The 56,703-nt window shown below is 72.3% G+C and carries 48 protein-coding genes and 3 tRNA genes (1 of these 51 cut by a window edge); 26 read left to right on the top strand and 25 right to left on the bottom strand.

Annotation, left to right across the window (positions count from 1 at the left end):
• The first annotated feature begins 103 nt into the window (after positions 1-103).
• A complete protein-coding gene (locus ABZY44_RS04925) occupies positions 104-1,258 on the top strand; it encodes a glutamate--cysteine ligase (RefSeq protein ID WP_356650169.1) in 1,155 nt (384 codons plus the stop codon).
• A gap of 232 nt (positions 1,259-1,490) precedes the next feature.
• Here ABZY44_RS04925 and ABZY44_RS04920 read toward each other — a convergent pair.
• From ABZY44_RS04920 to ABZY44_RS04910, 3 genes are all read right to left on the bottom strand, one after another.
• Positions 1,491-1,567 (bottom strand) — tRNA-Ile (locus tag ABZY44_RS04920).
• A gap of 187 nt (positions 1,568-1,754) precedes the next feature.
• Positions 1,755-1,827 (bottom strand) — tRNA-Asn (locus ABZY44_RS04915).
• A 5-nt stretch (positions 1,828-1,832) separates the two neighbouring features.
• Positions 1,833-1,905, bottom strand: a tRNA-Asn gene (locus ABZY44_RS04910).
• Between the two features lie 145 nt (positions 1,906-2,050).
• Here ABZY44_RS04910 and ABZY44_RS04905 point away from each other — a divergent pair.
• The 4 genes from ABZY44_RS04905 to ABZY44_RS04890 all read left to right on the top strand — a co-directional run bounded on the left by ABZY44_RS04905 (position 2,051) and on the right by ABZY44_RS04890 (position 7,751).
• Positions 2,051-2,356: a YtxH domain-containing protein gene (locus ABZY44_RS04905; RefSeq protein WP_356650168.1), complete on the top strand. Its 306-nt coding sequence runs from the start codon at positions 2,051-2,053 to the stop codon at positions 2,354-2,356.
• A gap of 95 nt (positions 2,357-2,451) precedes the next feature.
• Entirely contained in the window at positions 2,452-3,891 is a 1,440-nt protein-coding gene (locus ABZY44_RS04900) for an FGGY family carbohydrate kinase (RefSeq protein ID WP_356650167.1), read from the top strand.
• 192 nt (positions 3,892-4,083) lie between these two features.
• Positions 4,084-5,817 carry an ABC transporter ATP-binding protein gene (locus ABZY44_RS04895; RefSeq protein WP_356650166.1) on the top strand — a complete coding sequence of 578 codons (1,734 nt, stop codon included), beginning with the start codon at positions 4,084-4,086 and terminating at the stop codon, positions 5,815-5,817.
• Positions 5,814-7,751 carry an ABC transporter ATP-binding protein gene (locus ABZY44_RS04890; protein ID WP_356650165.1) on the top strand — a complete coding sequence of 646 codons (1,938 nt, stop codon included), beginning with the start codon at positions 5,814-5,816 and terminating at the stop codon, positions 7,749-7,751. Before ABZY44_RS04895 ends, ABZY44_RS04890 begins: the two co-directional genes overlap by 4 nt.
• Before the next feature lie 84 nt (positions 7,752-7,835).
• Here ABZY44_RS04890 and ABZY44_RS04885 read toward each other — a convergent pair whose 3' ends face one another.
• Positions 7,836-8,933: an RNA polymerase sigma factor gene (locus ABZY44_RS04885; protein ID WP_356650164.1), complete on the bottom strand. Its 1,098-nt coding sequence runs from the start codon at positions 8,931-8,933 to the stop codon at positions 7,836-7,838.
• Positions 8,934-9,108: 175 nt separating this feature from the next.
• Here ABZY44_RS04885 and ABZY44_RS04880 point away from each other — a divergent pair, with 175 nt between their 5' ends.
• Together ABZY44_RS04880 and ABZY44_RS04875 are read left to right on the top strand one after the other, a co-directional pair.
• Positions 9,109-9,690 carry a hypothetical protein gene (locus ABZY44_RS04880; protein ID WP_356650163.1) on the top strand — a complete coding sequence of 194 codons (582 nt, stop codon included), beginning with the start codon at positions 9,109-9,111 and terminating at the stop codon, positions 9,688-9,690.
• Positions 9,687-10,667, top strand: a complete 981-nt coding sequence (locus ABZY44_RS04875) for a nucleotidyl transferase AbiEii/AbiGii toxin family protein (protein WP_356650162.1) — start codon at positions 9,687-9,689, stop codon at positions 10,665-10,667. Before ABZY44_RS04880 ends, ABZY44_RS04875 begins: the two co-directional genes overlap by 4 nt.
• On the opposite strand, the gene ABZY44_RS04870 is transcribed toward ABZY44_RS04875, so the two are convergent.
• The 3 genes from ABZY44_RS04870 to ABZY44_RS04860 form a co-directional block, all read right to left on the bottom strand.
• Positions 10,664-12,868 (bottom strand): molybdopterin oxidoreductase family protein, encoded by a 2,205-nt coding sequence (locus ABZY44_RS04870; protein WP_356650161.1) that lies wholly within the window; start codon positions 12,866-12,868, stop codon positions 10,664-10,666. The two genes, ABZY44_RS04875 and ABZY44_RS04870, sit on opposite strands and share 4 nt — an antisense overlap.
• A 170-nt stretch (positions 12,869-13,038) precedes the next feature.
• On the bottom strand, positions 13,039-13,731 hold the full coding sequence (locus tag ABZY44_RS04865) for an SDR family oxidoreductase (RefSeq protein WP_356650160.1): 693 nt from the start codon (positions 13,729-13,731) through the stop codon (positions 13,039-13,041).
• Positions 13,732-13,788: 57 nt separating this feature from the next.
• A complete protein-coding gene (locus ABZY44_RS04860) occupies positions 13,789-14,403 on the bottom strand; it encodes an ElyC/SanA/YdcF family protein (protein ID WP_356650218.1) in 615 nt (204 codons plus the stop codon).
• Between the two features lie 724 nt (positions 14,404-15,127).
• On the opposite strand from ABZY44_RS04860, the gene ABZY44_RS04855 reads away from it, so the two are divergent.
• The 4 genes from ABZY44_RS04855 (at position 15,128) to dnaG (ending at position 20,657) form a co-directional block, all read left to right on the top strand.
• On the top strand, positions 15,128-15,907 hold the full coding sequence (locus ABZY44_RS04855) for a CbiX/SirB N-terminal domain-containing protein (protein ID WP_356650159.1): 780 nt from the start codon (positions 15,128-15,130) through the stop codon (positions 15,905-15,907).
• Between the two features lie 76 nt (positions 15,908-15,983).
• Positions 15,984-17,306 (top strand): deoxyguanosinetriphosphate triphosphohydrolase, encoded by a 1,323-nt coding sequence (locus ABZY44_RS04850; RefSeq protein WP_356650158.1) that lies wholly within the window; start codon positions 15,984-15,986, stop codon positions 17,304-17,306.
• Positions 17,307-17,399: 93 nt separating this feature from the next.
• Positions 17,400-18,674 carry an FAD-dependent oxidoreductase gene (locus ABZY44_RS04845; protein ID WP_356650157.1) on the top strand — a complete coding sequence of 425 codons (1,275 nt, stop codon included), beginning with the start codon at positions 17,400-17,402 and terminating at the stop codon, positions 18,672-18,674.
• Between the two features lie 69 nt (positions 18,675-18,743).
• A complete protein-coding gene (dnaG, locus tag ABZY44_RS04840) occupies positions 18,744-20,657 on the top strand; it encodes a DNA primase (protein ID WP_356650156.1) in 1,914 nt (637 codons plus the stop codon).
• Positions 20,658-20,690: 33 nt separating this feature from the next.
• Here the strand turns inward: dnaG and ABZY44_RS04835 are convergent, their stop codons facing one another.
• Positions 20,691-21,179 carry a gamma-glutamylcyclotransferase family protein gene (locus ABZY44_RS04835; protein ID WP_356650155.1) on the bottom strand — a complete coding sequence of 163 codons (489 nt, stop codon included), beginning with the start codon at positions 21,177-21,179 and terminating at the stop codon, positions 20,691-20,693.
• Positions 21,180-21,585: 406 nt separating this feature from the next.
• Between ABZY44_RS04835 and ABZY44_RS04830 the strand changes: the two genes are divergently transcribed.
• The 3 genes from ABZY44_RS04830 to ABZY44_RS04820 all read left to right on the top strand — a co-directional run bounded on the left by ABZY44_RS04830 (position 21,586) and on the right by ABZY44_RS04820 (position 24,106).
• Entirely contained in the window at positions 21,586-22,134 is a 549-nt protein-coding gene (locus ABZY44_RS04830; RefSeq protein WP_356650154.1) for a hypothetical protein, read from the top strand.
• Positions 22,135-22,294: 160 nt separating this feature from the next.
• The gene (locus ABZY44_RS04825; protein ID WP_356650217.1) at positions 22,295-22,915 is read left to right on the top strand and encodes a class F sortase; all 621 of its coding nucleotides are present in this window, start codon (positions 22,295-22,297) and stop codon (positions 22,913-22,915) included.
• Positions 22,916-23,080: 165 nt separating this feature from the next.
• On the top strand, positions 23,081-24,106 hold the full coding sequence (locus ABZY44_RS04820) for a hypothetical protein (RefSeq protein WP_356650153.1): 1,026 nt from the start codon (positions 23,081-23,083) through the stop codon (positions 24,104-24,106).
• Positions 24,107-24,124: 18 nt separating this feature from the next.
• Here the strand turns inward: ABZY44_RS04820 and ABZY44_RS04815 are convergent, their stop codons facing one another.
• A complete protein-coding gene (locus tag ABZY44_RS04815) occupies positions 24,125-24,709 on the bottom strand; it encodes an XRE family transcriptional regulator (RefSeq protein WP_356650152.1) in 585 nt (194 codons plus the stop codon).
• A 140-nt stretch (positions 24,710-24,849) separates the two neighbouring features.
• Here ABZY44_RS04815 and ABZY44_RS04810 point away from each other — a divergent pair, with 140 nt between their 5' ends.
• Positions 24,850-26,244, top strand: a complete 1,395-nt coding sequence (locus tag ABZY44_RS04810) for an MFS transporter (protein WP_356650150.1) — start codon at positions 24,850-24,852, stop codon at positions 26,242-26,244.
• Between the two features lie 70 nt (positions 26,245-26,314).
• Here the strand turns inward: ABZY44_RS04810 and ABZY44_RS04805 are convergent, their stop codons facing one another.
• From ABZY44_RS04805 to ABZY44_RS04790, 4 genes are read right to left on the bottom strand one after another with little or no spacing between them, the layout of a single operon-like run.
• Positions 26,315-27,301: a class I SAM-dependent methyltransferase gene (locus tag ABZY44_RS04805; protein WP_356650149.1), complete on the bottom strand. Its 987-nt coding sequence runs from the start codon at positions 27,299-27,301 to the stop codon at positions 26,315-26,317.
• Between the two features lie 21 nt (positions 27,302-27,322).
• Positions 27,323-28,099 carry a TSUP family transporter gene (locus tag ABZY44_RS04800; protein ID WP_356650148.1) on the bottom strand — a complete coding sequence of 259 codons (777 nt, stop codon included), beginning with the start codon at positions 28,097-28,099 and terminating at the stop codon, positions 27,323-27,325.
• A gap of 37 nt (positions 28,100-28,136) precedes the next feature.
• A complete protein-coding gene (locus ABZY44_RS04795) occupies positions 28,137-28,430 on the bottom strand; it encodes a hypothetical protein (protein WP_356650147.1) in 294 nt (97 codons plus the stop codon).
• A 47-nt stretch (positions 28,431-28,477) separates the two neighbouring features.
• Complete coding sequence (locus ABZY44_RS04790) at positions 28,478-29,773, bottom strand: ferredoxin reductase family protein (protein ID WP_356650146.1); 1,296 nt, start codon at positions 29,771-29,773, stop codon at positions 28,478-28,480.
• Between the two features lie 168 nt (positions 29,774-29,941).
• Between ABZY44_RS04790 and ABZY44_RS04785 the strand changes: the two genes are divergently transcribed.
• Genes ABZY44_RS04785 through nirD form a run of 3 tightly spaced genes read left to right on the top strand, consistent with a single transcriptional unit; the run spans position 29,942 to position 34,247 of the window.
• On the top strand, positions 29,942-31,360 hold the full coding sequence (locus ABZY44_RS04785; protein WP_356650145.1) for an FAD-dependent oxidoreductase: 1,419 nt from the start codon (positions 29,942-29,944) through the stop codon (positions 31,358-31,360).
• A gap of 2 nt (positions 31,361-31,362) precedes the next feature.
• Entirely contained in the window at positions 31,363-33,915 is a 2,553-nt protein-coding gene (gene nirB, locus ABZY44_RS04780; RefSeq protein ID WP_356650144.1) for a nitrite reductase large subunit NirB, read from the top strand.
• Positions 33,912-34,247: a nitrite reductase small subunit NirD gene (nirD, locus tag ABZY44_RS04775; RefSeq protein WP_356650143.1), complete on the top strand. Its 336-nt coding sequence runs from the start codon at positions 33,912-33,914 to the stop codon at positions 34,245-34,247. Before nirB ends, nirD begins: the two co-directional genes overlap by 4 nt.
• A gap of 73 nt (positions 34,248-34,320) precedes the next feature.
• On the opposite strand, the gene ABZY44_RS04770 is transcribed toward nirD, so the two are convergent.
• From ABZY44_RS04770 to dusB, 5 genes are all read right to left on the bottom strand, one after another.
• Positions 34,321-34,728 (bottom strand): VOC family protein, encoded by a 408-nt coding sequence (locus tag ABZY44_RS04770; RefSeq protein WP_356650142.1) that lies wholly within the window; start codon positions 34,726-34,728, stop codon positions 34,321-34,323.
• A 154-nt stretch (positions 34,729-34,882) separates the two neighbouring features.
• Complete coding sequence (locus ABZY44_RS04765) at positions 34,883-35,362, bottom strand: group III truncated hemoglobin (RefSeq protein ID WP_356650141.1); 480 nt, start codon at positions 35,360-35,362, stop codon at positions 34,883-34,885.
• Between the two features lie 308 nt (positions 35,363-35,670).
• Positions 35,671-36,750 (bottom strand): helix-turn-helix domain-containing protein, encoded by a 1,080-nt coding sequence (locus tag ABZY44_RS04760; RefSeq protein WP_356650140.1) that lies wholly within the window; start codon positions 36,748-36,750, stop codon positions 35,671-35,673.
• 446 nt (positions 36,751-37,196) lie between these two features.
• Entirely contained in the window at positions 37,197-39,905 is a 2,709-nt protein-coding gene (gene ppdK, locus ABZY44_RS04755; protein WP_356650139.1) for a pyruvate, phosphate dikinase, read from the bottom strand.
• 375 nt (positions 39,906-40,280) lie between these two features.
• Positions 40,281-41,423 carry a tRNA dihydrouridine synthase DusB gene (gene dusB, locus ABZY44_RS04750; protein ID WP_356650138.1) on the bottom strand — a complete coding sequence of 381 codons (1,143 nt, stop codon included), beginning with the start codon at positions 41,421-41,423 and terminating at the stop codon, positions 40,281-40,283.
• A 64-nt stretch (positions 41,424-41,487) separates the two neighbouring features.
• On the opposite strand from dusB, the gene ABZY44_RS04745 reads away from it, so the two are divergent.
• From ABZY44_RS04745 to ABZY44_RS04730, 4 genes are all read left to right on the top strand, one after another.
• The gene (locus ABZY44_RS04745) at positions 41,488-42,975 is read left to right on the top strand and encodes an MFS transporter (protein WP_356650137.1); all 1,488 of its coding nucleotides are present in this window, start codon (positions 41,488-41,490) and stop codon (positions 42,973-42,975) included.
• A 149-nt stretch (positions 42,976-43,124) separates the two neighbouring features.
• Positions 43,125-44,147, top strand: a complete 1,023-nt coding sequence (locus ABZY44_RS04740; RefSeq protein WP_356650136.1) for an aldo/keto reductase — start codon at positions 43,125-43,127, stop codon at positions 44,145-44,147.
• A gap of 21 nt (positions 44,148-44,168) precedes the next feature.
• Positions 44,169-44,762 carry a TetR family transcriptional regulator gene (locus ABZY44_RS04735; protein ID WP_356650135.1) on the top strand — a complete coding sequence of 198 codons (594 nt, stop codon included), beginning with the start codon at positions 44,169-44,171 and terminating at the stop codon, positions 44,760-44,762.
• A gap of 123 nt (positions 44,763-44,885) precedes the next feature.
• Positions 44,886-45,605, top strand: coding sequence for a VC0807 family protein (locus ABZY44_RS04730; protein ID WP_356650134.1), 720 nt, complete (start codon positions 44,886-44,888; stop codon positions 45,603-45,605).
• A gap of 66 nt (positions 45,606-45,671) precedes the next feature.
• Here the strand turns inward: ABZY44_RS04730 and ABZY44_RS04725 are convergent, their stop codons facing one another.
• Positions 45,672-47,054 (bottom strand): glycine--tRNA ligase, encoded by a 1,383-nt coding sequence (locus ABZY44_RS04725; RefSeq protein WP_356650133.1) that lies wholly within the window; start codon positions 47,052-47,054, stop codon positions 45,672-45,674.
• 154 nt (positions 47,055-47,208) lie between these two features.
• Here ABZY44_RS04725 and ABZY44_RS04720 point away from each other — a divergent pair, with 154 nt between their 5' ends.
• From ABZY44_RS04720 to ABZY44_RS04705, 4 genes are read left to right on the top strand one after another with little or no spacing between them, the layout of a single operon-like run.
• Positions 47,209-48,192 (top strand): metal ABC transporter substrate-binding protein, encoded by a 984-nt coding sequence (locus tag ABZY44_RS04720; protein ID WP_356650132.1) that lies wholly within the window; start codon positions 47,209-47,211, stop codon positions 48,190-48,192.
• A gap of 29 nt (positions 48,193-48,221) precedes the next feature.
• Positions 48,222-49,016, top strand: coding sequence for a metal ABC transporter ATP-binding protein (locus ABZY44_RS04715; RefSeq protein WP_356650131.1), 795 nt, complete (start codon positions 48,222-48,224; stop codon positions 49,014-49,016).
• Complete coding sequence (locus tag ABZY44_RS04710) at positions 49,016-49,882, top strand: metal ABC transporter permease (RefSeq protein WP_356650130.1); 867 nt, start codon at positions 49,016-49,018, stop codon at positions 49,880-49,882. Before ABZY44_RS04715 ends, ABZY44_RS04710 begins: the two co-directional genes overlap by 1 nt.
• Before the next feature lie 59 nt (positions 49,883-49,941).
• The gene (locus ABZY44_RS04705; RefSeq protein ID WP_356650129.1) at positions 49,942-50,373 is read left to right on the top strand and encodes a transcriptional repressor; all 432 of its coding nucleotides are present in this window, start codon (positions 49,942-49,944) and stop codon (positions 50,371-50,373) included.
• Here the strand turns inward: ABZY44_RS04705 and ABZY44_RS04700 are convergent.
• From ABZY44_RS04700 to ABZY44_RS04675, 6 genes are all read right to left on the bottom strand, one after another.
• Positions 50,370-50,906 carry a YcxB family protein gene (locus ABZY44_RS04700; protein WP_356650128.1) on the bottom strand — a complete coding sequence of 179 codons (537 nt, stop codon included), beginning with the start codon at positions 50,904-50,906 and terminating at the stop codon, positions 50,370-50,372. The two genes, ABZY44_RS04705 and ABZY44_RS04700, sit on opposite strands and share 4 nt — an antisense overlap.
• 22 nt (positions 50,907-50,928) lie before the next feature.
• Complete coding sequence (locus tag ABZY44_RS04695; RefSeq protein ID WP_356650127.1) at positions 50,929-51,753, bottom strand: isoprenyl transferase; 825 nt, start codon at positions 51,751-51,753, stop codon at positions 50,929-50,931.
• 11 nt (positions 51,754-51,764) lie between these two features.
• A complete protein-coding gene (gene recO, locus ABZY44_RS04690) occupies positions 51,765-52,511 on the bottom strand; it encodes a DNA repair protein RecO (RefSeq protein ID WP_356650126.1) in 747 nt (248 codons plus the stop codon).
• Between the two features lie 49 nt (positions 52,512-52,560).
• The gene (locus tag ABZY44_RS04685) at positions 52,561-53,874 is read right to left on the bottom strand and encodes a phospholipase D-like domain-containing protein (protein ID WP_356650125.1); all 1,314 of its coding nucleotides are present in this window, start codon (positions 53,872-53,874) and stop codon (positions 52,561-52,563) included.
• A gap of 118 nt (positions 53,875-53,992) precedes the next feature.
• Positions 53,993-55,540, bottom strand: a complete 1,548-nt coding sequence (locus ABZY44_RS04680) for a nucleobase:cation symporter-2 family protein (protein ID WP_356650124.1) — start codon at positions 55,538-55,540, stop codon at positions 53,993-53,995.
• A gap of 567 nt (positions 55,541-56,107) precedes the next feature.
• A protein-coding gene (locus ABZY44_RS04675; protein ID WP_356650123.1) for a TerB family tellurite resistance protein crosses the window boundary here: on the bottom strand, positions 56,108-56,703 show its 3' portion. 52 nt of this gene lie beyond the right edge of the window; only the last 596 of its 648 coding nucleotides appear in the window; the start codon falls outside the window, past its right edge — the gene reads right to left on this strand; its stop codon occupies positions 56,108-56,110.

Raw genomic sequence — 56,703 nt, 5'->3', positions numbered from 1 at the left:
CTGCTAACTCGCCACTATCGCCGGACATTTGACCGAATTGACGTGCGCTCCTCGCCCAAAGTTCAGCTCATGATGAAAAGACTCGTATGTCCAGGGAGGCGCAGTGATCGAACCTGGCACAAGCACCGCGAGCACCGGCACCACGGGCGCGACCGGCACGGTCCTCCCGCTCACCGTGGGGGTCGAGGAGGAGTTCCTCCTCGTCGACGCCCGCACCCTGCGGGTGGTCCCGGCCGCCCCGCTCGTCCTGTCCACCGCCGCCGGACTGCCCCACGAACTGCACCCCGAGGGCACCCGCTACCAGGTGGAGATCGCCACCCCGGTCGCCGACTCGGCGGTGGCCCTGCGCAGGGAGCTCACCGCACTGCGGAGCACCCTCGCGCATGCGGCCCGCGCGCACGGCTGCCGGCTGCTGGCGGCGCCCTCACCCGTCGTCGCCGTGGAGGGTCCGCTCCACCTGACCGACGACGAGCCGCGCCAGCGCGAGCAGCACCGGCGTTTCGGCGCACTCACCGACACCCTCGTCAGCTGCGGCCGGCACATCCACATCGGCACTCTCGACGTGGACACGGCGGTCGCGGTCTCCAATCGGGTCAGACCCTGGCTGCCCACGCTGATCGCACTGGCCGCCAACTCGCCGTTCTGGGGAGGCCGTGACACCGGCCATGCCAGCTGGCGGGCGATGGCCTGGTCGGGCTGGCCCTCGGCCGGCCTCCCCCCGCACTTCACCTCGACGGCCCACTTCCGCCGCTCGGTGCAGACCCTGCTCGGCTCCGGGGCCGCCCTCGACACCAAAATGGTCTACTGGGACCTGCGGCCGTCCGGGAACTGGCCGACGCTCGAGTTCCGGGCGCCCGACATGTCACCGGACATCGACTCGGCCGTCCTGCAGGCCGAACTGGCCCGCGCCCTCGTCACGACGGCCCTGCGCGAGATCGCGGAGCGGCGGCCCGACCCGCCCGTACGGGAGGACGTACTGCGCCTCGCGCGCTGGCGGGCGGCCCACGACGGCCTGGAGGGCTTCGGCCTCGACCCGTACACGGGCGCCGAACTCCCGGCGGCGGACCTGGCGGAGGCACTGCTCGACCTGGTGGCCCCCGAACTGGCCGCCTCCGGCGACCTCGACCACGCGGCGAAGACCATGGCCGGTCTCCTGCGCGACGGCTCGGGCGCCCACCGCCAACGCGCGGCGTTCGCCCGCCGCGGCGACCTCATGGACGTCCTGCGCCACCTGGCGGACGAAACGGAGGCCTTCTAGCCGACGCCGCCCCCACGCCCCGGCCCGCAGGTGTGACCGCACCCGCACCTGCGGGCCGGGCTTCCACGGTGACTCCCGGACGCGCGAACGACATGGCCGGCGCCGCCCCGTGGACCTCGGCAGGTCCATCGCGCCTGGCACACCGGAGAAAGGCCCCTCGGGGCGAGGATCGCGGGCTCAGAACGCTCCGGGATCAGGTAGGCAAGGAGAACGTTCCTGCATACCTTGCGCGTGGTGGGGCGGGTGGGACTCGAACCCACGGCCGACGGATTATGAGTCCGCTGCTCTAACCGGCTGAGCTACCGCCCCTTCACGGCGTGGCGCGTACATGTGTGCGCGCCGTCTGCCGCAGCATAGCCGCTCATACGATCTCCTGCCTCGGATGCCTCGCATGATCGGCTTCGCCTGCCCAGAGAGACCGTATCGAGCCCTGTCCGGTTCCCGACCGGGCGCATAAAAAGAAAAAGGACCCACTCGGGGTCCTCGTTCTCACTTGCTCCCCCGACTGGACTCGAACCAGTAACCTGCCGATTAACAGTCGGCTGCTCTGCCAATTGAGCTACAGGGGACCGCGCTCCCCCGACTGGACTCGAACCAGTAACCTGCCGATTAACAGTCGGCTGCTCTGCCAATTGAGCTACAGGGGATTGCTGCGTTGCACCGAACAGCCCACCTCCGGCCAAGCCGGGGGGCGGGTGCCCGCTGCGAGTCATAGATTAGCGCAAGCAGGGGGGTGCTCCGCCAATCGGTATCGCCAGCGGGCCGGGCACCACATGACGAAGGGTGACAGGCATGCGGTACAAGGTCACGTTCGTGGTCGGACTGACCCTCGGGTACGTGCTCGGGACCCGGGCCGGGCGCGAGCGGTATGAACAGTTGAAGAAGTCCGCGCGCGGGGTCGCGCAGAATCCTGCGGTGCGCAACGCCGCCGAGAGCGCCGGTCAGACCGGCCGGGAGTTCGCGGGCAAGGCCTTCGCCGCGGTGAGCGAGAAGGTGGGCGACGCCGTGCCCGACTCCCTGGCCGGGCGCGTACGCGGGCTGCGCGCCCGGGTCGGCGGCGGCTCCGGCGAGGACGACTGGGGCACCAGCAACACCTGACGGCCCGGTCCGGGCGGGGCCCGCTCCCGCCCGGGTGCGGTCTCGCGGGGTGCGGGGCGGCGGAGTTCGTTCAGACGTGCGGCAGAATTCCCTTCATGGGGATAGTCGCCGGGCTGGACAGCTCTTCCGCCTTCACTCGCATCGTGGTCTGTGACACCGAGACGGGCGCCGTGCTGCGCCAGGGGTACGCCCCCCATCCGCAGCCCTCCGGCGACGCCGTCCCGCACGAGACCGATCCGCAGGCCTGGCTGCTCTCCCTCGGGGAAGCCGCCGGCGGCGGGCTCCTCGAGGGCGTCGAGGCCATCGGCGTCTCCGCCCAGCAGCACGGTGTGCTGCCGCTCGACGCGCAGGGCGGCCTCGTCCGCTCCGCCCTGATCGGCAACGACAAGCGCGGCCAGGTCGCCGCCGCCGACCTGATCGACGCGCTCGGCGGCCGGCAGGCCTGGGTCGAGGCCGTCGGCTCGGTCCCCCATGCGGCCCAGCCCATCGCGAAGCTGGCCTGGCTGACCCGCACCGAGCCCGACGCGGCCCGCCGGGTCGCCGCCGTGATGTCGCCCCACGACTGGCTGGTGTGGCAGCTGCTGGGCCGCCCGGCCCGGCGCACCACCGACCGGGGCGGCGCCTCCGGCACCGGCTACTGGTCGGCGGCCACCGGCACCTACCGTCCCGACCTCGTCGAGCTCGCACTCGGCCACCGGGCGCTGCTGCCCGAGGTGCTCGGCCCGTCCGAGGCCGCCGGGACAACGCCCGAGGGGCTGCTGATCTCCGCCGGGACCGGCGAGACCATGGCCGCCGCGCTCGGACTGGGCATGGGCCCCGACGACGCGGTGGTCTCCCTGGGCGCCTCCGGGTCGGTGATGGCGGTGCACCGCGAGGCGCTGTCGGAGCCGGGCGGGCTGATCACCTCGCTCGCGGACGCCGCCGGGATGCACCTGCCGGTGGTCAACACCTCCAACGCGGTACGGGCCCTGCGCGGCACCGCCGAGATGCTGGGCACCGACCTGGAGGGGCTGAGCGAGCTCGCGCTGAAGTCGACCCCGGGCGCGCACGGCCTCGTACTCCTGCCGTACCTGGAGGGTGAGCGGACGCCGAACCTGCCGCACACCGCCGGAACCCTGTCGGGGCTGCGCCGCGACTCCATGAAGCCGGAGCACCTCGCGCGGGCCTCCTTCGAGGGGATGCTGTGCGGGCTGGTGGACGCGCTCGACGTGCTGCGCAGCCGCGGGGTGGAGATCCGCCGGGTGTTCCTGCTGGGCGCGGCGGCCGAGCTGCCCGCCGTACAGGCCTTCGCGCCGGGCCTGTTCGGTACGCAGATCGTCGTGCCGGCGCCGGCGGACTACGCGGCGCTGGGCGCGGCCCGGCAGGCGGCGTGGGCGCTGGGCGTGGCGCGGGGCACGCTGGCCCCGCACACCCCGCCCGTGTGGCCGGCGCCGGCCGCGCAGGTCTTCGAGCCGGACGAGGAGTACCCGGCCTGGCAGGGCGTGCGCCAGCAGTACGTCGCGACCCGGGAGCAGATCCACCCGGGCGCGTTCTGAGCCCGGCGGGTCCCGGCCGCCGCGGCGGCGTCCGGGACCCGGCTCGTCCGACGCCGGCCGTCCGGGGGCCTAGGACCGCTCCCGGGCGCCGGTACTCCTTTTGACCCGCCTTTGCGAAAACCGTTGGGGATGGGCATCCGGGTGGCCGAAGATGGGGTGACCCCCCTCGATCATGCCGACCGGAGCCTGCGCGTGCTCATACGACTTCTGCGGACCCATCTCGGTCCGTACCGGAAACCGATCGCCGTGCTGGTGCTGCTGCAACTGCTGCAGACCAGCGCGAGCCTCTACTTGCCCACGTTGAACGCCGACATCATCGACAACGGTGTCGTCAACGGCGACACGGGCTACATCCTGCGCTTCGGCGCGCTGATGCTCGGCGTCTCCCTGGTGCAGCTCGTCTGCAACGTCGGGGCCGTCTACTACGGTGCCCGCACCGCCGCCGCCTTCGGCCGCGACGTCCGGGCCGGAGTCTTCGACCGCGTGCAGAGCTTCTCGGCGCGTGAGCTCGGCCACTTCGGGGCGCCCTCGCTGATCACCCGTACGACGAACGACGTGCAGCAGATCCAGATGCTCGTGCTGATGACCTTCACCCTGATGGTCTCGGCTCCGATCATGTGCGTCGGCGGCATCTTCATGGCGCTCTCGCTCGACGTGAAGCTGTCGGGCGTGCTCCTGGCCGTCGTCCCCGTGCTCGGCCTGTCGGTCGGCGCCATCGTCCTGAAGACGCGGCCGCTCTTCCGGGCGATGCAGACGCGCCTGGACACCGTGAACCGGGTCCTGCGCGAGCAGATCACCGGTAACCGGGTGATCCGCGCCTTCATCCGCGACGACTACGAGAAGGACCGCTTCCGCGAGGCCAACGCCGACCTCACCGGCGTCTCGCTCGCGGCGGGCAAGCTGCTCGCGCTGATGTTCCCGACCGTCATAGTGGTCGTGAACATCTCCAGCGTCGCCGTCATCTGGTTCGGCGCCATGCGCATCGACAGCGGCGGCATGGAGATCGGCCAGCTGACGGCCTTCCTCGCCTACCTGATGCAGATCGTCATGGCCGTGATGATGGCCACCTTCATGTTCATGATGGTGCCGCGCGCCGAGGTCTGCGCCGAGCGCGTCCAGGAGGTCCTGGACACCGACTCCAGCGTGGTCCCGCCCGCCGACCCCGTCCGCAAGCTGCTCCACCACGGCCGCCTCGAGCTGCGCGGCGCCGACTTCCGCTACCCGGGCGCCGAGGCCCCCGTGCTGCGCGGGGTCGACCTGGTGGCCCGCCCGGGCGAGACCACCGCCGTGATCGGCTCCACCGGCAGCGGCAAGTCCACGCTGCTGGGTCTGGTCCCCCGCCTGTTCGACGCGACCGGCGGCGAGGTGCTCGTGGACGGTGAGGACGTACGGCGCCTCGCGCCCGAGCTGCTCGCCCGGACGGTCGGCATGGTCCCGCAGAAGCCGTACCTGTTCTCCGGGACCGTCGCCACCAACCTGCGCTACGGACGCCCCGACGCCACCGACGAGGAACTGTGGCACGCGCTGGAGGTGGCGCAGGCCAAGGACTTCGTCTCCGAGCTCGAGGGCGGACTCGACGCGCCCGTCGCCCAGGGCGGGACCAACGTCTCCGGCGGCCAGCGCCAGCGGCTGGCGATCGCGCGCACGCTCGTGCAGCGCCCGGAGATCTACCTCTTCGACGACTCCTTCTCGGCCCTGGACTACGCGACGGACGCCGCGCTGCGCTCCGCGCTCGCCCGCGAGACCGAGAACGCGACCGTGGTCATCGTCGCCCAGCGGGTCTCCACGATCCGCGACGCCGACCGGATCGTCGTCCTCGACGAGGGACAGGTCGTGGGCGAAGGACGCCACCACGAGCTGATGGCCGGCAACGAGACCTACCGGGAGATCGTGCTCTCCCAGCTGACGGAGGCGGAGGCGGCGTGAGCGGTCCCGGAGGACGCATGATGATGGGACCGCCGACGACGCGGTCCATGGACTTCAAGGGCTCGGGCAAGCGCCTGCTGCGCGAGCTGGCGCACGACCGGGTCAAGCTGTGGGGCATGATCCTCGCGGTCGTGGCCAGCGTCGCCGCTTCGGTGACCGGCCCGAAGATCCTCGGCAAGGCCACCGACCTGGTCTTCGCGGGGATCGTGGGCCGGGAAGTGGGGCGGGAGCTCCCGCCCGGCGCCACCAAGGAGCAGGCGCTGGAGCTGATGCGCGCCCAGGGCCAGGGCGGGATGGCGGACATGCTGTCCGGCACCGACTTCACCCCGGGCCAGGGCATCGACTTCGGCGCGGTGGGGGCGGTGGCGCTGTGGGCGCTGGCCGTCTTCACGGTCGCCGGTCTGATGATGCTGGTCGCGACGCGGCTGTCGAACCACATCATGAACGGCACCGTGTACCGGATGCGCGAGGCGCTGCAGGCGAAGCTGTCGCGGCTGCCGCTGTCGTACTTCGACTCGCAGAAGCGCGGAGAGGTGCTCAGCCGGGCCACGAACGACATCGACAACATCGGGCAGACGCTCCAGCAGACGATGGGGCAGCTGCTCAACTCGCTCCTGACCATCGTCGGCGTGCTGGCGATGATGTTCTGGATCTCACCGCTGCTGGCGCTGGTCGCGCTCGTGACCATCCCCGTCTCGGGCTACGTGGCCGCGAAGATCGGCAAGAAGTCGCAGCCGCAGTTCGTGGCGCAGTGGAAGTCGACGGGCGCCCTGAACGCGCACGTCGAGGAGATGTACTCGGGCCACACGCTGGTCAAGGTCTTCGGCCGGCAGAAGGAGTCCGCGGAGCTCTTCGCCGAGCAGAACGAGGCGCTGTACCGGGCCTCGTTCAAGGCGCAGCTGGTCAGCGGGATCATGCAGCCGGTGATGCTGTTCATCTCCAACATCAACTACGTGCTCGTCGCGGTCGTCGGCGGTCTGCGGGTGGCCTCCGGCACCCTGTCGATCGGTGACGTCCAGGCCTTCATCCAGTACTCGCGCCAGTTCTCGATGCCGCTGACCCAGGTCGCCTCCATGGCGAACCTGGTGCAGTCGGGCGTCGCGTCGGCGGAGCGGGTGTACGAGCTGCTGGACGCGGAGGAGCAGGAGCCGGACGCCGAGGTTCCGGAGCGTCCCGAAGCCCTGGTCGGACAGGTCACCTTCGACAAGGTCGCCTTCCGCTACGAGCGGGACAAGCCGCTGATCGAGAACCTCTCGCTGTCGGTCGACCCGGGGCAGACGGTCGCGATCGTCGGCCCCACCGGCGCCGGCAAGACCACGCTGGTCAACCTGCTGATGCGGTTCTACGAGGTCACGGGCGGCGAGATCGCCCTCGACGGCGTGGACATCGCGAAGATGACCCGCGAGGAACTGCGCGGCGGCATCGGCATGGTGCTCCAGGACACCTGGCTGTTCGGCGGCACCATCGCGGAGAACATCGCCTACGGCGCCGCGCGGGAGGTGACGCGCGAGGAGATCGAGGAGGCCGCGCGGGCGGCCCACGCGGACCGGTTCGTCCGCACGCTGCCCGACGGCTACGACACGGTGCTGGACGACGAGGGCGCGGGCGTCAGCGCGGGCGAGAAGCAGCTGATCACCATCGCGCGGGCGTTCCTGTCCGACCCGGTGATCCTGGTGCTCGACGAGGCGACGAGCTCGGTGGACACCCGTACAGAGGTGCTGATCCAGAAGGCGATGGCGCGCCTCGCGCACGGCCGCACGTCCTTCGTGATCGCGCACCGGCTGTCCACGATCCGCGACGCCGACCTGATCCTGGTGATGGAGAGCGGCTCGATCGTGGAGCAGGGCACGCACGAGGAGCTGCTGGGCTCGGCGGGCGCGTACGCGCGGCTGTACGCGGCGCAGTTCGCGCAAGCGGTGGCCGAGGTCGACTAGCGGGACGAGTGGGACGGGGGCGCCCTTCGGGGCGCCCCCTTTTCCGTGCCGCCGCGCTCCCCGGGGAGCCGGCACGGCGGGTACTCAGTCGAGATAGCCGCGGAGCTGGTCGGCGAAGGCGTGGTCGCGCAGTTTGCCGAGGGTCTTGGACTCGATCTGCCGGATCCGCTCGCGGGTGACTCCGAAGATCCGCCCGATCTCCTCCAGCGTGCGCGGCCGCCCGTCGGCGAGTCCGTAGCGCAGCTGCACGACCTTGCGCTCGCGTTCGCCGAGGGTCGAGAGGACCGCCTCCAGGTGCTCGCGGAGCAGGAAGAAGGCGGCCGACTCCACCGGCGAGGCGGCGTCGCCGTCCTCGATGAGGTCGCCGAGCGCGACGTCGTCCTCCTCGCCCACGGGGGCGTGCAGCGAGACCGGCTCCTGTGCCAGGCGCAGCACTTCCAGGACCCGCTCGGGAGTCAGCTCAAGGTGCGCGGCGACCTCTTCGGCGGTGGGCTCGTACCCGCGTTCCTGGAGCATGCGGCGCTGGACGCGGATGACGCGGTTGATCAGCTCGACGACGTGGACGGGCACGCGGATGGTCCGGGCCTGGTCGGCGAGGGCCCGGGACATGGCCTGGCGGATCCACCAGGTGGCATAGGTGGAGAACTTGTAGCCGCGGGCGTAGTCGAACTTCTCGACGGCCCGGATCAGTCCCAGGTTCCCCTCCTGGACCAGGTCGAGCATGGTGAGGCCGCGGCCCACGTAGCGCTTGGCGACGGAGACGACGAGCCGGAGGTTCGATTCGATGAGGCGGCGCTTGGCCATGCGGCCCATGACGACGAGCTTGTCCAGGTCGAGGGTGAGCTGCAGGTCGAGCGCGGCCCCGCTGCCGAGCTTCTCCTCGGCGAACAGCCCCGCCTCCACGCGCCGCGCGAGGTCGACCTCCTCGGCCGCGGTGAGCAGCGGGATCCGGCCGATCTCGCGCAGGTACTGGCGGAAGAGGTCGGCGGACGGTCCCGCCCCGGCGGAGCCCTCCCCGGCCCGTTTGCGCTGCGCGGGCGCCTGCCGGCCCAGCTCCGCGGCCCGCGGCTCCTCCTCCTCGTCCACGGCGTCGGCCTCCGGCTCCTCGCCGGCCGCGGCTTCGGCCTCCGCGGCGGCGTTCCGGGGCGGGCTGACGCTGACGGTCAAGCTCTGGGTCTGCACGGGGGCGACCTCCACAGGGCTCCGAGGACGGGGGCACCGCACCTCAGTGTGGGGTACGGCACAGCGCTGCCACGAGGGGCGTGCGAGCACTTTCTGGGTCCGGTGCGTGACCCATGGTTACCCCCTGACGAGAACCCCGATGCGGATCGGACGCATGTCCGAGAAGATCATTGCCATGTCTTCGTACGAAACGCACGTCACGGTGCGCTGCCCGGACTCGGCGGAACTGGCGCGGCTCGAAGCGTGGGCCGGGCAGCGGGAGTTGAAGGTCACGCACATCGTGCTGGCCCGGGGCCGGACGGCCTCGCAGCCGATGCTGACGCTGCCCGACCGCACGGGGTACGAGGCGCTGGTGCCCCGGCTGCGCGCGGCCGGCTTCGACCCGGTCCGGGTCAAGGTGGAGACCGTCCCGTGGACCACGGACCGGCCGGGTCCCGGCGGGGGCTACTTCGAGCACCACCTGAAGCTGCGCCTGCCCGCCGGCTACGACCGGGCCGCCCTCGAGTCCCTGGTGACGGGCCACGCGGCCCACGTCTCGTGGAACGCGCGCCGGGTCCTGCCGGGGGCCCGCCACGAACGCTTCGTGACCCAGCGCTGCCGGGGCACGGCGGCGCAGGCGACGGCGGCATGCGATGCGCTGGCCGCCGCGGTGGTGCGAGCCGGGTACGAAATCCGGTCGCAGGAGCGGGAGTTCGTCCTGTACGACAGTGACCCGTCGGTGGACGACGGGTGGATCGAGGAGGGGGACGCCCTGTGAGCGCCCAGGAGTGGAAGCCGTCGATTCCGGGCGGACCGGACGATCCCGCGGAACCGGAGACGGAGCGGACACGGCGGATGTTCCAGCCGCCCCGGACCCTGCGGACGGGCCACGGGGGCGATCCGGCCGGCGTGGCCTTCGATCCCGCGCTCAAACACTTCCACGAGGCGTACCGGCCGCTGGATCCGGTGATCCCGGAGCCGGCGGCGCGGGCGGCCTGGCGGTCGGCCCGCCGGACGGCGATGGAGGTCGCGTTGCGTGCGGTCGGGACGTCGGGCTTCGCCGACTCGCTGGTGCTGCGCGGCAGCGTGCTGATGGGCGAGTGGTTCGGCGAGGCCGCGCGGGAGCCGCACGACCTCGACTTCGTCGTGGTCCCCGCGGACCGGATGATCGAGGAGGACCGCACCGGGCGGATGCTGGACGCGATCGCGGCCGGGGCCGAGCGGCTGGCGGGGCACGGGGACCTGGCGATGCCGGCGTCGGAGGCGGTGTCGGAGTACATCTGGACGTACGAACGCGTCCCGGGGCGCAGGCTGGTCCTCCCCTGGTCCGCGCCGGGAATGCGGGGCGGTCAGGTCCAGCTGGACTTCGTCTTCAACGAGCCCCTGCCGGTCGCGCCGGAGCCCGTGCGGGTGGCGGGGGTCGGGCTGCTGGGTGCCACGCGGGAACTCTCCCTCGCCTGGAAGCTGTTGTGGCTCGCCGGGGACATGTACCCGCAGGGCAAGGACCTGTACGACGCGGTCCTGCTGGCGGAGAGCCGCGTACTTCCGTACCCGCTGCTGGTGGAGGTGTTCCGGCTCTCCGGGGAGTTCGAGGACGCCGGGGGCCACCGGCCGCCCGCACCCGGGATGTTCGAAGGGCTCGCGCGGACGGACTGGAGCCCGTTCCACGCGGAGTACCCGGGGATCGCCGGGTCCGCCGAGTCGTACGCGAACCGCCTGCTGGAAGCTCTGGCGCCCACCTTCGGTACCGGTTAGGCCGGTTCCACGCGGACCGCGCAGACCTTGAACTCCGGCATCCGCGAGACCGGGTCCAGCGCGGGGTTCGTGAGGGTGTTCGCGCGGCCCTCGCCCGGCCAGTGGAAGGGCATGAAGACCGTGTCCGCGCGGATGGTGTCGGTGATGCGGGCCGGGGCCACCGCGCGGCCCCGGCGGGAGGTGACCGCCAGCGGGGCGCCCTCGACCGCGCCGATGCGGGCGGCGAGGCGGGGGTGGAGTTCCACGAAGGGGCCGGGGGCGGCCGCGTTGAGCTCGTCCACCCGGCGGGTCTGCGCGCCCGACTGGTACTGGGCGACCACCCGCCCCGTGGTGAGGAGCAGCGGGTACTGCGCGTCCGGGACCTCGGCGGCGTCGCGGTGCGTGACGGGGACGAAGCGGGCCCGGCCGTCCTCGGTGGCGAAGCGGTCGAGGAAGAGGCGCGGGGTACCGGGGTGGGGCTGCGCGGGGCGGATCTCCCGCGGCTCCGCCTTCCCGGGGCCGCCCGCGTCCCCCGGCTCCGCCTCCGCCTCCGCGGGGACGGCATCCGCGGTGGCGGAATCCGCGGGGCAGGGCCAGAAGACGCCCTGTTCGGCCTCGATCCGGGCGTAGCTGATGCCCGAGTAGTCCGCCGGACCTCCCGCCGAGGCGCGGCGCAGTTCGTCGAAGACCTCCTCGGGCGAGGCCGGGAAGGCCTTCGACATGCCCAGCCGGGTGGCGAGGCCGTGCAGGACCTCGAGGTCGGTGCGGACGCCGGGAGGCGGGGTGAGGGCCCGGCGGCGCAGCAGGACGCGGCCCTCCAGGTTGGTGGTGGTGCCGGTCTCCTCCGCCCACTGGGTGACCGGGAGGACCACGTCCGCGAGGGCGGCGGTCTCGGACAGCACCACGTCCGCGACGGCGAGGAAGTCCAGGGAGCGGATGCGGTCCTCGATGTGGCCGGCGCGGGGGGCCGAGACCACCGGGTTCGAGCCCATCAGGAGCAGGGCCCGAACGTCCGTGCCCAGCGCGTCGAGGAGTTCGTAGGCGCTGCGGCCCGGGCCGGGGAGGTCGTCGGGGTCGATGCCCCAGACCCCGGCCACGTGGGCGCGCGCCGCCGGGTCGGTCAGCTTGCGGTAGCCGGGGAGCTGGTCGGCCTTCTGGCCGTGTTCGCGGCCGCCCTGGCCGTTGCCCTGGCCGGTGAGGCATCCGTAGCCGGAGTGCGGGCGGCCGGCCCGGCCGGTGGCGAGGCAGAGGTTGATCCAGGCGCCGACGGTGTCGGTTCCCTTGGACTGCTGCTCGGGGCCGCGCGCGGTGAGCACCATCGCGGATCGGGGGGCGCAGAACATCCCCACCGCCTCACGGAGTTTGGGCACGGGCACACCCGTGATGCGCTCGACCAGCTCCGGCCAGTGCGCCATCGCGCCCGCGCGGGCCGCCTCCCAGCCGCTGGTGCGCTCGGCGATGAACTCCTCGTCCGTGTAGCCGCCCGCCACCACCAGGTGGAGCAGGCCGAGGGCGAGCGCCAGGTCCGTGCCGGGGCGGGGGGCGAGGTGCAGGTCGGCCTGCTCGGCGGTCCGCGTGCGGCGCGGGTCCACCACGATCAGCGTGCCGCCGTTCTCGCGGAGTTCGCGGAAGAACCGCAGGGCGGGCGGCATGGTCTCGGCCGGGTTGGAGCCGACGAGGATGACGCAGCCGGTCCGGGGGATGTCCTCCAGCGGGAACGGCAGCCCCCGGTCGAGCCCGAAGGCCCGCTGGTGCGCGGCGGCGGCCGAGGACATGCAGAACCGGCCGTTGTAGTCGATCTGCGAGGTCCCGAGGGCGACCCTGGCGAACTTCCCGAGGGCGTAGGCCTTCTCGTTCGTCAGCCCGCCGCCGCCGAACACGCCGACCGCGTCGGCCCCGTGGGTGGCGCGCGTCCGAGCGAGTCCCTGGGCGACGGCGTCGAGGGCCTCCTCCCAGGTGGCCGGCTCCAGCCGCCCGGCGTGGGTGCGGACGAGCGGCTCGGTCAGGCGTACCCGGGAGGAGAGCACGGCGGGGGCGCTGCGGCCCTTGCCGCACAGCGCGCCCCGGTTCACGGGGAACCCGGCCCGCTCCTCCACCACCACGCCGCCTCCGCCCGGTTCGGGGCGGAGGTTCATCCCGCACTGCAGCGCGCAGTACGGGCAGTGCGTGGCGGTGACGGCGTCGGAGGCGGTGTCGGCCGGTGCGGCTCCCGGGGTGTGCATGCCCCTCACGATGCGGCGCGGGTGTTACGGCGGCCGCCGCCCCGCGTTACGGCCGGGGATGCTCCGCCTCAGCGCCGCCGGGCGCCGCCGGTGAGGACGGGGGCCGGGGGTGGCGACCAGGGGGCCGGGGGCCGGGAGCCGGGGTCCGGAGCCGGGGGCCGGAGCCCGTTCTACTGCTCGGTGAGGTGCTTCGCCGTGAGGCCGGCCGTCCAGCCGCCGTCCACGGCGAGTTCCGCGCCGGTCATGTAGCCGGAGGCGTCCGAGAGGAGGAAGGCGACGGCGGACGCGATCTCCTCGGGGAGGCCGACGCGGCCCATCGGGGCGCCGGGATGGTTGCCCTCGCCCGCCCGGATGCCGACCGGGGCCGTCATCGGGGTGAGCGTCATGCCGGGGTGGACGGAATTGACGCGGATCCGGGCCTCGGCGAGTTCGACCGCGCCGATCTTCGACAGTCCGCGCACGCCCCATTTCGAGGCCTCGTAGCCGGCGGTCAGGGCCAGGCCGGTGAGGCCGGCGGCGGAGGAGATGTTGACGATGGAGCCGCCGCCGCCCGCGCGCAGCAGCGGGATCGCGGTCTTGATGCCGATGAAGACGCCGACCAGGTTGATCTCGACGACCCGGCGGAAGTGCTCGACGCTCTCGTGTTCCAGGAACTGCCCGGTGGCGATGCCGGCGTTGTTGACCAGGCCGTCGATCCGGCCGAACTCGGCGACCGCGTACTCCAGCGCCGCCTCCCAGTCGGATGCGCTGGTGACGTCGTGGCGAAGGAAGCGCGCGGCCCCGCCGAGCTCGGCGGCCGTCCCCGCGCCTTCCGCCTCCAGACGGCCTTGCCGCTCAGATCCACGACCGCCACGGTTCCCCACCCCTGCCCCACACGACGGATCGGCATATGCCGAATCGGCATATCGCACCCAGCGGCGTCAGTCTGCCAGAGCGGCCAGCGCCCGCGACACCCCTTCCTCCTTGGGACCCAGGAAGCGCGGCTGCGGCTTGAAGACCGCGTCGAGCGCCGCCTTCCCCGCCGCGAAGACCTCGCGCGTACCGCCGTAGTACCAGGTCACGTCGTGCGCCTCGGCCACCCCGACCCCGTAGGCGTCCACGCCGGCGGCCCGGCACAGCGCGACCGCCCGCCGGATGTGGAAGCCCTGGCTGACCAGCACCGCCCGGTGCACCCCGAAGATCTCCCGGGCGCGGACGCAGGAGTCCCACGAGTCGAAGCCCGCGTAGTCGCTGACGATGCGGGCGTCCGGCACGCCGTGGCCCGTCAGGTACGTGCGCATCGCGTCGGGCTCGTCGTACTCGGTACGGCTGTTGTCGCCGGTGACGAGGACGACCTTGACCTTGCCCGTGCGGTAGAGCTCGGCGGCGGCGTCGAGGCGGCCGGCGAGGTACGGGGTCGGCCGGCCGTTCCACAGCCCGGCCCCGAACACCACCGCCACCTCGGCGGCGGGCGCGTCGGCGGTGGTGCGCAGCCGCGGGCCGGCCGCGGCGTGGGTCCACGCGGAAGGCAGCAGCGCCAGTACGCAGAGCGCCATCACCACCCGTACGGCCCGCCGCCGGGCCCGCACGGTCCGGGGCACCAGGGCCCGCACGGATCGCGACGCCGGGGCCCGCGCTCCCTCCGGCCGGGCTCCCGCCGAGCCCGTCAGCTCCGTCGTCTCCTTCGGCCCCGTCCCCCCGGTCGACCCCGCCGACCCAGCCGATCCGTGCGGACCCGCCGGCCCCGCAGGCCCCGCCGGCCCCGCCGGACCCGCAGGCCCCGCCGGACCCGCCGAGCCCGACGCCCCGGGCCGGACCCGCGCCGCCGCCAGCAGCCTCCGTGCCGCCCCGGGCAGACGTCGTACCCGTACCGCTCCGCGCATCCTTCGTACCCCCTGTTGGTTCCGTCGACTACGGACGCGCGTACGGCCTCCGTGGTTTCCGGACCCGCGGTCTCCCCTTTCCCGGCACCGCCGACTCCCGGCTCCGCCATCTCCCCCGCGACCGGCCCCCGCGGCCCGGGGGCCCGCGCCCCCGGCCCACCCTCGCGTCCACCCCCCTGTGAGCAGCCGGAAAACACCTGTCACCCCGGCGCAACGCGTCGGCAACCTGCGGCGCGCAGGATCGGTTCATGACGGAGCCTGCGCATCCCCGGTCCCCGCACCTCACGCCCCGCCCTCCTCTTCCGCCGTCCACCACGGCGGAATTGCTGACCCGGATCACCGCCCAGCTCGGCACGCAGCTCAGCGGCCTGCGCCCCCGACACCAGGGAGTCCCCCCATGCAGCCCACCCTCGTCGCCGTGGCCCACGGCAGCCGTGACCCGCGCGCCCTCCACACCGTCGAGGCCCTGCTCGAACGCGTCCGCGAACTCCGCCCCCGCCTCCGCGTCCGGCTCGGGCACGTCGAGCTGAACCACCCGCTGCTGGATCACACCCTCGAGCAGGCCACCGGAGCCGCCGTGCTCGTACCGCTGCTGCTGGGACGCGGCACCCACGTCAAGCGGGACCTGCCGGCCGCCGCCGCCCGCGCCGGACACCTGCGGACCCGGATCGCCGCGCCCCTCGGTCCCCATCCGCTGCTCATCGAAGCCCTGTACGGGCGGCTCGTGGAGGCCGGCTGGACCGCCGGGTCGGCGGTGGTGCTGGCGGCCGCCGGATCCCGCGACCCCGACTCCGCCGCCGACACGCGGGCCACCGCCGCCCTGCTGTCCGAACGGCTCGGCGGGGTGCCCGTGACGGCCGCCTACGCCTCGGCCGCGGCGCCCACCGTGCCCGACGCCGTACGGGCCCTGACCGCGCGCGGCTGCCACCGGGTCGCGGTGGCCTCGTACTTCGCCGCCCCCGGGCGCTTCGCCTCCGCGAGCGCCGCCGCCGCGCCGGGGCCGGCCGCCGCCCCCCTCGGCGCGCATCCGGCGCTGGCCCGGCTGGTGCTGCACCGCTACGACGAAGCCGTCGCGGGCCTCGCCGCCCGGGCCGCCGCGGAACAGGGCGCCGCCGGACCGGGCTCCGCCCGGCAGGACGTCGCGTACGGCGGGCACCTGGAACTGGCCACGGCCTAGAACCGCGCCGGGAGCCGTGCGGGGCCGGATCGCTCGGATCGCCCGTCTTGTCGGCGGTTCCGGTTAACGTCGGGGCATGGAAGGCTTGGAAGGCACCACCACGTCCGCTCGTCCGCCCTACGATCCCGCCGATACCGAGCGCTGGGCCGTGGAGCCCGACAAACGGCCGGGCCGGACCGCCTTCCAGCGCGACCGCGCCCGCGTGCTGCACTCCGCCGCCCTGCGCCGCCTCGCCGGGAAGACCCAGGTGGTCACCCCCGGCACGCGTTCGTACGACTGGGACGCGAGCCCCCGTACGCGCCTGACGCACTCCCTGGAGTGCGCCCAGGTCGGCCGCGAGCTCGGCGCCGCGCTCGGCTGCGACCCCGACCTGGTCGAGGCGGCCTGCCTCTCCCACGACATGGGACACCCGCCTTTCGGCCACAACGGCGAAGAGGCGCTCAACGAGTTCGCCAAGGACTGCGGCGGCTTCGAGGGCAACGCCCAGTCGCTGCGCCTGCTGACCCGGCTGGAGCCCAAGCGCTTCGTCCCCGACCCGGCCACCGGCGAACTGGTCAGCGTCGGGCTGAACCTCACCCGGGCCTGCCTGGACGCCGCCACCAAGTACCCCTGGGCGCGCGGGGACCACCCCACCGACCCGGGCTCGGTGAAGTTCGGTGCGTACGAGGACGACCTGCCGGTCTTCGACTGGCTGCGCCGCGGCGCGCCCGCCGACCGCAAGTGCTTCGAGGCGCAGGTCATGGACTGGGCCGACGACGTGGCGTACTCCGTCCACGACTTCGAGGACGGCCTGCACGCCGGACACCTCGACCCGAACCTGCTGTTCGCCGAGCCCGAGCGCACCGCGATCTGGCGGGTGGCGATCGGCCGGTACGTACCGGCCGACACCGAGCCGGAGGAACTGCGCGAAGCCCTGGACCGGCTGATGGAGCAGGACTGGTGGCCGCACGGGTACGACGGCTCGGCCGTGGCCCAGGCCCGGCTGAAGGACGCCACCAGCCAGCTGATCGGCCGCTTCTGCCTGGCCGCCGAGAGCGCGACCCGGCAGGCCTACGGCACCGGCCGGCTCACCCGCTACGCGGCGGAGCTCGTGGTCCCGCGCGAGGCCCGCAACGAGTGCGCCGTCCTCAAGGCGGTGGCCGACCTGTACGTCATGCAGCGCGACGAGCAGGAACGGATCCGAGCCGATCAGCGCATCGTCCTCGCCGAGCTCGCGCAGGCGCTGAGCGCCCGCGCGCCCGAGGGTCTGGACCCGCAGTTCCGGGCGATCTTCGACGCCGCGCCGGACGACCGGGCCCGCAAACGCGCGGTCGTCGACCAGATCGCGGCGCTCACGGACGCCGCCGCGCGCTCCCTGCACGCCCGCCTCACGCGTCGCACACGACGCGCCGAAGGGTGAGCCGATCGGGCCACTCCCCCTTCACGCGGCAGGCTCAGTGCGGGACGCTCGCATGTGGTCGCATGTGGCGGAGAGGTTATGAGGAGGCATCAGGTGGTCGACGCACACCGGACATTCGTCATCGTCGGCGCAGGGCTCGCCGGGGCTAAGGCGGCCGAGGCGCTGAGGTCCGAGGGGTTCACGGGGCGGGTGATCCTCATCGGCGACGAGCGCGACCATCCCTACGAGCGTCCCCCGCTCTCCAAGGGATACCTGGCGGGCAAGGAGGAGCGCGAGAGCGTCTTCGTCCACGAGCCCTCCTGGTACGCGGCCTCCGACATCGAGCTGCACCTCGGCCAGCCGGCGGTCCAGCTCGACCGGGAGGCCAAGAAGGTGGTCCTCGGCGACGGCACGGCCCTGCCCTACGACAAGCTGCTGCTGGCCACCGGCGCCGAGCCGCGCCGGCTGGACATCCCGGGCACCGAGCTGGTCGGGGTGCACCACCTGCGGCGCCTCGCGCACGCCGAGCGGCTGCGCAAGACGCTGGCCGGCCTGGGCCGGGACAACGGGCACCTGCTGATCGCGGGCGCCGGCTGGATCGGCCTGGAGGTCGCCGCGGCGGCCCGTGGGTACGGGGCCGAGGTCACGGTCATCGAGCCGGAGGCGACCCCGCTGCACGCGGTGCTCGGTCCGGAGATCGGCCGGCTCTTCGCCGACCTGCACGCCGAGCACGGCGTCCGCTTCCACTTCGGGGCCCGGCTGACGGAGATCGTCGGGCACGACGGCATGGTGCTGGCGGCCCGGACGGCCGACGGGGAGGAGCACCCGGCGCACGCGGTCCTCGCCGCGATCGGCGCCGCGCCGCGCACCGCGCTCGCGGAGACCTCGGGCCTGGCCCTGGTGGACCGGGAGCACGGCGGCGGCATCGCCGTGGACGCCTCGCTGCGCACCTCCGACCCGGACGTGTTCGCGGTCGGGGACGTGGCCGCCGCGCACCATCCGGTGCTCGGGACCCGGCTGCGGGTCGAGCACTGGGCGAACGCCCTCAACGGAGGTCCGGCCGCCGCGCGGGCGATGCTGGGGCAGGAGGTCTCGTACGACCGGGTGCCGTACTTCTTCTCGGACCAGTACGACGTGGGTCTGGAGTACTCGGGGTACGCACCGGCGGGCGGTTACGACCAGGTGCTGATCCGCGGGGACGCGGGCAAGCGGGAGTTCATCGCCTTCTGGCTGTCGGAGGGGCGGGTCCTGGCCGGAATGAACGTGAACGTGTGGGACGTCACCGAGCACATCCAGGCGCTGATCAGGTCGAAGGCGCCCGTCGACCGCGAGAAACTGGCAGACCCGACGGTTCCGCTTTCCGCCCTGGTGCCCTCGGGGGTGGCCTGACGGCGGGCCGGCGCAGGGCCGTCCGGGGGCCTGACGGGACTGTCGGTCCGCGGCCGTAGACTGACGCGTGTGGCAGGACGGATCAACGACGACGACGTGAAGGCGGTACGGGACGCGGTCCCGATCGACGCCGTGGTCTCCGACTACCTCCAATTGCGCAACGCGGGCGGCGGCAACCTCAAGGGCCTCTGCCCCTTCCACGACGAGAAGTCCCCGTCCTTCCAGGTCAGCCCCAGCAAGGGTCTCTACCACTGCTTCGGCTGCCAGGCGGGCGGGGACACCCTCGACTTCGTGATGAAGATCGACCACCTCTCCTTCTCCGAGGCGGTCGAGCGGCTCGCCGGCCTGGCCGGCATCACCCTGCGGTACGAAGAAGGCGGCTACACCGCCGGCACCAGCGGCCGCGGCGAGCGCATCCGGCTGGTCGAGGCCCACAAGGCCGCCGCCGAGTTCTACCAGGACCAGCTGGGCAGCGCCGAGGCCGAGATCGGCCGCAAGTTCCTGGCCGAGCGCGGCTTCGACCAGGCCGCCGCCGCGCACTTCAGCGTCGGCTACAGCCCGGCCGGCTGGGACCACCTGACCCGGTTCCTGCGCGGCAAGGGCTTCAGCGACAAGGAACTGATCACCTCCGGCCTGGCCCAGGACAGCCGCAGCGGCAAGCCCATCGACCGCTTCCGCGGCCGCCTGATGTGGCCCATCCGCGACATCAGCGGCGAGGTCGTGGGCTTCGGCGCGCGCAAGCTGCGCGAGGACGACAACGGCCCCAAGTACCTGAACACGCCCGAGACCTCGATCTACAAGAAGTCCCAGGTGCTCTACGGCATCGACCTGGCCAAGAAGGAGATCGCCCGCACCTCCCGGGCCGTCGTCGTCGAGGGCTACACCGATGTGATGGCCTGCCACGTGGCCGGGGTCACGACCGCGATCGCCACCTGTGGCACCGCCTTCGGCGGGGACCACATCAAGATCCTGCGGCGCCTGCTCATGGACAACGCGACCGCAGAGGTGATCTTCACCTTCGACGGGGACGCCGCCGGCCAGAAGGCCGCGCTGCGCGCCTTCGAGGACGACCAGAAGTTCGCCGCGGAAACCTCCATCACCATCGCCCCGGGCGGCATGGACCCCTGCGACCTGCGCCTCGCGCACGGCGACGCGGCCGTGGCCGGGCTGGTCGAGGCCCGCACCCCGCTGTTCGAGTTCGCGCTGCGGCACATCGTGGCCCGGCACAACCTGGAGAACCCGGCGGGGCGCGCCGCCGCGCTGGACGAGGCCGCCCCCGTCGTCGCCAACATCAAGAACATCGCCATCCAGCACGAGTCGGCGGTCCAGCTGGCCGGCATGCTCGGCATCCGCGACGAGCAGTTCGTGGTCAAGCGGGTCGCGCAGGTCGCCCGCTGGGCGCGCGACCGCGGCGGCCAGGGGCCCGGCGGCGGACAGCAGCAGGGCCGCGGCCGGTCCTCCTACGAGGCCGCGCCCGGGCCCGCCGCGGCCCCGGCGGGCGGTCCCGCGCTGAACCTGCGCAGCCCCGCCCACCGCACGGAGCGCGAGTTGCTCAAGCTGGCCCTCCAACGGCCGGCGCTGGTCTCCCCCGCCTTCGACGCGTACGGGATCGACGAGTTCACCGCCCCGCCCTACGCGGCCGTCCGCCAGGCCGTCCAGGACGCCGGCGGGGCCTCGCTCGGCACCGAGGACTATCTGACGCGGGTCCGCGAGGCCGCGCCGAACGACACCGTCCGCGCGCTGGTCACCGAGCTCGCGGTCGAGGCCATCCACGCCAAGACGGTCGACGAGATCTACGCCGGGGTCCAGCTGGTCCAGGTCCGGCTGCGCGCCGTCGACCGCCGGGTCCAGGAGGTCCAGGGCACGATGGCCCGCCTCGGCCCCCAGACCCCGCCGGAACAGCTGGCCGCGGTCCAGGAGGAACTGTGGGTCCTCCAGCAGTACGGGCAGCGGCTGCGCAACCGGGGCGCGGAAGGCCTGTAGCGCCGGGCCCCCGGCGTCGGTCGTGACGAGGACCTACGGGAGCCGGCGGCGCAGCCAGTCCCCGCCGGGGATCTCCGTTCCGGAGCTCGCGAGGCGGCGGGCCAGGAGCGGGGCGGCGAGGTAGACCCAGGCGCGGACCGGGGTGCCGTCGGGGCGCAGGGTCTCGCGGGCGGTGCGGTCGTAGACGTTGCCGGGATGCCCGGGGCCCTCGTACTCCTCCAGCAGGTCGAGCGCGACGAGGAGTTCACCGTAGGCCCCCGGGGCCGGGACGATCAGCTCCCCCGCTATGGCGGAGCCGGGGCGGTCCACGGCGTACGGGTAGCCGGGGCCGTCGTAGAGCGCCGCGTCCGGGAGGCGGGCGAGCTCCTCGGCGGCGGTGCGGCCCCGCAGGAACAGGTCGTGGTTGACCTCGCCCGGCCGCAGGGTCCCGTAGACGAAGAACGGAAGCTCCTGCGGCTCCCCCGGATCCGGTGCGGAACTCACCCTTCCGCCCCGCTGCTCCGGCCGGTCGACCCACGCCATACGGCCCTCCCTCTGCTCGCACCGGGCGGTCCGCCGCGGCTCGGCGTGGCCGAACGTCCCCGTTCCGGCCGCGCAAGCCCCCGTACGCACCGCTGTCGCACCCTTCGCGACGCCGGTGACCGAACCGACGCCGTCCACCGCCAGTCTGCCTCCTCCGCCGACCGCTCCCGTACCGCCCTCCCGCCGCACCGTGGGCGACTGCGGCGGGCGGCCCTGCGAGAGCGGCCCCGTCGGCGTTCACCCGGACGGGGTGGGGGCCCTCGGATGGCCGCGTCATAGCGTTTGACCTGCCGAAACGGCACGCTCACCGGCGTCAGGGGCCGCATCTGACACCGCATCAGCAGGCGGCCGCCGTACCGCCCGGGTTACCTCGGAAACACGACCCCGTGTCCACAGGAGACCCCCCATGCGTCGACGCACCGCCCACGTGCTCACCGCCACCGCGCTGACCGCCGTCGCGTTCACCGGCCCGGTGGCCGGCGCCGTGGCCGCCGCGGACCTCGGCATGGCGGGCTTCGCGGCCGGTGACTTCGCCCCGCTGGAGGTCTGGCCCAAGTCCGCCGCCCCCGGCACCACCATCACGGTGAACACGGGGGCCTGCGGCAGCGGCAGTCACGCCGAGGGCGACGCGTCCACCGTCGGCGGCGGCCGCTTCAAGCTGACCCCGGGGCCCCACAAGGAGAGGGTCGTGGGGCAGTTCCAGATCGCCCACGGCGTCCACCCCGGCACCTACGACATCGGCGCCACCTGCGCGAACGGCAAGTTCGCCACCGGCGACCTGATCGTCACCGAACACGACCGCGGCCCGCAGGGCCACGTGCGAACCGGGGTCGGCGGTGGCACGACCACCACCGCCGACCCCGCCAAGATCGCGGCGGGAGCGGCCGTGCTGGCCGCTGCCGCCGTCGGCGGTACCTGGCTCCTGCGTCGCCGGGCGAGCGGCACGCGGAGCTGACGGACGCCCACCGCGGCTCCGGCCGTGGTCCGACCGGTACCGTCCCCCGTCGCCCGCCCCGCGAGGTCCCCCCCGTTCGCGGGGCCGGGCGACGGCCACCCACCACGAAGGCAGCGGCAACAGCAACGACAGCGCGACGGCAAGGGGGCCTCGCATGGGCATGGACGCAAGCCTGGCCCGCCGCGGCGGGCTCGTCGCGCTCGCCGCGTGCATCGGCGTCTGGCTCGTCGGCAGCGGTTCCAGTGAGCCGGTCCGGCCGCCGCTGCCCTCCCCCGGCGAGGCGCTGAGCGCCCAGGCCCAGTACCCCGGGGCCATCGCGGCGCTCCCCGGGTCCCCGCCCACCCGCATCCGGATCCCCTCGATCCGGGTGGACGCCCCGCTGACCGGGCTGGGCCTGCAGGCCGACGGCAGCCTGGAGGTGCCGCCGCCCGCCCGCCGGGACCTGGCGGGCTGGTACCGCGACGGGACCACCCCGGGCGCCACCGGCACCGCGGTCGTCGCCGGTCACGTGGACGACGCCACCGGCCCGGCGGTCTTCTACCACCTCGGAGCGCTGCACCGCGGCGCCCTGATCGAGATCGCACGCGAGGACGGCAGTACGGCCGTGTTCACGGTCCACGCGGTCGAGGTCTACGACGCCAAGGCCTTCCCCGACTCCCGCGTGTACGGCACCGCGCCGCGCGCCGAGCTCCGCGTCATCACCTGCGGCGGGGGCTTCTCCCCGCGCACCGGCTACCGGGGCAACGTGGTCGTCTTCGCCCATCTCACGGGCACGTTCTGACCGCTCCCGCCGTCGAGCGGTGACCGGGAGGACAGCCGGTCAGGTCCGCGGACCGGCCGATCAGGAAGGGCAGAAGCCCCAGCGGATCGGGGCGGGCTCCCGTGCTCGCAGACATTCGGTGTCGTTTCTCTACCAGACGGCCCTGCCAGGTCCTAGATTTCGGTCGTGTGGCTCTCGAGCAGAATCATCGTCCCGGGCCTCGCCCTGCTTTTGGCCGGCATCACCGTCATGGGGATCGCCGCCGCGATCCGGGAGCACCTCCAGGACCGATGGCCGTCGGCGGCACGCAGGCGTGAGCTGGCGGGAGTGCGAGAGGAACGTTGGCTGAGGCAGCTGAGGCAGCTGCGACGGCAACGGGAGCACGAGCAGCAGCAGAAGCTGTTGGAGATGCGGGCCACCGCGTCGGTCGAGACTGAGCGCGCGGAGCAGGCCGAACGCGATGCACGCATCCGCGCCGGTACGGAGCCCGGCTACGCGACCGTGCGCCGCTGGCGCGTGCTGGCCTTCTTCCTGCGCCGGATCGATCAAGGGCTCGCCTCGGCACGACACGATGACGGCTGGCTTCCTCTCCCCTCGCGCGACGACAGGGTGAAGGAGGTAAGGGAACATCTAAATGTGGGGCGGTGGCGGTCACGGCACGAAGCCCCTCTGGGGTTACTGGAGTTCGATCCGCTCGACGACGTCCCGCTGTCCTGGCTGGAGGTCGAGGACGCCGTGGAGACCGCCAGGGACAAAGAGCTGATCGAGATCTGCAATTCCGGGAAGCTGCGGCTGACCACCAAGGGGCGGCGCTGCCTCGACGAGCACGGAGGGGACTGGAGAGACATGAGCAACGAGAACCACAGCGTCAACATCAACAGTGTCCACGGACAGGTGCAGACCGGCCCGGGGGCCACGATGCACGGCGACGTCCACATCACGCGCCCCATGGCCTCACCCGCCGAACTCACCGAGGTGGCCGAACTGGCGCAATTCGTCCTGCGGCTCACCCGGCAGGAGAGCAGCAACCTCCCCGAACGCGCACAGGCACGCGTCCAACGTGACGCGGACGAGGTGGAGGAGGAGTTGCAACTGCCCCCCGGCCAGCGCGAGACCGGCCGCGTCCGCACCGCACTGGAAAGAATCACGGAAGCCCTGCCCGGTGTCACGGCGCTGACCACGGCGACCAGCGACCTCATCTCCCGTCTGTAGCCGTCACACGCAGGGGCACTACGGCCGCTCCCGCGCCGACGGGCCCGTGCGGACGACCGCCTGGTCGCCGCGGGGTCCGAACAGGTGCAGGATCTCCACCGCGTTCACGTCGACGGGCCCGAACCAGTGGGGTTCGCCGGTGTCGAACTCGGCCACCTCGCCCGGCCGGAGGGTGAACGTGCGCTCCCCGATGACCAGGCGGAGCTCGCCCGCGAGCACGTAGAGCCATTCGTAGCCGGCATGGGTGACGAGCTTCGGTTCGCGGTACGAGAGCACCTGCTTGAACACCTGGACCCGGCCCGGGTACTGCGTCAGGGGCACCAGCACGCTGCCGTGCTCCCGGCGGAGGGGTTGCAGGTGCACGCGGGGGTCGCCGGTGACCGGCGCGTGCACCAGTTGGTCCAGGGCGACGCGGTGCGCGCGCGCGAGCGGGATGAGCAGTTCGAGCGCCGGGCGCCGCTTGCCCGACTCCAGCCGCGACAGCGTGCTCACGGAGATCCCGGTGTCCTGCGCGAGCACCTCGAGGGTCAGTCCGCGGTCGCGGCGCAGGGCGCGGAGCCGCGGTCCGATGCCGTCGAGCGTCCGGGCGAGTTCGGGGTCCATGCCGGCCATTTTGCAGGATCGGCAAATTCTCTGGGCCGGATCCGGCGCCGGATCCGAGCATGGGCGTGCGGAGAAGAACGGCGGACGGCAGACGGCGGTGCCGGAGGCCGGACGCGCCCCCCGGACCGAAGGCGGATCCAGTGACCACGACCCTTGCGGCTCCTGCCGTACCCGCGCCGAGTGCGCGCCGACGGTGGACGGTCCTGGCCGTCTGCGCGCTGAGCATGTTCCTCGTCGGCGTGGACACCACCATCGTCAACGTGGGCCTGCCCGTGATCGGGCGCGGCCTGGGCGTGGGCACGCACGGCCTGGAATGGGTCGTGGACGCCTACACCCTGGTCCTGGCCAGCCTCCTCGTCGCCTCCGGCGCCCTCGCGGACCGCTTCGGGCGCCGCCGCGTCTTCCAGTGCGGACTCGCCCTCTTCGGCGTCGCCTCCCTCGTCTGCGCGCTGGCTCCGTCGCTCGGCGTCCTCGTCGCGGCGCGCGCCGTCCAGGGGGTCGGGGCCTCGATGCTGAGCCCGGTGGCGCTGGCGATCGTCGTGAACGTGATGCCCGATCCTCGGGAGCGGGCTCGGGCGATCGGTGTGTGGGCGTCGGTCTTCGGGCTCAGCATGGCCGCGGGTCCGGTGATCGGCGGGGCCCTCGTCGGTGCCTTCGGCTGGCGTTCGGTGTTCTGGATCAACGCACCGGTCGTCGTCGCCGCGCTCGCCCTGGTCGCGGTCTTCGTGCCGGAGTCCCGCGGCCGTGCCCGGCGGCTCGACCTGCCCGGCCAGGTGCTCCTCACGGCCGCCCTGTGCCTTTCGGTCGGCGTCCTCATCGAAGGGCCCCGCATCGGCTGGACCTCGGTCCCGGCGCTGGCCTGCTCCACGGCCGCCGCGCTGGCCACGGCGGGATTCGTCCGGGTCGAACGGCGCCGGAGCGAACCCCTGATGGACCTCGGTCTCTTCCGGCGGCCCCCCTTCGCCTCGGCGGCCCTGGGCGCCGTGGCGCTGTTCGCCGCGCTCAACGTGACCCTCCTGCTCAACACCCTCTACCTCCAGGAAGCCCGCGGCTGGACCCCGCTCGCGGCGGGGACGGCGACGCTGCCCATGGCGCTCGGGGCCACCGTGTGCGCGCCGTGGTCCGGCCGTCTGGTGGGCCGCCTCGGGCCGGGGCGGCCGCTCGTCCTCGCGGGCGCGTTCACGGCCGCCGGCGGGCTCTGCCTGGTCGGCCTGGGGCCGGACACGGGCGTCCTCCTGCTCCTGCTGTCCTACCTGCTCATCGGCATCGGGTTCGGCTTCGCGAACGCGCCGATCACCCATACGGCCGTCGGTGGCCTGCCCGCGTCCCGGGCGGGCGTGGCCGGGGCGATCACCTCCACCGCGCGCCAGATCGGCTCGGCGGTCGGCATCGCCGTCGCCGGGGGTCTGGTCGCGGGCGCGGGCCCGGCCGGCCTCGCCCGCGCGACCCGTCCCGGATGGCTGCTCGTGACGGCCTGCGGACTGTTCCTGTTCGTCGTGGCGCGGGCCTCCCGGGCGAAGTCCCCGGCGGCCTGATCGCTGCCGCCCGGCGGCCGGGTTCCGGGACCTCGCGGCGGCCGGTTGCCCGGTCCCGCGGCGGCGGGCCTCAGGGGGCTGTGCCGGTGGCGGCCTCGGCGGTGCCGGGCCGCCCGGAGGACGGCAGGCCGCGGGGGTCGGCGCCCTGGACGCCCACCAGCCGGCCGGCGGAGCTCCCGAGGGCCTCGCGGAGCGGTTCCTCCAGGTACGGCCGGATGCCGAGGAGGGGGCGCACGCCCGTACGGAAGGGGTGGTGCGGGCCCTGGGGCGCGAGGACCAGCGGCTTGATGCCCGGTACGGTCGCGGCGCGCAGCAGCGTCGCGTCCGAGTGGGCCCGGCGTGCGGAGGTCACCCCGTCGTGGCGGGCGAGCGGATCCCTCGTCCGGGTGCGGTGGAACATCCGGGCGGCGACCGGCGCCATGCGGGTGGGGGCGATGTCGAGGTGGCAGAAGGCGAGCGCCGGCGAGTCGGCCTGGGCTTCGAAGAACTCCCCGAGCGCGGGGCCGCGCAGGTGGTGCAGCAGGCCGGACGAGACGTAGACGGTGGCGACTTCCGGGAGGTCGAAGGCGTTGCCGTGGACGAACCGGCAGTCGAGCCCCTCGGCGCGGGCCAGCCGGTCGGCCTCGGCGACGAGCGCGCCGTTCAGGTCGACCCCGACGAGTTCGACGCCCGGCCCCAGCGCGCCGGTGGCCGCGAGCCGCCGTACGAGGTGGCCGGTCCCGGAGCCGATGTCGACGAGGCGGAAGCGGCCGCGGCGGCCCGCGATCTCGCGGATGGTCTCGAACAGCGGGCCGAGCACCTCCACCAGCCGTTCGGCGGTGCCCAGTTCCTCGTCGAGCCGCTGCGTCGCGGTGTGGACGCCGATCAGCACGCGGTCCACGGCGAGCGGGTCGAGTACGTCGTCGGGTCCGGCCGGAAGTCCGGCGGCGATGCGGGCCGCGCGCCGGTCCCCGCACGCGTCGAGCGCCCGGACCACGTCACCGCGGCGCACCGGCAGCCGGGCGCCGCTGCGCGGGTCGAAGACGGCGATCAGATCGACTATTTCGAGGTGGGGCACGTCCAAAACCCTACGCCCAGGTCAGCCCCACTGTTCGAGACCCAGCTTGATGACCAGGGCCCCGACGACCGTGAGGAGGACGCCGCGGACGAACCCGGTCCCCTTGCGCAGGGCCATCGCGGCTCCGACCATGGCGCCGGCGAGGTTGAACACCGCCATCAGGGCGGCCAGTTGCCACAGCACCATGCCCTGGTACGCGAACATCGCCAGCGCCCCGGCATTGGTGCACACGTTGACGATCTTCGCGGTGGCGGAGGCGGTGACCAGGTCCAGGTGGAGCAGTGCCGTCAGGGCCAGGACGAGGAAGGTGCCGGTGCCGGGCCCGATGAGGCCGTCGTAGAAGCCGATGCCGAGGCCGGCCAGGGCGATGGCGAGCAGCACCCGCTGCCTGCTGGCCGGCGCGGCGCCGGGGACCGTTCCGAAGGCGGGACGGAAGACGACGAAGCCCGCGACCACCACCAGAACGGCCATGATCAGCGGGCGCAGCGCGTCCTTGCTGATCCCGCCGGCCAGCGCGGCCCCGCCCATCGAGCCGGCGAGGGCGGCCAGGCCGATGCGGACGGCGAGTTTCACGTCCACCCGGGTCTTGCGCAGGTACGTCACGGCGGCGCCCGAGGTGCCCACGATGGCCACGGCCTTGTTGGTTCCGAGGACGGTGGCGGGGTGGGCGTGCGGCAGACCGAGCAGCAGGGCGGGCAGGAGCAGCAGGCCCCCGCCGCCCACGACGGCGTCGATCCAGCCGGCCGCGGCGGCGGCCACGCACAAAGTGACGATCATGGTCGTCGATATGTCAGGCACGGACCCGACCCTATGGAGCGGTTGGGTGCACTGGCCATCAATCCCCGGAAACTTGCGCAAAGGTTGAGCTTTGCCGGGCCGGCGCCCGGTCCGGGGCCGCCGGGGAGGCCGGGTCCACCGCCGCCGTCAGCACGGTCGCGGCCAGCACGCTGGCCAGCCCGAGCCCGGCCGCGAGGCGCCGCGCGGGCGGCACGGATGCCAGCACGGCCCGCACGGCGCGCAGCGGCGGAGTACGGGGTCTGCGGTGGCGGGCGGCGGCCGGCGGCCCGGCCGGCGGCTCCGCCCCGGCTCGCACGGACACGGGCAGGGCGACGTGCAGCGGGTGACGCATGACGCGGCGGCCTCTCGGGATCGGAGGGCTGGTGGGCCCGGGCACGGTCAGGAGCTGAAGCACTCGCTGTGGATGCGGCCGGCCGGCACCCCGGCCCGCAGCAGTGCGGTCCGGGTGGCCTCCGCCATCCCGGGCGGCCCGCACAGGTACACGTCGTGCTCCGCCAGTTCCGGCACCAGCGCGGTGAGCGCCCGGGGCGCCAGCGGATCGTGGGCGGCGTCCGACGGCCCGAGCAGGTAGTGCAGCCCGGCCTGCCGTTCGGCGGCGATGGCCTCCAGCTCGCAGCGCAGGACGAGCTGCTCCTCGGCCCCGGCCCGGTAGAGCAGCGTGATGTCCCCGGGCCCGCCGGGCAGCGTCTCGAACAGCGTCCGCATCGGGGTGATCCCGACCCCGCCGGCGATCAGGAGCACCTTGGGCCGGGTCCGCCGGGCGGCGGTGAGCGCGCCGAAGGGCCCGGTGGCGAGGACCCTGGTGCCGGGGCGCAGCCGCCGGATCCGGCGGGAGTGGCCGCCCAGCGCCTTCACGGTGATGCGCAGGGTGTCCCCGCGGACCGGCGCCGACAGCGAGAACGGCAGCGCGGTGTGCCAGAGCCTGCGCTGCAGGAAGCGCCAGCGCAGGTACTGCCCCGGCTCGGCGCGCAGCTCCGCGAGGCGCTCCCCGCGGACGACGACGGATACCACCCCGGGTCCCTCGACGAAGACACCCGCGACCCGCAGCGCGTGCCGCAGGGCCTGGCGGACGGGGACCACGGCGCGGTACCAGACGAGCAGGACGGCGACGACGGCGTGCGCGAGGGCCCAGAACCAGGCGACGGGGCGCAGGTCGGGTCCGGCGAGCTGGTGGCCGAAGGCGAGGGCGGCGGCGAGGTGGACGAGCAGGTGCACCCCGCGCCAGGTCTCGTGCGGGACGCGGCGGCGCACGGAGCGGGCGGAGGTGACGCCGACGGCGGCCAGCAGGAGGCTCCCGGCGACCGCGGCGGCCACGGCCGGGTAGCCGAGCAGCTCCCGGACGGCGGAGAGCACGTCGAGGCCTTCGTGGACGGCGTAGCCGCAGAGCGCGAGGAGTCCGTGTCCGGCGCAGAGCAACAGGACGTGGCGGCCGCCCAGGGCGTGCCAGCGGGCGAGCCGGTCGGCGCCGACCCCGTGCTCCACGGCGGGGACCCGGGCCATCAGGAACAGCAGGACGAGGATCCCGTACCCGGCGAGGAGGCCGGACAGGTGGGCGGCGGTCGCGAACAGGGCGTCGAGCCGGGCCGAGGGACGCACCTGGGCCGCCCACAGCAGGACCACGACGCCCGCCCCGCCCAGCATCCCGCCCTTGACCCGTACCGCCGCATCTCGCATACGGGCCACGCTAAGGGCGGTCCGGAGGGCTCCCCGGCCCTCGGGATGATCCTTAAGGCGGCCTTGAGGAACGCCTCACGGGCCCTTAACCCGCACGCTGAGGTCGGCGTTCCGTCAGGGAAACAGAGGCGATGCCGTGGGGAAACAGCGGCCGCGCACTCTCGTGTCATGACCTCGAAAAAGCAGCGCGTGGTGGTGATCGGCGCCGGGCTCGCGGGCCTGCGGCTCGCCGCCCGGCTGGGCGGGGACGTGTGCGTCCTCGGGGAGGAGCCGCACGTCCCGTACAACCGGGTCCTCCTCGCGGAGGTGCTCGCGGGCCGCTACGCGCCGGAGGTGACGGCCCTGCCCGCCGCGGGTCCGGCGCTGCGCCGGGGCGTGCGGGCGGTGCGGATCGACCGGGCGGAGCAGGTGGTGCACTGCGACGACGGAACGGTGGAGCCGTACGACACGCTGGTGCTGGCCACCGGGTCGAACCCGGTCCTGCCGCCCCTGCGCGGCCTGTTCGCACCCGAGGGGCGCGAACTCCCCTACGGCGTGCACGCGTTCCGCACCATGGACGACTGCCTGGCCCTCTCGGAAGCCGTACGGCCCGGCGTGCGCGCGGTGGTGATCGGCGGCGGCCTCCTCGGCGTCTCGGCGGCCCGCGCCCTCGCCGAGCGCGGCGCCCAGGTGGTCCTGACCCAGCAGGGCGAGCGCCTGATGGAGCGCCAGCTCGACGCGGACGCCTCCGCCCTGCTGCACGCGCACCTCACCTCGATGGGCATCGAGATCCACACGGAATGCCGGGTCCGCGGCCTGGCGACGGCTCCCGCGGACGCGTCGCCGGGGGCCGGACGCAACCCTGCTCCGTCCGGGGATCTCCCCGGACGGGGTCCGGGACCGTCCGGGGCGCGGGTCCGGGCGGCGGAGCCCGCGGGGCCCCGCCGGGCCACCGGTGTCGAACTCGCCGACGGCTACCGTCTCGACGCCGACCTCGTCGTGCTCGCCTGCGGCGTGAGGCCCCGCACCGGCCTCGCGCTGGCGGCCGGCCTCGACGTCCGCACCGGCGTCGTCGTCGACGACCGGCTGCGCACCAGCGACCCCCGCATCCACGCCATCGGCGACTGCGCCGAGCACGCGGGCCGGGTCTACGGCCTGGCGGGTCCCGCCCTGGAACAGGCCGAGGCGCTCGCCAAGGTCCTCCTCGGCACCGGCCGGGGCCTCGGCGTCCCCGCCGCGACCACCCCGGTCCAGGACACCGGCCACGACACCGCGGGCGCCACCCCGTCCCCGCCCCCGTCCTCCTACACCGGCACCCGCGCCCTGACCCGCCTCACCCTCACCGCCGCGGACGCCGGGGGCCGCCCCCTCGACCTCGCCGCGTTCGGCGAGACCACCCCGCTCCCCGGCGACGACGTGGTCCGGCTCACCGACGCCACCCGCCGCACCTACCGCAAGGTCGTCGTCCGCGGCGACCGCCTCGTCGGCGGGGTCCTGCTCGGCGAACTCTCCAGCGTGGGCGCCCTCGCCCGGGGCTGGGAGGACGACTGCTCGCTCGACACCGCGACCGACGTGTACCACCTGCTCACCGACGACGGAGGCTCCTGATCATGGCCGCAGCCACGCCCACGCCCACTCCCGCCATCGTGCTCATCGGCCACGGCATGGTCGGCCAGCGCTACCTGGAGGCGCTCGCCGAGCTCGGTGCCACCGCCACGCACCGGATCACCGTGCTCTGCGAGGAGCCCCGGCCCGCCTACGACCGCGTGCACCTGACCTCGTACTTCTCCGGGAGCACCCCCGAGGACCTGTCGATGACCCCGGCCTCCTTCATGGCGGAGCACGGGATCACCCTCCACCTCGACGACCCCGCCGAGACCGTAGACCGGGACGCCCGCACCGTCACCTCCCGCTCCGGGCGCGTGATCCCGTACGACGTGCTCGTCCTCGCGACCGGCAGCTACCCCTTCGTGCCGCCCGTCCCCGGCAAGGACGCCCCGGGCTGTTTCGTCTACCGCACCATCGAGGACCTCCTCGCGATCGAGGAGTACGCCAAGACCCGGACCGCGGGCGCCGTCGTCGGCGGCGGACTGCTCGGGCTGGAGGCCGCCGGTGCGCTCCAGGGCCTCGGGCTCACCACCCGCATCGTGGAGTTCGCGCCCCGCCTGATGCCCGTCCAGGTCGACGAGGGCGGCGGAGCGGCCCTGCTGCGCACCATCGAGAACATGGGACTCACCGTCCACACCGGCGTCGGCACCCAGGAGGTCGTCACCGGCGAGGACGGCTCGGTCAGCGGCATGAAGCTGTCCGACGGCTCCGTCGTCCCGACCGACCTGGTCGTCTTCTCCGCCGGCGTCCGCCCCCGTGACCAGCTCGCCCGCGCGGCCGGCCTGAGCGTGGGCGAGCGCGGCGGCATCGCCGTCGACGCCCGCTGCCGCACCTCCGACCCGCACGTGTACGCCATCGGCGAGTGCGCGCTGGCCGCCGACGGCCGCGTCTACGGCCTGGTCGCCCCCGGGTACGAGATGGCCGAGACGGCCGCCGAGGACCTGCTGGGCCGCGAGAAGGAGTTCACCGGGGCCGACCTCTCCACCAAGCTCAAGCTGCTCGGCGTGGACGTGGCCTCCTTCGGCGACGCGCACGGCGCCACCGAGGGCAGCCTGGACGTCGTCTACTCCGACTCCCGCTCCGGGGTCTACAAGAAGGTGGTCGTCTCCGCTGAAGGCGTCCTGCTCGGCGGCGTCCTGGTCGGTGACGCCGACTCCTACGGCCTGCTGCGCCCGCTCACCGGCTCCGTCCCGCCCGTCACCCCCGAGCAGCTGGTGCTGCCCGCCGGGGCCGGGGCGCCGGTGGCCCTCGGCCCGGCCTCGCTGCCCGACTCGGCGGTGATCTGCTCCTGCCACAACGTCACGAAGAAGGCCATCACCGCCTGCGCGACCCTGCCCGAGGTGAAGAAGTGCACCAAGGCGGGCACCGGTTGCGGCAGCTGCCTCAAGGTGATCGGCCAGCTGCTGCCGGCCGCCGCCGACAAGGGGCTGTGCGGCTGCTTCCCCTTCACCCGGGCCGAGCTGTACGAGATCGTCCGCACCCTGCGCGTGACCTCCTTCGAGCAGTTCCTCGACAGCCACGGCCGGGAGGGCGCCCGGGGAGGTGAGGGATGCGAGGTCTGCAAGCCGGCCTTCGGCTCGGTCATCGCCTCGCTCGCCGCCACCCTCGGCGCGAGCGGCTACGTCCTGGACCGTGAGCAGGCCGCCCTCCAGGACACCAACGACCACTTCCTCGCGAACCTGCAGCGCAACGGCTCGTACTCGGTGGTCCCGCGCATCCCCGGCGGCGAGATCACCCCCGACAAGCTCATCGTGATCGGCGAGGTGGCGCGCGACTTCGGCCTCTACACGAAGATCACCGGTGGTCAGCGCATCGACCTCTTCGGCGCGAGCGTGGACCAGCTCCCGCAGATCTGGGCCCGGCTCGTCGACGCCGGGTTCGAGTCCGGGCACGCCTACGGCAAGGCCCTGCGGACGGTGAAGTCCTGCGTGGGCCAGACCTGGTGCCGCTACGGGGTCCAGGACTCCGTGCGCATGGCCATCGACCTGGAGCTGCGCTACCGGGGCCTGCGCGCCCCGCACAAGCTGAAGTCGGCGGTCTCCGGATGCGCCCGCGAGTGCGCGGAGGCCCAGAGCAAGGACTTCGGGATCATCGCGACGGCCAGCGGCTGGAACCTCTACGTCGGCGGCAACGGCGGAGCCACCCCGCGCCACGCCGACCTCCTGGCCCAGGACCTGTCCGACGCCGAACTCGTCCGGCTCATCGACCGGTTCCTGATGTTCTACATCCGCACCGCCGACCGGCTGGAGCGCACGTCCACCTGGCTGGAGCGACTGGAGGGAGGCCTCGACCACCTGCGGGACGTGGTCGTGCACGACTCCCTCGGGCTGTGCGCGGAGCTGGAGTCGCTGATGGCGGACCACGTGGCGCACTACCGCGACGAGTGGGCCGAGACGCTCCAGGACCCTGAACGGCTTCGCCGGTTCGTGTCCTTCGTCAACGCGCCCGGCGCCCCCGACCCGACCGTGAAGTTCGTCCCCGAGCGCGACCAGGTCAAGCCCGACCTGACCATCCTGACCCTCGAGCCCGCTGGATCCCTGGGAGGTACCCGATGACCGTCGAACTGCAGGTCGCCGAAGGCTGGCTGACGGTGTGCGAGCTGTCCGCGCTGGTCCCGGGTCGCGGGGTCGCGGCCCTGCTGCCGGACGGGAGCCAGGCCGCGGTGTTCGTCGACCGCAAGGGGCGCGCGTACGCCATCGCCAACCGCGACCCCTTCACCGGGGCGCACGTGCTCTCGCGCGGGCTGGTCGGTTCGGCGGCCGGGCGGGCCTTCGTGGCCTCGCCGCTGCTCAAGCAGCGCTTCGACCTGGAGTCGGGGCGCTGCCTGGACGACGAGGAGGTGGCGGTCCGGACGTTCCCGGTGCGGACCGCCGCGACCTCCGCCTGAGGACCGGGCCCGGGTCCGGACGGTGGTGTCCGGACGGCCGGGCCGCAGGTCAGGCAGCAGGTCGGGCAGCAGGTCAGGACTGGACCATCGCCGGGTCCATCCACATGATCTCCCACGTGTGGCCGTCGAGGTCGTCGAAGGCGCGGCCGTACATGACGCCGTGGTCCTGCGCGGGGCGGGGTTCGGTGGCCCCGCCCGCCAGGGCCCCGTCGACGAGCTCGTCGACCTTGTCCCGGCTCTCGGCGCTCAGACAGATCAGGACCTCGGAGGTCTTGGTGGAGTCGGCGATCTCCTTGTGCGTGAAGTCCTTGTAGCGGGCCTCGGTCAGGAGCATGGCGACGATCGTGTCGCTGATGACCATGGAGGCGCAGTTCTCGTCGGTGAACTGGGCGTTGAAGGAGTAGCCGAGCTTCCCCCAGAAGGTCTTGCTGGCCTCGAGGTCCTTGACCGGCAGGTTGACGAAGATCATGGTGGCGGACATCTCGGTCCCTCTTCTCTCGGTGCGCTCCGGGTGCTCCCGTTGCTTTCGAGGGGTAGACCGGCGTGGGGCGCGGAACTCATCTCTCCCGGCAAAAATTTCTCGAAATTCCTTCGCCGAGCACGAACCCGCAGGTCAGGCAGGGGATCGGTCGACGTCAGGTGAGGGACCGGAGCCGCAGGGCGGCCAGCGGGACGAAGCCGAGCCCGCCCTCGCTCTCCCAGGAGACCTCCGCGCCGTTCAGCCGCTTGTGCAGGGTCAGCGCGATCCGCTCGCCCATCGCCTTGGCCCGCTCGGCGTTCGGGCCCCGGTGCAGTCCGTCGATCGTGGCGCGCCACAGCTGCACCCAGCGGCCGAAGTCCTCGGCGGTCATCTCGCGGGCCGAGTGGAGGGCGGCGTGCGGGGCGAAGGCGTCGCGCCGGTAGTCGGCGGTACGGAACAGGGCCCGCTCCCAGAAGTCGGTGATCCGGGGCAGGTGCGCACCGAGGTCGGTGCCGGCGATCTCGGTGAAGAACGGCCCGATCCCCGGGTCGGCGAAGGCGGCCGTGTAGAAGCGGCGCAGCACGACGTCGAGGTCGGCGCGGTCGCGGAGGTCGGCGCGGCCTCGGAGGCCGGCTTCGGCGGGGACGGGGGTCATGGCACCACCATCCTCCCGCACCCGGAGCCTCCCCAGGGCTGAAAGTCCCGCAATACGTCGCGGCGGAGGATCCGTATCCCCGGACCCCGTCCGATTGTCGAACAGGTGCACGGAATGCGACCGCGCGTAGGCGTTCCGCTACGAGGAGTTCCGGGAAGGCGTACCGATATCCCGCAATTCCTCCTCCGGGATTGCCCTCGGGCCGGCCGACGTCCTGCCATTCGGAATGGACATCATGTCAACCCAGCCGGTCCCCGGCTCCGGCGGCCGCGCCCCGGCGGCCGCGGAGCCCGCCGGGGCGCGGGGGCTCACGAGGCCACCGCCCCGCCCTTGAGCAGCGCGGCTCCCAGCGGCGTCACCGTGTGCAGGACGGAGTTGCCCCGGCGCAGGGTGGTGACGAGGCCGGCCTCGCGCATCACCCCGGCGTGCTGGCTCGCGGAGGCCAGCGAGACCCCGGCGCGCCGGGCCAGCTCGCTCGTCGTGGCCCCGTCGCCGATCGCCTGGAGGACCACCGAGCGGGTGTGCCCGACCAGCTTGCCCAGGGTGCGCTGGCGGTACCGGCGCTGCTCCTCCGCGGGGCGCCCCGCCTCGCCGCCGGGCTGCGCCGAGGCCAGCTCCGCCGCCGCCGGGTAGACCAGCACCGGCGGCAGCTCCGGGTCGTGCAGGGTCACCGCCGTGCGCCGGCAGAAGAAGGACGGCTGGAGCAGCAGCCCGCGCCCCCGTAGCCGTACGTCGCGGTCCACGGGGTAGTCGCACTCCAGCACCGGAGCCCGCCAGCGCAGCATCGGCGGCAGCGAGGCCAGCAGCTCGTCCGCTCCGCCGTCGAGCAGCGCCCGGCCGCGTGCGGCCCGCTCGGCCTCGATCTGGGCCTGGATGTGGCTCCAGTACGGCTCCACGGCCGCCCGGTGGTAGCCGCGCAGTTCACCGAGGAGCCGGGGCAGATGCGCGGTGGCGCCCTCCATGAAGTCCCGCAGGCGCCTCGGCACGGCTCCGTCGGAGACCGTGCCCGCGCCGGCGGCCCCGGGCATCCCGAAGGCCGCGGCCATGCCGGAGCCCGCCCCCGCGCTCCGGCCGAGCAGCACGAGCTCGCTCCGCATCCGCTCGGGACGGATCGCGCGCAGCGCGTCGAGACCGACGTCCCATCCGTACTTCCCCTCCACGGGGGTGAGGAAATCGGGGAAATAACCGCGACTCGGTATCAGCGCACCGAGGAGTCGCGTCTCACCATTCAGCCTGCTCCGGGTTTCCGTACGCCACTCGCCGAAGAGCCGGGTATCTCGCCGGTCCCTCAGACGGTGAAAACTCAATATTGTTTCCCACAACGCATCCGGACGTCCTGCCATCCTTAAGCGTGCCAGGTCCACTCCAGTGAAATGGATACGCAGCACCGAACCCCCACCTGTGCAACCGCAATCCCCCCGCCCTATGAGTATGCACGCCGTCACACGTGGTCACCATGGCCTTTCAGCCACAGTTGAAACCCCTTTCGGCGGGGGTGTGACAACCGAAATCCTGTACTCCGCCGGGCACACTCCGGCGCGACCGAAACGCTCCGCGAAGGCCGTGGGGGGCTTTGCGGGGCCTGGCGGTCGGTCGCACCGGGAAGCGCCGACGTGTCCGGCGGATAGGCGGCAGGCGGTGGACGGGTGGGGATCCGTCCGCCGCCTGTTGCCGTAAAGACCTTTGGAACAACATTGAACGAATACTCGCCGGCGGGAACCACGGAACGGCCGGGACAAGGAACAGCCGGGAAAATGGACGCGCCTGCCCAGGGCGTCAGGGAACCCGGGCAGGCGCGGTCTCGTGGGCCCCGGTGGTCAGGGCCGGTGGGCGGTCAGCGGCTGTCGCTGCCCTTCGACTCGGCGGCGGCGCGGCCGGCCTCCAGGCGCGCGACGGGGATCCGGAACGGCGAGCAGGAGACGTAGTCGAGTCCGACCTCGTGGAAGAAGTGGACGGACTCGGGGTCGCCGCCGTGCTCTCCGCAGACGCCGAGCTTGAGGTCGGGGCGGGTCGCCCGGCCGGCCTGGACGGCGCTGCGGACCAGCGCGCCGACGCCGTCGCGGTCGATGGTCTCGAAGGGCGAGACCCCGAAGATGCCCTTCTCCAGGTACGCGGTGAAGAAGCTGGCCTCGACGTCGTCGCGGGAGAAGCCCCACACCGTCTGGGTCAGGTCGTTCGTGCCGAAGGAGAAGAACTGCGCGGCCTCGGCGATCTGGCCGGCGGTCAGCGCGGCGCGCGGCAGCTCGATCATGGTGCCGATGGTCAGCTTGAGGCTGGTGCCGGTGGCCGCCTCGACCTCGGCGATGACCCGGTCGGCCTCCTCGCGGACGATCTCCAGCTCCTGGACGGTGCCCACGAGCGGGACCATGATCTCGGCGCGCGGGTCGCCCTTGGCGTTCTTGCGCTCGGCCGCGGCCTCGGCGATCGCCCGGACCTGCATGGCGAACAGGCCGGGGATGACCAGGCCCAGACGGACACCGCGCAGACCCAGCATCGGGTTCTGCTCGTGCAGCTTGTGCACGGCCTGGAGCAGGCGCAGGTCGTTCTCGTTGGCGTCCTTGCGGGACTCGGCGAGGGCGACGCGCACCGACAGCTCGGTGATGTCGGGCAGGAACTCGTGCAGCGGCGGGTCGAGCAGGCGGACGGTGACGGGCAGGCCGTCCATCGCCTCGAACAGCTCGACGAAGTCCTTCTTCTGCAGCGGCAGGAGGGCGCTCAGCGCCGCCTCGCGCTCCTTGTCGGTGTCCGCGAGGATCAGGTTCTCGACCAGCTCGCGGCGCTCGCCGAGGAACATGTGCTCGGTGCGGCACAGGCCGATGCCCTGGGCGCCGAAGCGGCGGGCGCGCAGCGCGTCCTCGGCGTTGTCGGCGTTGGCGCGGACACGCAGCCGGCGTACGCGGTCGGCGTAGGCCATGATCCGGTGCACGGCGGCGACGAGCTCGTCGGCGTCGTCGGCGCCGGCGTGCATGCGGCCCTCGAAGTACTCGACGACCGGGGACGGTACGACGGGTACCTCTCCGAGGTAGACCTTGCCGGTGGAGCCGTCGATGGAGACGACGTCACCCTCCTCGACGACCGTACCGCCGACCGTCATGCGGCGGCGCTTGGTGTCGACCTCGAGGTCCTCGGCGCCGCAGACGCAGGTCTTGCCCATGCCGCGGGCGACGACGGCGGCGTGGGAGGTCTTGCCGCCGCGCGAGGTCAGGATGCCCTCGGAGGCGATCATGCCGTCCAGGTCGTCGGGGTTGGTCTCGCGGCGGATCAGGATGACCTTCTCGCCGGAGCGGGACCACTTGACGGCCGTGTAGGAGTCGAAGACGGCCTTGCCGACCGCCGCGCCCGGGGAGGCGGCGATGCCGCGGCCGAGCAGCTGGGTCGTGGCGCTCTCGTCGAAGCGCGGGAACATCAGCTGCGCGAGCTGGGCGCCGTTGACGCGCTGGAGGGCCTCGGCCTCGTCGATGAGGCCCTGGTCGACGAGCTGGGTGGCGATGCGGAAGGCGGCGCCGGCGGTGCGCTTGCCGACCCGGGTCTGCAGCATCCACAGCTGGCCGCGCTCGATGGTGAACTCGATGTCGCAGAGATCCTTGTAGTGGGTCTCCAGCGTCGTCATGATCGTCATGAGCTGGTCGTACGAGGTCTTGTCGATCGTCTCCAGGTCCGCCAGCGGGACGGTGTTGCGGATGCCCGCCACCACGTCCTCGCCCTGGGCGTTCTGGAGGTAGTCGCCGTAGACGCCCGCGTGGCCGCTGGCCGGGTCGCGGGTGAAGGCGACGCCGGTGCCCGAGTCGGGACCGAGGTTGCCGAAGACCATGGAACAGATGTTGACGGCGGTGCCCAGGTCGCTCGGGATGCGCTCCTGGCGGCGGTAGAGCTTGGCGCGGTCGGTGTTCCAGGAGTTGAAGACCGCCTCGACGGCGAGGTCCATCTGCTCGCGGGCGTCCTGCGGGAACTCGCGGCCGGCCTCCTTCGCGACGATCTTCTTGAAGCGCGTGACGAGCTTCTTCAGGTCGGCGGCGTCGAGGTCGGTGTCGACGGTGACCTTCTTGGCGGCCTTGGCCTCGTCGAGGGCGTCCTCGAAGAGCTCGCCGTCCACGCCGAGCACGGTCTTGCCGAACATCTGGATGAGGCGGCGGTAGGAGTCCCACGCGAAGCGCGCGTCACCGGCCTGGGTGGCGAGGCCGGTCACGGACGCATCGGAGAGACCGATGTTGAGGACCGTGTCCATCATGCCGGGCATCGAGAACTTCGCGCCGGAGCGCACGGAGACCAGCAGCGGGTCGTCCGACTGGCCGAGCTTCTTGCCCATCCGCGCCTCGAGGGCGTCGAGGTGCGCGCTGACCTCTTCGCGCAGCTCGGCCGGGGCCTCGCCGCTCTCGAGGTAGACCTTGCAGGCCTCGGTGGTGATGGTGAAGCCGGGAGGGACCGGCAGACCCAGGTTGGTCATCTCGGCGAGGTTGGCACCCTTGCCGCCGAGAAGGTCCTTGAGGTCGCGGTTGCCCTCGGTGAAGTCGTAGACGAACTTCTGATCTTTGTTTTCCGACACGGGTCTCGACTCCTCGAGGCTCGGTGGCTGCCCTGACGGCCAGGAACATACCCAGATCGAAGGCTTATGGGTACGTCCACTTGGCGGTCATACGGCCGTAACCCTGCACGGCCCAGCAGATCGAATGTAACTAACGAGTAGCCGAGACCGACCGACAACCTTCACCTCCCGAAGGGTGAGGAGCCCACAGAGGCCTATCGTCGCTCGGATGAGCGATCATCGATACATTTGCGTTCAAGAGTTGAACGAACAAAGGGTGGCACCCAGTGCCACCCTTTGAAAGTCTTACCCGTGATCCATCCGCTCATCTGAGCGAAACCTCACCCATGCGTGGCGTATGTCACGCTGGCGGTGGCATGCTTTGCCACCGGGTTCTCACCCTCCGGACGTGTCCAGTTCGGCGTCCTCGCTCACACCCGCGCAGTCGTACGGATCCTTCAACCAGCCCTCAGGCAGGACAACCCGGTTGTTTCCGGACGTCCGGCCACGCGGGCCGTCCGCGCTCTCCGGCCACGGCTGGTCCAGATCGAGCTCGCTCAGATGAGCATCGAGTTCGGCCAGGGAGGAGCTCACGGCGAGCTTCTGGCGCATCTGCGAACCCACCGAGAAGCCCTTGGTGTACCAGGCCACGTGCTTACGGAAGTCGATCACCCCGCGCGCCTCGTCGCCGATCCACTCCCCGAGCAGCCCGGCATGGCGCAGCATCGTCTGCGCGACCTCGCGCAGCGTGGGCTTGTGGAAGTCCTCGGGGCGCCCCTCGAAGGCCGCGACCAGGTCGTTGAACAGCCACGGCCGCCCCAGGCAGCCGCGCCCGACGACCACGCCGTCGCAGCCGGTCTCGCGGACCATGCGCAGCGCGTCCTCGGCGCACCAGATGTCGCCGTTGCCGAGCACCGGGATCTCCGGCACGTGCTCCTTGAGCCGCGCGATGGCCTCCCAGTCGGCGGTGCCGCCGTAGTGCTGGGCGGTGGTGCGGCCGTGCAGGGCGATGGCGGTGACCCCCTCCTCGACCGCGATCCGGCCGGCGTCGAGGTAGGTGAGGTGCTCGTCGTTGATGCCCTTGCGCATCTTCATCGTGACGGGGAGGTCGCCGGCTCCGGCGACCGCCTCGCGCAGGATGGCGCGCAGCAGGTGCCGCTTGTACGGGAGGGCCGAACCGCCGCCCTTGCGGGTGACCTTGGGGACCGGGCAGCCGAAGTTGAGGTCGATGTGATCGGCGCGGTCCTCCTCGACGATCATGCGGACCGCCTTGCCGACCGTCGCGGGGTCGACCCCGTACAGCTGGATCGACCGGGGCTTCTCCGTCTCGTCGAAGTGGATCAGCTGCATGGTCTTCTCGTTGCGTTCGACCAGGGCCCGGGTCGTGATCATCTCGCTCACGAACAGCCCCTTGCCGCCCGAGAACTCGCGGCACAGGGTACGGAACGGGGCATTGGTGATGCCTGCCATCGGCGCGAGCACCACCGGGGGCTGCACGGTGTGCGGGCCGATCGCGAGGGGCGGGGGGAGCGTGGTCATCCCCCCATTGTCGCGCAGTCGCGCCGTAGGTCATATTTCTTTAGTTAGGCGTACTATCGGCATCATGCGCGACTTGAGCCCCAGGAGGCGCTCACTGGTCCTGGCGATCTGCTGCATGAGCCTGCTGATCGTCAGTCTGGACAACACCGTCCTGAACGTGGCCCTGCCCTCCATGCGCCGCGACCTGGACGCCTCCGTGGCCGGCATGCAGTGGACGATCGACGCGTACACGCTGGTCCTGGCCTCCTTCCTGATCCTGGCCGGCTCCACGGCGGACCGGATCGGGCGCCGCAAGGTCTTCACCGCCGGGCTCGTGCTCTTCACCGCCGGATCGGTGCTCTGTTCGCTCGCTCCGGGCCTGGGCTGGCTGATCGGCTTCCGGATGCTCCAGGCGGTCGGCGGCTCGATGCTCAACCCGGTCGCCATGTCGATCATCGCCAACACCTTCACCGACCCGCGCGAGCGCGCCCGCGCCATCGGCGTCTGGGGTGCGGTCGTCGGCGTCTCCATGGCAGCGGGCCCGCTGATCGGCGGCCTGCTCGTGGACTCCGTCGGCTGGCGGTCCATCTTCTGGGTCAACCTCCCCGTCGGCCTGCTCGCCCTCGGCCTGACCCTGCGCTACGTCCCCGAGTCGCGGGCCGAGCGCCCCCGCCGCCCGGATCCGGTCGGGCAGCTGCTGGTCATGGGGCTGCTCGGCTCGCTCACGTACGGGATCATCGAGGCCCCGGCCGCCGGACCGCACTCCCCGCTGATCCTCGGCTGCGCGGCGCTCGCGGTCGCCTGCCTGGCCGGGCTGCTGGTGTACGAGTCACGGCGGGCGGAGCCCCTGATCGACCCGCGGTTCTTCCGCAGCGCCCCCTTCACCGGGGCCACGGTGATCGCGGTCAGCGCCTTCGCCGCGCTCTCCGGGTTCCTGTTCCTGAACACCCTGTACCTCCAGGACGCACGGGGCCTCGGCGCCCTGGACGCCGGCCTCTACATGCTGCCGATGGCGGCGCTCGCCTTCCTGTGCGCACCCGTGTCGGGGCGGCTCGTCGGCTCCCGGGGGCCGCGGCTGCCGCTCCTGATCGCGGGGGTGGCGATGTCGGCGAGCGGGCTGCTGTTCGCAGCGTTCTCCGCCGAGAGTTCGACCGCGATGCTGTTCTGCGGGTACGTGCTCTTCGGGCTCGGCTTCGGCATGGTGAACGCGCCGATCACCAACACCGCCGTCTCCGGGATGCCGCGCGCGCAGGCGGGCGTGGCCGCCGCGGTGGCCTCCACCAGCCGGCAGACCGGCGGGACGCTGGGCGTGGCGGTCGTCGGCGCGGTCCTGGCCGCCGGGCTGGCGGGCCGGGCCGTGCCGGGAGCCGCGGCCGCCGCCGTGTCCGCCGCCGATTTCGTGGCGGCGGCGCGGCCCGCCTGGTGGATCATCACGGTCTGCGGGCTGCTCGTCCTGGTCGTCGGCCTCGCGACCAGCGGCCGGTGGGCGCGCGGCACGGCGGTGCGCACGGCCCGCACCCTGGAGCGCGAGCCGGACCCGACCCGTGCGGGGTCTTCCCCGCGCCGCCGCTGACCTGCGCACCGTCCTGTTGCCGGGGCCGCACGCCCCCGTGGCGAGCGGCGGGGCCGTCACCCTCCGGGTGGTTCGGGTCCCCGCCCGGCACGCCACACCATCGAGTGACAGATATTGAAATCTGTCAGCCGTCATGTCATTCTCGTTGCATGAGCCTGAACGAGAAGTCCCCCCACCGCGTCCTCGGCACCACCGGCCCCTCCGTCTTCCCGCTGGGCCTGGGCTGCATGGGGATGTCCGCCCTCTACGGCGAGGCCGACCGGGCCGAGTCCCTCGCCACCCTCCACGCCGCCCTCGAAGCCGGCATCACGCTGCTCGACACCGGCGACTTCTACGGCATGGGGCACAACGAGCTCCTCATCAATGAAGCCCTGCGCACCGCGCCCGCCGAGGCCCGGGAGCGGGCGCTGACGAGCGTGAAGTTCGGTGCCCTGCGGACGGTCGAGGGCGGTTTCACCGGGTACGACGGCCGCCCGGAGGCCGTGAAGAACTTCCTGGCCTATTCGCTCCAGCGACTCGGCCGCGATCACATCGACATCTACCGCATCGCCCGGGTCGACCCGGACGTCCCGATCGAGGAGACCGTCGGCGCCATCGCCGAGGCCGTCGAGGCCGGGCACGTCCGGCACATCGGGCTCTCCGAGGTCGGCGCGGACACCCTGCGCCGGGCCGCGGCCGTAGCTCCGATCGCCGACCTCCAGATCGAGTACTCCCTGCTCTCCCGCGGTATCGAGGCGGAGATCCTGCCGACCGCCCGCGAGCTCGGCATAGGCATCACGGCGTACGGAGTGCTCTCCCGCGGTCTGATCAGCGGCCACTTCACCCGCGAACGGACGCTCGCCCCCGGCGACTTCCGCGGGATGAGCCCGCGCTTCCAGGGCGAGAACCTCGGGCGGAACCTCGACCTGGTCGACGCCCTGCGCGAGGTCGCCGACGGCAAGGGCGTCAGCGTCGCCCAGACCGCCATCGCCTGGGTGCTCTCGCGCGGCGAGGACATCGTGCCGCTGGTGGGCGCCCGCCGACGCGACCGGCTCAGCGAGGCACTGGGTGCCATGGAGGTGAAGCTGACCCCCGCCGATCTCGCGGCCATCGAGGAGGCGGTCCCGGCCGGATCCGCCGCCGGCCAGCGGTACCCGGCCGCGCAGATGGACCATTTGGACAGCGAGCACTGAACCGGCTGTACGGTCGTACCCATGCCCCCCGCTGCTGCCGAGCCCCTCACTCCCGAGCGCATCCTCGCGACCACCGAGGAGGTGCTGCGCCGCTTCGGCCCGACCAAGGCGACCGTGGTGGACGTGGCTCGCGCGCTGGGCGTCAGCCACGGCAGCGTCTACCGGCACTTCCCTTCGAAGGCTGCGCTGCGCGAGGCCGTCACGGACCGCTGGCTCGCCAAGAGCGTGGTCATGCTGGAGGAGATCACCTCGGCGCCCGCAGAACCGGCCCCCTCCAAGCTGGAGTCGTGGCTGGAGGCACTGTTCGAGGCCAAGCGCCACAAGGCGGGTGACGACCCCGAGCTGTTCGCGACGTACACCGTGCTGCTCGCCGAGAACAGCGGCGTGGTCGACCGGCACCTGACCGAGCTGATCGCGCAGCTGACCCGGATCATCGGCGAGGGGGTCGCGGCGGGATCGCTCACCGCGCCCGATGTGCCGGCGGCGGCCCGCGCCGTGTTCGACGCCACCAACCGGTTCCACGATCCGGCGTACATGGCGGACTGGGTCTCGCCGAGCATCACGACGGAGTTCGAGGCGCTCACCGCCCTGGTCATCCGGGGTCTTCGCGCCTGACGTCCGGAAGCAGCCGCTCCGGACAGCTTGATCATGATTTTGGACGCCGGGGCCTTGTCGCGCACCCAACGCGTTCTTACGTTCCCCTTACCGCACATCATCAGGTCTGTTCCAGGGGGAACATTGTCCGCTCAGGAAATACCGGCAGCGCAGTCCGGGCCACCGGCCCGGTCCGGAGCTGCCGCCGCGATCGGCTGGATCCTTACCATCGGGTTCAACGTGGTCGCACCCGTCCTCACGTACAACATGCTCACCGACCGGGGCTGGAGCGAGTTCGCCGCGCTCCTGGTCAGCGGCGCCTGGCCGGTGGTCGACTCCGTCGTCCACCTCGCCTGGCGCCGCAAGATCGACGAGTTCGCCGTGGTCACCCTGGTCTTCCTGGTGATCACCGCTCTCGTCACGCTGATCGGCGCGCACTCGGCCCGCGCCCTGCTCATCAAGGACTCGGGGGTGACGGGTCTGTTCGGCGCGCTCTGCATCGCGACCCTGTTCGCTCCCCGGCCGCTGATGTTCTACTTCGGCCGGAAGTTCGGCACGGACGGCACCAAGGAGGGCGTGGCGTACTTCAACGGCCTGTGGCAGTACCCCGACTTCCGGAGCGCGATGCGACGGATGACCACCGTCTGGGGCGTCGCCTACCTCGCCGAGGCCTCGCTGCGCGTCGTGCTGGCGTTCCTGCTGAGCGTCGACACGATGGTCGTGCTCAGCCCGGTCCTCATCTACGGGGTCCTGGTCTCGCTGATCTTCTGGACCATCCGGTTCGCGAAGCGGACCCAGGCCGAGGGCCAGGCCAGGGCCGCGGCCCTGGCGGCCGCCCCCGCCGGCAGCGCCGCACCCGCGTAACCACCGGGAGTACGGCTGTGGCCCGGTGCGCGTCGCGCACCGGGCCACAGCTGTTCGTGCGGGGACCTAGCAGCCGAGCAGGCGGCTGCCGAGGTAGCTCTGGATCTGGTCCAGGGAGACGCGCTCCTGCTTCATGGTGTCGCGCTCGCGCACGGTCACCGCGTTGTCGTCCAGGGTGTCGAAGTCGACGGTGACGCAGAACGGCGTACCGATCTCGTCCTGGCGGCGGTAGCGACGGCCGATGGCGCCCGCGTCGTCGAACTCGATGTTCCAGAACTTGCGCAGGTCGGCGGCGAGGCCCTTGGCCTTCGGCGACAGCTGCGCGTTGCGGGACAGCGGCAGCACGGCGACCTTGACCGGCGCCAGGCGCGGGTCGAGGCGCATCACGGTGCGCTTCTCCATGACGCCCTTGGCGTTGGGGGCCTCGTCCTCGTTGTACGCGTCGAGCATGAAGGCGAGCATGGCGCGGTTGACGCCGGCCGCCGGCTCGATGACGTACGGGGTGTAGCGCTCCTTGGACTCCTGGTCGAAGAACACGAGGTCCTGGCCGGAGGCGGCGGAGTGGGCCTTGAGGTCGAAGTCGGTGCGGTTGGCCACGCCTTCGAGCTCGGAGAACTCATTGCCACCGAAGTTGAAGCGGTACTCGATGTCGGCGGTGCGCTTCGAGTAGTGGGACAGCTTCTCCTTCGGGTGGTCGTACCAGCGGATGTTCTCCTCGCGGATGCCGAGGTCGCGGTACCAGTTCCACCGCTCCTGCATCCAGTACTCCTGCCACTGCTCGTCCTCGCCCGGCTTGACGAAGAACTCCATCTCCATCTGCTCGAACTCGCGGGTGCGGAAGATGAAGTTGCCGGGGGTGATCTCGTTGCGGAAGGACTTGCCCATCTGCGCGATGCCGAAGGGGGGCTTCTTGCGCGAGGCGGTCATCACGAGGGCGAAGTTGGTGAAGATGCCCTGTGCCGTCTCGGGGCGCAGGTACGCCTTGGAGCCGGTGTCCTGGGTCGGGCCGAGCTGGGTCTCCAGCATGCCGGAGAACTGCTTGGGCTCGGTGAACTGGCCCTTCACACCGCAGTTGGGGCAGTTGACGTCGGCCAGACCGTTGGCGGGCATGCGGCCGTGCTTGGCCTCGTACGCCTCTTCCAGGTGGTCGGCGCGGTGGCGCTTGTGACAGGAGGTGCACTCGGTCAGCGGGTCCGAGAAGGTCCCGACGTGGCCCGAGGCCACCCAGACCTCGGGCGCGAGGATCACGGACGAGTCGAGGCCGACGATGTCCTCGCGCCCGGTGACCATCGCCTTCCACCACTGGCGCTTGATGTTCTCCTTGAGCTCGACACCGAGCGGGCCGTAGTCCCAGGCAGCCCGGGAGCCGCCGTAGATCTCACTGCACGGGAAAACGAAGCCACGGCGCTTGCTCAGGCTGACGATGGTTTCGATCTTGTCGGCGGCCACGGTGCTCTCTTCATTTACGAGGACGAACGGCGAAGCCTCCAGGTTACCGGCGCCCGCACCCTCCCTTTCAAATCGGGATCCCGTCGACGGCCGCTCCGCACCCCCTCACCAGCCTTGTTGACAATCGTTTCCATCTTTGATGAAAATGGATGTCATGAACGTACGACGCCTCATACCCACCGCCGCCCTCGCCGGAGCCGTTGCCCTCGCCGCCACGGCCCTCACCGCCTGCTCGGGTGCCGCCGAAGCCGCCGGCGACAGAGACGGCAAGCTCCACGTGACGGCGTCGTTCTACCCCCTGCAGTTCCTCGCCGAGCGGATCGGCAAGGAACACGTGAAGGTCGGCACCCTGACCAAGCCGGGAGTCGAGCCGCACGACCTGGAGATCACCCCGAAGCAGACCGCGCAACTCGGCGAGTCCGACGTGGTCCTCTACCTCAAGTCGCTCCAGCCCGCCGTCGACAAGGCCGTCGCCCAGTCCGGCGTGAAGAACGTCGTCGACGCCGCCACCCTCACCCAGCTGGAGGTGCACGGCACCTCCGGCCACGACCACGCCGCCGAAGAGGGCCACACCGAAGACGACGGCCACGACCACGGCCACAGCCACGGCGAGGCCGGCGAGGACCCGCACGTCTGGCTCGACCCGGTCAAGTATGCGGAGATCGCCCAGGGCGTCGGTGCGGCCCTGGAGAAGTCCGACCCCGGCCACGCGGCGGACTACAAGAAGAACACCGATGCGCTGCTCGCCGAACTGGGCGCACTTGACACGGAGTTCAAGGACGGCCTGAAGAACACGGCCTCCCGGACCTTCATCACCACGCACTCCGCCTTCGGCTACCTCGCCGAGCGCTACGGCCTCGACCAGGAGGGCATCTCCGGCGTCGACCCCGAGTCCGAGCCGAGCCCCGCCCGGATGAAGGACCTCCAGGCCCTCGCGACGAAGGACAATGTGACGACGGTGTTCTTCGAGACCCTGGCCAGCGACAAGACGGCCAAGTCCCTCGCGGGCGACACCGGCCTGAAGACCGACGTCCTCGATCCCCTCGAGGGCCTCACGGACAAGTCCCAGGGGGCCGACTACTTCGAGGTCATGCGGTCCAACCTGAAGAACCTCCAGAAGGCGCTCGGCAACAAGTAATGGCAGCAGTAGCAACGGAGGCGCGAGCCATGGAGTCCGCGAAAACCGCGACGGCGGCCGATCAGCCCGTCATATCCCTGCGCGGGGCCACGGCCTCGCTCGGCTCGCGCCCCGTGCTGCGCGGCATCGACCTGACCGTCCGCCGCGGCGAGGTCGTCGCCCTCCTCGGCGCCAACGGCTCCGGCAAGTCCACGGCCGTGCGCGCCGTGGTCGGCCAGGTCCCGCTGACCGACGGCGAGCTGTCCCTCTTCGGTACGGACTTCGCGCGCTTCAGGGACTGGTCGCGCATCGGGTACGTCCCGCAGCGCACCACCGCGGCCAGCGGGGTCCCCGCCACCGTCCGCGAGGTCGTCTCGGCCGGCCGGCTCGCGCGCACCCGTTTCGGGTTCCTGCGCAAGGCCGACAAGGCCGCCGTCGAGCGCGCGCTGGAGAGGGTCGACATGGGCGGCTACGCCGACGCCTCCGTCAACGCCCTGTCCGGCGGGCAGCACCAGCGGGTGCTCATCGCCCGCGCCCTGGCCGTGGAGCCGGAGCTGCTGATCATGGACGAGCCGATGGCCGGCGTGGACCTGGCCAACCAGGAGGTCCTGGCGAACGCCCTGCGCACGCAGGTCGTCGCCGGGACCACCGTCCTGCTGGTCCTGCACGAGCTGGGCCCGCTGGAGCCGCTCATCGACCGCGCCGTCGTCCTGCGCGACGGCTGCGTCACGCACGACGGCCCGCCCCCGGAGGCCGTGGGGCAGCACGCGCTGCCCGGCCACGACCACGTACACCCCCACGCGGCGCACGACGCCGAGCCGCTCCGGACGGGACTGCTGAGCTGATGGACCTCCTGAACTACGCCTTCATGCAGCGGGCGCTGATCGCCGCCGCGCTGGTCGGCATCACGGCCCCCGCGATCGGCACGTACCTCGTGCAGCGCCGCCAGGCCGTCATGGGCGACGGCATCGGGCACGTGGCCATGACCGGTGTGGCGCTCGGCTTCCTGCTCAACGCGAGTCCCGTGTGGACGGCCACCCTCGTCGCGGTCGTCGGCGCGGTCGGCATGGAGCTGATCCGCTCCCGCGGCAGGACCAGCGGGGACATCGCGCTCGCCATGCTCTTCTACGGCGGCCTGGCCGGCGGCGTCATGATCATCAACCTGGCTCCGGGCGGTTCCACGGCCAACCTGACCAGCTACCTGTTCGGCTCCATCACCACCGTCTCGGCCGAGGACATCACCGCGGTCGTGGTCCTGGCCTTGTTCGTCGTCGCCGTCACCCTGGGCCTGCGCCGACAGCTGTTCGCCGTCTGCCAGGACGAGGAGTTCGCCCGGGTGACCGGCCTGCCGGTGCGCGCGCTGAACCTGCTGATGGCGGTCACCGCCGCCGTCACCGTCACCGTCGCGATGCGCATCGTCGGCCTGCTGCTGGTCAGCGCCATGATGGTGATCCCCGTCGCCGCGGCCCAGCGCGTCACCCGGGGTTTCACCGCCACCCTCTCGGTGGCCATGGTGATCGGCGTCCTGGTCTCGTTGTCCGGCACGGCCGCCACGTATTACATCGACGCCCCGTCCGGCGGGACGATCGTGCTGCTCGCCATCGCCGTGTTCATGGTGATGACGGCCGTTTCGACCCCCTTGGCCCGGCGCCGGGCCAAGGCCGCACGGGCCGGCGAAGAGGTCTGCACGCGCCAGGACGCAAGAGTCTGAAAGCCTGGAGCCCCCGGCCGCCTGGCACAATGGGCCGAGGCCTAGACGAGGAGGAACCGGTGGCGACTGCGCCTGGCGAGACGAATACCGCGCCAGTACGAGGACGGTCCACCCGCCAGCGGGCCGCGGTCGCGGCCGCGCTGGACCAGGTGGACGAGTTCCGCAGTGCCCAGGAACTCCACGACATGCTCAAGCACCGCGGCGACTCCGTGGGCCTGACCACCGTCTACCGCACCCTGCAGTCCCTCGCGGACGCGGGCGAGGTCGACGTCCTGCGGACCAGCGACGGCGAGTCCGTCTACCGCCGCTGCTCCACCGGCGACCACCACCACCACCTGGTCTGCCGCAAGTGCGGCAAGGCGGTCGAGGTGGAGGGTCCGGCGGTGGAGAAGTGGGCGGAGGCCATCGCGGCCGAGCACGGCTTCGTGAACGTCGCCCACACGGTGGAGATCTTCGGCACCTGCTCCGACTGCGCGGCGGCCGCCGCCTAGAGCTTTCGCAGGTTCCGGCCGAGGATCGCGCGCAGCCGGTCGGCATCCGCGGGCTCCTGGGCTCCCCGCTTCGGCAGCGCCGTCAGGCAGCTCGCACGCGGGCCCCCGACCAGGACGAAGAGGTCCGGTGTCTCGGCGTAGTCCGTGAAGAGCTTCCAGTCGGACGTGTACGCCATGCTCTCGCCCGTGGTCGCCGTGCCCCGCTCGTCGACCACCGTGCGGCATTCCCCGTAGGGGGCCAGCACGGCGTGGAGCCGGCGCGCCATGGTGCGCCGGCCGCGTACGACACCGAGGAGCCCGGCGCCGAGGCCCAGGACCGCGCTGACCGCGACGACGACCGGCGGCATCCCCCGGAACAGGCCGAACGCCACCACCATGGCCGTCGTCGTCAGCGGCAGCAGAACGCTCTCCGCCCGGCCCGCTCCGGTCCGCCGGGCGCGGACCCGGACGGCTCCTCGAAGGTCCTCGACCGTCGGCCGGTACACGAATACGGCCTGCTCGGTCTGCTGCGCGTGATCCCCACCCCAGTGCATGGCACAGGAGCGTAGGCCACGCTCAGGCCGGGGTGCCCGGCTCCCCCTGGTTCGGGACGGCGCCGCCGAAGCGGCGGTCGCGCTGGGCGTACTCGTAGCACGCCGCCCAGAGGTTGCGGCGGTCGAAGTCCGGCCACAGGACGTCCTGGAACACCATCTCGGCGTACGCGCTCTGCCAGAGCAGGTAGTTGGACGTGCGCTGCTCGCCGCTGGGGCGCAGGAAGAGGTCCACATCCGGCATGTCCGGGTAGTACATGTACTTCGCGAAGGTCTTCTCGTTGACCTTGGAGGGGTCGAGCTTGCCGGCCGCCACGTCGCGCGCGATCGCCTGCGCCGCGTCCGCGATCTCCGCGCGGCCGCCGTAGTTGACGCAGAAGTACAGGGTCATCGCGTCATTGTCGACGGTCTGCTCCTGCGCGACCTGGAGCTCCTGGACGACCGACTTCCACATCTTCGGCATGCGGCCGACCCAGCGGATGCGGATGCCCAGCTCGTTCATCTCGTCGCGCCGGCGCCGGATGACGTCGCGGTTGAAGTTCATGAGGAAGCGCACCTCGTCGGGCGAGCGCTTCCAGTTCTCCGTCGAGAACGCGTACAGCGAGAGGTTCTTGACGCCCATCTCCAGGCAGCCCTTGAGCACGTCGAGCACGACGCCCTCGCCCACCTTGTGGCCCTCGGTGCGCGGCAGTCCGCGCTCCTTGGCCCAGCGGCCGTTGCCGTCCATGACGACCGCGACGTGGTTCGGGACCAGCTCGCCGGGGATCTTCGGCGGGCGCTCACCGGACGGGTGCGGCTCGGGAACCTTGTACTCCCGGCGAGAGCGTCCCAGAATCCCGCGTCGTGCCATGTGCCCAGCTCCTATTTCTCGACGTAACGCAGGGAGCGTAGCCCGCGCTCCAGATGCCAGTGCAAATAGGCCGAGACCAGCCCGCTGCCTTCCCGCACGTGACGCGGCTCGCACGCGTCGGCGTGGCCCCAGTCGCCCGTCAGCAGTGCGCTGAGCAGGGCGATGGCCTCCGACGAGGGTACGACGCTGCCGGGGACGCGGCAGTCGCCGCATACGACCCCGCCCGCGCCGACCGAGAAGTGCCGGTTGGGGCCGTGGAGTCCGCATTTGGCACAGTCGTCGAAGCTGGGGGCGTAGCCGTTGACGGCGAGGGAGCGCAGCAGGAAGGCGTCGAGGATGAGGTTCGGCGCGTGTTCGCCGCGCGCGAGGGTGCGCAGGGCGCCGACGAGCAGCAGGTACTGCTGGACGGCGGGCTCGCCCTCGTGGTCCGTGAACCGCTCGGCGGTCTCGAGCATCGCGGTGCCGGCGGTGTAGCGGGCGTAGTCGGTGACGATGCCGTTGCCGTACGGGGCGATGATCTGGGTCTGCGTGCAGAGCGGCAGGCTGCGGCCGATCAGCTCGTTGCCGCGCGCGAAGAACTGCACGTCGGCGTGGGAGAAAGGTTCCAGCCCGGCGCCGAACTTGGACTTCGTGCGCCGGACCCCGCGGGCCACGGCCCTGACCCGGCCGTGCCCCCGGGTCAGGAGCGTGATGATGCGGTCCGCCTCACCCAGCTTCTGGGTGCGCAGCACGATGCCGTCGTCGCGGAACAGACTCATGGCCCCATTGTCGCGTACCCCGCCGACAGGGCGGGGTACGCGAGCGGGATCACGTCAGCGGGACGCAGCTGCCCGTGCGGGGCGGGTTGTAGCCGGGGAAGCCGTTGAGCTCGCGGTCGAAGTTGTCCTCGAAGTCGCGGTAGACGGCGTGGTCGTCGATCTTCAGGATCGACTCGTCGTAGCCGCGCAGCGAGGGGTAGGTGTAGTTCTGGCTGCCGGTGAAGACGAGCTCCCGGCCCGGGACCTTGTCGTACGTGCCCTCGATCAGCAGGTACTTGGAGTGGAGTCCGTACGCGGGCACCTGGTCGGGCGCGGAGCTGCAGGCGCCGAGGTGGTTGAGCCCGCCGCGCACGAGGATGTCCTTGGTGGTCGAGCCGATGCTGCCGGCCTCGTTGTTCAGGAAGACGTAGACCTGGCACTTGGCGGCGCGCAGCTGGACGAGCCGGTCGGCGACCTGGGTGCGGGTGAAGGCGAACATCGCGACACGGATCTTGGTGGCGCCGCCGGCGCAGTCGACGGGGGCGAGCAGGTCCAGGACGGTGTCGGTGGCGGGTTCCCCGTAGGGGTCCTCGCCCGTCTCGCGGCGGGGGCCGAAGTAGGCGGTGTTCGGGCCCGCGGGGACGACCTGGTGGTAGTCGGGCTTGCCGGCGGCGGCCGTCGAGTACGCCAGCTGGTCGGCGAAGTACTTCTGGTAGGCGTCGTAGAGCGGGCCGCTCGGGACGGTGACGGCGTTGTTGTAGTACTTCGTCTTCTGCGTGTCGGTCAGGTTGGCCGAGGTCTGGAAGACGATGGCGGAGACGGCGCCGACCTTCTCGAACAGGAAGTACTTGTTGTGGTTGATCGGGTCGCTGCCCTTGATCTCCTTGGCGGGCCGGCCACCGACGCAGCCGCGGAAGCGCGGGCAGGCGTAGACGTAGGAGTCCTTGGTGCGGTCCACGCCGAGCTGGCGGACGAGCTTGGGGAACTCGCTGGCCACGCCGGTGGCCTTGGTGTTCTCCGGGGCGAGCCAGTCCGCGCCGGGGACGGGGAGGGCCTCGCTGTCGAGGAGCAGGCGGACCTTGACGCCCTTCTTGTTCGCGTTGACCAGGGCGTCCGCCACGGCGCCGTCGGTGAACAGGTACATCGACCCGGTGATGGAGGTGCCGGGCTCGGCGTGGTCGACGAGGTCGATGAGCCGGTTGCGGATCTCGTCGGTGTTGCCCTCGCGGGGGTTGTTGAAGAGGGCCTGCGGGGTGGCCGCGGCGACGAAGGCCGGGTCGCGGACCTGGTAGTCGGCGGAGTGGGCCCCGCTCGTCGACAGGAGCGAGGCGACGGCTGCCAGCGCGGTGGCCGCCGCCACGCGGCCGAGGGCGCGTATGCGCATTGGAGGAAGATCCGTTCGTCCGGGAGGGGAAAATTTGGATCTTACGGGGCCCCGCCCCCGCGACGTCGGCGTCCCCCGGCGGGCGCGGGCCCGGCGGGGGACGTCCTTCGGGAGGGGGTCAGGCGGTCGGCGCGGGTGCGGCGTGCTCGCCGTCGGCCGCCTGGGCCGGGACGGCCGCGGTGGGCGCGCCCGCTTCGTCCGCGTCCGGGTCCGCTTCCGAGTCCGCGTCCGCGTCCGGTTCCGCGGCCGCGGTGTCCGCCGCCGCGGCGTCGGCCAGGGGGGAGGCGGACTCGGGGACGGTCCGCGGATCTCCCTTGCCCAGACCGTTGAAGATCAGGTTCAGCACGATCGCGGCCGTCGCGCCAAGCGTCACACCGCTGTTGAGGAGCGAGGAGAGGTCCGCGTCCATGTGCTCCTTGAAGAGGACCGGGACGGTGGCCGGGAGCAGGGCGAAGGCCAGGGAGACGCCCACGACCAGCGCGTTCTTCTCCTCCTTGAGGTCGACCTTGCCCAGGGTCTGGATACCGGCCAGGGCCACCATGGCGAACATCACGGTCGCGGCGCCGCCGAGGACCCCGTGGGGGACGGCGGCCACGATCGCGGCGGCCTTCGGGAGCAGCCCGAGGACGATCATGAAGACACCCGCGGCGACCACGACGAACCGGCTCTTGACCTTGGTCATCCGGACCAGGCCGACGTTCTCGGCGAAGGCCACGTACGGGAAGGAGTTGAGGACGCCGCCCAGCGCGGTCGCGGCGCCGTCGGCACGCAGCGCGCGGGCCACGGTCTCGCTGTCGATCTCCTTGCCGACGATGTCGCCGACGGCGTAGGTGTCGCCGGTCGTCTCGACCATGGTGATCAGCATGACGACGAGCATCAGCAGGATCGGGAACCAGGCGAACTTCGGGGCTCCGTAGTGGAACGGGGTGGTGATGCCGATCCAGGCCGAGTCGCTCACGTCGCCGAACGTGGCGTCGCCGAGCAGGAAGGCGACGACGGTGCCGCCGACCAGGCCGAGCAGGATGGAGATGCTGGAGAGGAAGGGCTTGCCCAGCTTCATCAGGACCAGGATGAAGAGCATCGTGCCGCCGGCGTAGGCGAAGTTCTCGGGATCGCCGAAGTCGGGGCTTCCGACGCCGCCCGCGGCGTCGCCCAGGCCGACGGGGATCAGCACGATGCCGAGGACGGTGATCACCGTCCCGGTGACGACCGGCGGGAAGAGCCTCATGACCGTGCGGAAGGCCTTGGGGGGCAGCCAGGCGAAGGCGAAGGTGGCGATGCCGGCCGTGATGACCGCGCCGTAGACGACGAGGAGGCCCGCCGTCCCGCCGCCCGCTCCGAGACCGATGGCGATCATCGGCGAGACCGCGGTGAAGGTGACGCCCTGGATCAGGGGCAGCCGCGCGCCGATCCGGCCGATGCCCCACGCCTGGACGATCGAGGCGATGCCGCAGGTGAAGAGGTCGGCGTTGATCAGGTAGACCAGCTGCTCGGTGGTGAGCCCGAGGGCCCCGCCGACGATGATCGGAACGATCACCGCACCGGCGTAGAACGCGAGTACGTGCTGGAAGCCGTACAGCGCGAGCTTGGGGAGGGGGAGCACCTCGTCGACCGGGTGCGTGCTCTGCTCTCCGCCGGCGGAAAGCGGTGCGGCGACACGTGCCATCTCTGCCTTGCCCTTCAATGAGGTAGGTGATCGAGAGGAATCTGGTGTCCCTGGCCGGAGTGGGTCGCTAACCCGTTGATCCGTCAGGGCTGTCGTTGCGTTCACGTGAAGCGAAGCCCCGCGGTGTCACCGTCGGCGTCTCGTCGTGTGACCGGAATTGAACGCCTGTGGGACCGCTCACAGATATCGTCGACTTCTACAAAGCGTTGACGGACGAGAGGGCCCGATCTGTAGGTTTCTCCGGTGGTGGAGGCTCCCTGCGTCGGCTATGGCCCCGGTTCACAGAACGGCCGGTTCCCTCTGCGCGAACGTGAAGGACCCGCGCCGTGACGTGCGGGTCAGCGCTTCACCACCGTTCGGCCACGCAAACAAGAGGGCGCGCTTCCCGCCGTCCACATGCTGGAAACACTCCGCACGGACCGGGAGCCGCCGCGGTTCACACAGCCGGGAAAAGGCGCGAAATCGAGGGTGCGAGGCCCGATCGTTATCGCGAAACGGGCCGGTTTCACCCCTGCCGGCGTCGCCACGGCACCGCGCGGCGCCCCCCGGCGGACCCGGTCCGGGGCCCTACGGCGCCCGGACCGCCGACAGGAGCCGCGCCACCTCGTCCGCGTCGATGCGCAACGCCGCGCCCACCGTGGCCAGCACCTCGCGCTCGGCGGGGATGTACGGGCCGTCCGCCAGCGCGACGCGCGCACCCTGCAGCAGGATCGATTCGCGTCCCGGGGCGGCCAGGTGTGGGGCGAGCGGTTCGAGGGCCTCGTGCAGCTCGATCGAGAGTGCGGCGCCGCAGCAGTCCGGGCCGTCGTAGAGGCCGAGCCGGCCCTCGTCCGTGGCCAGCGCGTCCACCAGGGACTCCAGCTGCTCCTCGGTGCAGTCCTGGAACCCGGCGGACCGCACGGCGCCCACGGCGGCCTCCAGCGCGCTGCGCGAGGCCGTCCCTCCGGCGGCCAGCACGGCCAGCGTCACCGTGTGCACGGCGTCGCGCAGCAGGGCGGAGAACCGGGTGGTGGTGAGGTGGTCCAGGATGTCGGTGGAGAAGCGCTCGCGGCAGCCCTGGCACTCGACGACGGGGCCGGCCTGCCCCCGCGGCAGCAGCGGCACCCCGAGGACGGTGAAGCGGCGGCGCCCGGTGCGACGGCGGTAGTTGCGGTCGCCACCGC

Source organism: Streptomyces sp. NPDC006544 (assembly GCF_040611715.1).
Lineage (GTDB): Bacteria > Actinomycetota > Actinomycetes > Streptomycetales > Streptomycetaceae > Streptomyces.
Note: the sequence above shows the minus strand (reverse complement) of the source record. Positions and strands in the feature narration are given on the sequence as shown.

What these genes read in the sequence shown, in the direction of transcription:
- ABZY44_RS04905 (WP_356650168.1), top strand. Translation starts at nt 2,051, where the DNA reads ATGCGGTACAAGGTCACGTTCGTGGTCGGACTGACCCTCGGGTACGTG.
- ABZY44_RS04900 (WP_356650167.1), top strand. Translation starts at nt 2,452, where the DNA reads ATGGGGATAGTCGCCGGGCTGGACAGCTCTTCCGCCTTCACTCGCATC.
- ABZY44_RS04880 (WP_356650163.1), top strand. Translation starts at nt 9,109, where the DNA reads ATGTCTTCGTACGAAACGCACGTCACGGTGCGCTGCCCGGACTCGGCG.
- ABZY44_RS04870 (WP_356650161.1), bottom strand. Translation starts at nt 12,868, where the DNA reads ATGCACACCCCGGGAGCCGCACCGGCCGACACCGCCTCCGACGCCGTC.
- ABZY44_RS04860 (WP_356650218.1), bottom strand. Translation starts at nt 14,403, where the DNA reads ATGGCGCTCTGCGTACTGGCGCTGCTGCCTTCCGCGTGGACCCACGCC.
- ABZY44_RS04855 (WP_356650159.1), top strand. Translation starts at nt 15,128, where the DNA reads ATGCAGCCCACCCTCGTCGCCGTGGCCCACGGCAGCCGTGACCCGCGC.
- ABZY44_RS04850 (WP_356650158.1), top strand. Translation starts at nt 15,984, where the DNA reads ATGGAAGGCTTGGAAGGCACCACCACGTCCGCTCGTCCGCCCTACGAT.
- ABZY44_RS04835 (WP_356650155.1), bottom strand. Translation starts at nt 21,179, where the DNA reads ATGGCGTGGGTCGACCGGCCGGAGCAGCGGGGCGGAAGGGTGAGTTCC.
- ABZY44_RS04830 (WP_356650154.1), top strand. Translation starts at nt 21,586, where the DNA reads ATGCGTCGACGCACCGCCCACGTGCTCACCGCCACCGCGCTGACCGCC.
- ABZY44_RS04825 (WP_356650217.1), top strand. Translation starts at nt 22,295, where the DNA reads ATGGACGCAAGCCTGGCCCGCCGCGGCGGGCTCGTCGCGCTCGCCGCG.
- ABZY44_RS04815 (WP_356650152.1), bottom strand. Translation starts at nt 24,709, where the DNA reads ATGGACCCCGAACTCGCCCGGACGCTCGACGGCATCGGACCGCGGCTC.
- ABZY44_RS04795 (WP_356650147.1), bottom strand. Translation starts at nt 28,430, where the DNA reads ATGCGTCACCCGCTGCACGTCGCCCTGCCCGTGTCCGTGCGAGCCGGG.
- ABZY44_RS04790 (WP_356650146.1), bottom strand. Translation starts at nt 29,773, where the DNA reads ATGCGAGATGCGGCGGTACGGGTCAAGGGCGGGATGCTGGGCGGGGCG.
- ABZY44_RS04785 (WP_356650145.1), top strand. Translation starts at nt 29,942, where the DNA reads ATGACCTCGAAAAAGCAGCGCGTGGTGGTGATCGGCGCCGGGCTCGCG.
- nirB (WP_356650144.1), top strand. Translation starts at nt 31,363, where the DNA reads ATGGCCGCAGCCACGCCCACGCCCACTCCCGCCATCGTGCTCATCGGC.
- nirD (WP_356650143.1), top strand. Translation starts at nt 33,912, where the DNA reads ATGACCGTCGAACTGCAGGTCGCCGAAGGCTGGCTGACGGTGTGCGAG.
- ABZY44_RS04770 (WP_356650142.1), bottom strand. Translation starts at nt 34,728, where the DNA reads ATGTCCGCCACCATGATCTTCGTCAACCTGCCGGTCAAGGACCTCGAG.
- ABZY44_RS04765 (WP_356650141.1), bottom strand. Translation starts at nt 35,362, where the DNA reads ATGACCCCCGTCCCCGCCGAAGCCGGCCTCCGAGGCCGCGCCGACCTC.
- dusB (WP_356650138.1), bottom strand. Translation starts at nt 41,423, where the DNA reads ATGACCACGCTCCCCCCGCCCCTCGCGATCGGCCCGCACACCGTGCAG.
- ABZY44_RS04745 (WP_356650137.1), top strand. Translation starts at nt 41,488, where the DNA reads ATGCGCGACTTGAGCCCCAGGAGGCGCTCACTGGTCCTGGCGATCTGC.
- ABZY44_RS04740 (WP_356650136.1), top strand. Translation starts at nt 43,125, where the DNA reads ATGAGCCTGAACGAGAAGTCCCCCCACCGCGTCCTCGGCACCACCGGC.
- ABZY44_RS04735 (WP_356650135.1), top strand. Translation starts at nt 44,169, where the DNA reads ATGCCCCCCGCTGCTGCCGAGCCCCTCACTCCCGAGCGCATCCTCGCG.
- ABZY44_RS04720 (WP_356650132.1), top strand. Translation starts at nt 47,209, where the DNA reads ATGAACGTACGACGCCTCATACCCACCGCCGCCCTCGCCGGAGCCGTT.
- ABZY44_RS04715 (WP_356650131.1), top strand. Translation starts at nt 48,222, where the DNA reads ATGGAGTCCGCGAAAACCGCGACGGCGGCCGATCAGCCCGTCATATCC.
- ABZY44_RS04710 (WP_356650130.1), top strand. Translation starts at nt 49,016, where the DNA reads ATGGACCTCCTGAACTACGCCTTCATGCAGCGGGCGCTGATCGCCGCC.
- ABZY44_RS04700 (WP_356650128.1), bottom strand. Translation starts at nt 50,906, where the DNA reads ATGCACTGGGGTGGGGATCACGCGCAGCAGACCGAGCAGGCCGTATTC.
- ABZY44_RS04695 (WP_356650127.1), bottom strand. Translation starts at nt 51,753, where the DNA reads ATGGCACGACGCGGGATTCTGGGACGCTCTCGCCGGGAGTACAAGGTT.
- recO (WP_356650126.1), bottom strand. Translation starts at nt 52,511, where the DNA reads ATGAGTCTGTTCCGCGACGACGGCATCGTGCTGCGCACCCAGAAGCTG.
- ABZY44_RS04685 (WP_356650125.1), bottom strand. Translation starts at nt 53,874, where the DNA reads ATGCGCATACGCGCCCTCGGCCGCGTGGCGGCGGCCACCGCGCTGGCA.
- ABZY44_RS04680 (WP_356650124.1), bottom strand. Translation starts at nt 55,540, where the DNA reads ATGGCACGTGTCGCCGCACCGCTTTCCGCCGGCGGAGAGCAGAGCACG.